The organism is Alteraurantiacibacter aquimixticola (assembly GCF_004965515.1).
GTDB lineage: Bacteria > Pseudomonadota > Alphaproteobacteria > Sphingomonadales > Sphingomonadaceae > Alteraurantiacibacter > Alteraurantiacibacter aquimixticola.
In genome coordinates this window covers 226,106-282,449 of the sequence record NZ_SSHH01000003.1, presented here as the reverse complement: position 1 = coordinate 282,449, position 56,344 = coordinate 226,106, and the positions used below count along the sequence as shown (strand labels likewise).

At 64.0% G+C, this 56,344-nt stretch carries 56 protein-coding genes (2 of these 56 cut by a window edge); 30 read left to right on the top strand and 26 right to left on the bottom strand.

Going from position 1 to position 56,344, the window contains the following annotated elements; all coding sequences use genetic code 11:
* Positions 1-265: the 5' portion of a nuclear transport factor 2 family protein gene (locus E5222_RS12290; RefSeq protein ID WP_136694085.1), read on the bottom strand. Its footprint begins 290 nt before the window's first position; the window shows 265 of its 555 coding nt (coding positions 1-265); it begins with the start codon at positions 263-265; its stop codon lies beyond the left edge, outside the window.
* A gap of 81 nt (positions 266-346) precedes the next feature.
* Here E5222_RS12290 and E5222_RS12285 point away from each other — a divergent pair, with 81 nt between their 5' ends.
* The 10 genes from E5222_RS12285 (at position 347) to E5222_RS12240 (ending at position 11,040) form a co-directional block, all read left to right on the top strand.
* Positions 347-1,756, top strand: coding sequence for a carotenoid oxygenase family protein (locus tag E5222_RS12285; RefSeq protein WP_136694084.1), 1,410 nt, complete (start codon positions 347-349; stop codon positions 1,754-1,756).
* A 14-nt stretch (positions 1,757-1,770) separates the two neighbouring features.
* Complete coding sequence (locus E5222_RS12280) at positions 1,771-2,094, top strand: TraR/DksA family transcriptional regulator (protein WP_136694083.1); 324 nt, start codon at positions 1,771-1,773, stop codon at positions 2,092-2,094.
* Positions 2,095-2,168: 74 nt separating this feature from the next.
* Positions 2,169-2,567 carry a nuclear transport factor 2 family protein gene (locus E5222_RS12275; protein ID WP_169053582.1) on the top strand — a complete coding sequence of 133 codons (399 nt, stop codon included), beginning with the start codon at positions 2,169-2,171 and terminating at the stop codon, positions 2,565-2,567.
* 83 nt (positions 2,568-2,650) lie between these two features.
* A complete protein-coding gene (locus E5222_RS12270; protein ID WP_169053581.1) occupies positions 2,651-4,762 on the top strand; it encodes a chemotaxis protein CheA in 2,112 nt (703 codons plus the stop codon).
* 1 nt (position 4,763) lies between these two features.
* On the top strand, positions 4,764-5,207 hold the full coding sequence (locus E5222_RS12265; RefSeq protein ID WP_136694080.1) for a chemotaxis protein CheW: 444 nt from the start codon (positions 4,764-4,766) through the stop codon (positions 5,205-5,207).
* Between the two features lie 57 nt (positions 5,208-5,264).
* Positions 5,265-5,645: a response regulator gene (locus E5222_RS12260; RefSeq protein ID WP_136694079.1), complete on the top strand. Its 381-nt coding sequence runs from the start codon at positions 5,265-5,267 to the stop codon at positions 5,643-5,645.
* Complete coding sequence (gene cheB, locus E5222_RS12255; RefSeq protein ID WP_136694078.1) at positions 5,642-6,733, top strand: chemotaxis-specific protein-glutamate methyltransferase CheB; 1,092 nt, start codon at positions 5,642-5,644, stop codon at positions 6,731-6,733. Before E5222_RS12260 ends, cheB begins: the two co-directional genes overlap by 4 nt.
* Positions 6,733-7,602 carry a CheR family methyltransferase gene (locus E5222_RS12250; RefSeq protein ID WP_169053580.1) on the top strand — a complete coding sequence of 290 codons (870 nt, stop codon included), beginning with the start codon at positions 6,733-6,735 and terminating at the stop codon, positions 7,600-7,602. The genes cheB and E5222_RS12250 overlap by 1 nt, the downstream gene beginning before the upstream one ends.
* Positions 7,603-7,724: 122 nt before the next feature.
* The gene (locus E5222_RS12245; protein WP_246021749.1) at positions 7,725-9,239 is read left to right on the top strand and encodes a putative bifunctional diguanylate cyclase/phosphodiesterase; all 1,515 of its coding nucleotides are present in this window, start codon (positions 7,725-7,727) and stop codon (positions 9,237-9,239) included.
* Positions 9,223-11,040 carry a methyl-accepting chemotaxis protein gene (locus tag E5222_RS12240; protein ID WP_169053579.1) on the top strand — a complete coding sequence of 606 codons (1,818 nt, stop codon included), beginning with the start codon at positions 9,223-9,225 and terminating at the stop codon, positions 11,038-11,040. Before E5222_RS12245 ends, E5222_RS12240 begins: the two co-directional genes overlap by 17 nt.
* Before the next feature lie 74 nt (positions 11,041-11,114).
* Here the strand turns inward: E5222_RS12240 and E5222_RS12235 are convergent, their stop codons facing one another.
* The 4 genes from E5222_RS12235 to E5222_RS12220 form a co-directional block, all read right to left on the bottom strand.
* Entirely contained in the window at positions 11,115-11,978 is an 864-nt protein-coding gene (locus tag E5222_RS12235) for an alpha/beta hydrolase (protein ID WP_136694075.1), read from the bottom strand.
* Positions 11,975-13,075 (bottom strand): NAD(P)-dependent alcohol dehydrogenase, encoded by a 1,101-nt coding sequence (locus tag E5222_RS12230; protein ID WP_136694074.1) that lies wholly within the window; start codon positions 13,073-13,075, stop codon positions 11,975-11,977. The genes E5222_RS12235 and E5222_RS12230 overlap by 4 nt, the downstream gene beginning before the upstream one ends.
* A 118-nt stretch (positions 13,076-13,193) precedes the next feature.
* Positions 13,194-14,645, bottom strand: a complete 1,452-nt coding sequence (locus tag E5222_RS12225) for an aldehyde dehydrogenase family protein (RefSeq protein WP_136694073.1) — start codon at positions 14,643-14,645, stop codon at positions 13,194-13,196.
* 64 nt (positions 14,646-14,709) lie between these two features.
* Positions 14,710-16,722 (bottom strand): TonB-dependent receptor, encoded by a 2,013-nt coding sequence (locus E5222_RS12220; protein ID WP_136694072.1) that lies wholly within the window; start codon positions 16,720-16,722, stop codon positions 14,710-14,712.
* 104 nt (positions 16,723-16,826) lie between these two features.
* Here E5222_RS12220 and E5222_RS12215 point away from each other — a divergent pair, with 104 nt between their 5' ends.
* From E5222_RS12215 to E5222_RS12205, 3 genes are read left to right on the top strand one after another with little or no spacing between them, the layout of a single operon-like run.
* Positions 16,827-17,408 carry a nuclear transport factor 2 family protein gene (locus tag E5222_RS12215; protein ID WP_246021748.1) on the top strand — a complete coding sequence of 194 codons (582 nt, stop codon included), beginning with the start codon at positions 16,827-16,829 and terminating at the stop codon, positions 17,406-17,408.
* Positions 17,409-17,412: 4 nt separating this feature from the next.
* The gene (locus tag E5222_RS12210; protein ID WP_169053578.1) at positions 17,413-19,599 is read left to right on the top strand and encodes an outer membrane protein assembly factor BamB family protein; all 2,187 of its coding nucleotides are present in this window, start codon (positions 17,413-17,415) and stop codon (positions 19,597-19,599) included.
* Between the two features lie 49 nt (positions 19,600-19,648).
* Entirely contained in the window at positions 19,649-20,053 is a 405-nt protein-coding gene (locus E5222_RS12205; protein ID WP_136694070.1) for a hypothetical protein, read from the top strand.
* 58 nt (positions 20,054-20,111) lie between these two features.
* Here the strand turns inward: E5222_RS12205 and E5222_RS16575 are convergent, their stop codons facing one another.
* The 5 genes from E5222_RS16575 to E5222_RS12185 form a co-directional block, all read right to left on the bottom strand.
* Positions 20,112-20,261: a hypothetical protein gene (locus E5222_RS16575; RefSeq protein WP_169053577.1), complete on the bottom strand. Its 150-nt coding sequence runs from the start codon at positions 20,259-20,261 to the stop codon at positions 20,112-20,114.
* A 46-nt stretch (positions 20,262-20,307) separates the two neighbouring features.
* Entirely contained in the window at positions 20,308-20,574 is a 267-nt protein-coding gene (gene infA, locus E5222_RS12200) for a translation initiation factor IF-1 (protein ID WP_136694069.1), read from the bottom strand.
* A 211-nt stretch (positions 20,575-20,785) separates the two neighbouring features.
* The gene (locus tag E5222_RS12195; protein WP_136694068.1) at positions 20,786-22,252 is read right to left on the bottom strand and encodes an aldehyde dehydrogenase; all 1,467 of its coding nucleotides are present in this window, start codon (positions 22,250-22,252) and stop codon (positions 20,786-20,788) included.
* Between the two features lie 27 nt (positions 22,253-22,279).
* On the bottom strand, positions 22,280-24,481 hold the full coding sequence (locus tag E5222_RS12190) for a PQQ-dependent dehydrogenase, methanol/ethanol family (protein WP_136694067.1): 2,202 nt from the start codon (positions 24,479-24,481) through the stop codon (positions 22,280-22,282).
* Positions 24,478-25,392: an SDR family oxidoreductase gene (locus E5222_RS12185; RefSeq protein WP_136694066.1), complete on the bottom strand. Its 915-nt coding sequence runs from the start codon at positions 25,390-25,392 to the stop codon at positions 24,478-24,480. The genes E5222_RS12190 and E5222_RS12185 overlap by 4 nt, the downstream gene beginning before the upstream one ends.
* 71 nt (positions 25,393-25,463) lie before the next feature.
* Between E5222_RS12185 and E5222_RS12180 the strand changes: the two genes are divergently transcribed.
* Together E5222_RS12180 and E5222_RS12175 are read left to right on the top strand one after the other, a co-directional pair.
* Positions 25,464-25,961 (top strand): nuclear transport factor 2 family protein, encoded by a 498-nt coding sequence (locus E5222_RS12180; RefSeq protein ID WP_136694065.1) that lies wholly within the window; start codon positions 25,464-25,466, stop codon positions 25,959-25,961.
* A 107-nt stretch (positions 25,962-26,068) separates the two neighbouring features.
* Positions 26,069-27,637, top strand: coding sequence for a tannase/feruloyl esterase family alpha/beta hydrolase (locus tag E5222_RS12175; RefSeq protein WP_136694064.1), 1,569 nt, complete (start codon positions 26,069-26,071; stop codon positions 27,635-27,637).
* A gap of 3 nt (positions 27,638-27,640) precedes the next feature.
* On the opposite strand, the gene E5222_RS12170 is transcribed toward E5222_RS12175, so the two are convergent.
* From E5222_RS12170 to E5222_RS12155, 4 genes are read right to left on the bottom strand one after another with little or no spacing between them, the layout of a single operon-like run.
* Positions 27,641-28,168 (bottom strand): hypothetical protein, encoded by a 528-nt coding sequence (locus tag E5222_RS12170; protein ID WP_136694063.1) that lies wholly within the window; start codon positions 28,166-28,168, stop codon positions 27,641-27,643.
* Positions 28,165-28,668, bottom strand: a complete 504-nt coding sequence (locus tag E5222_RS12165) for a c-type cytochrome (RefSeq protein WP_246021747.1) — start codon at positions 28,666-28,668, stop codon at positions 28,165-28,167. The genes E5222_RS12170 and E5222_RS12165 overlap by 4 nt, the downstream gene beginning before the upstream one ends.
* On the bottom strand, positions 28,665-30,227 hold the full coding sequence (locus tag E5222_RS12160; RefSeq protein ID WP_136694062.1) for an FAD-binding oxidoreductase: 1,563 nt from the start codon (positions 30,225-30,227) through the stop codon (positions 28,665-28,667). The genes E5222_RS12165 and E5222_RS12160 overlap by 4 nt, the downstream gene beginning before the upstream one ends.
* Before the next feature lie 14 nt (positions 30,228-30,241).
* Entirely contained in the window at positions 30,242-31,006 is a 765-nt protein-coding gene (locus E5222_RS12155; protein WP_136694061.1) for an SDR family NAD(P)-dependent oxidoreductase, read from the bottom strand.
* A 104-nt stretch (positions 31,007-31,110) separates the two neighbouring features.
* Here E5222_RS12155 and E5222_RS12150 point away from each other — a divergent pair, with 104 nt between their 5' ends.
* A complete protein-coding gene (locus E5222_RS12150; protein ID WP_136694060.1) occupies positions 31,111-31,971 on the top strand; it encodes a DUF8021 domain-containing protein in 861 nt (286 codons plus the stop codon).
* A 117-nt stretch (positions 31,972-32,088) separates the two neighbouring features.
* Complete coding sequence (locus E5222_RS12145; protein ID WP_136694059.1) at positions 32,089-33,306, top strand: MFS transporter; 1,218 nt, start codon at positions 32,089-32,091, stop codon at positions 33,304-33,306.
* Here E5222_RS12145 and E5222_RS12140 read toward each other — a convergent pair.
* Positions 33,303-33,752: a nuclear transport factor 2 family protein gene (locus E5222_RS12140; RefSeq protein WP_246021746.1), complete on the bottom strand. Its 450-nt coding sequence runs from the start codon at positions 33,750-33,752 to the stop codon at positions 33,303-33,305. The two genes, E5222_RS12145 and E5222_RS12140, sit on opposite strands and share 4 nt — an antisense overlap.
* Before the next feature lie 3 nt (positions 33,753-33,755).
* A complete protein-coding gene (locus E5222_RS12135) occupies positions 33,756-34,283 on the bottom strand; it encodes a MarR family winged helix-turn-helix transcriptional regulator (protein WP_246021745.1) in 528 nt (175 codons plus the stop codon).
* A 95-nt stretch (positions 34,284-34,378) separates the two neighbouring features.
* Here E5222_RS12135 and nov2 point away from each other — a divergent pair, with 95 nt between their 5' ends.
* The 4 genes from nov2 to E5222_RS12115 all read left to right on the top strand — a co-directional run bounded on the left by nov2 (position 34,379) and on the right by E5222_RS12115 (position 38,510).
* Positions 34,379-35,863, top strand: a complete 1,485-nt coding sequence (gene nov2, locus E5222_RS12130) for a lignostilbene-alpha,beta-dioxygenase NOV2 (protein WP_136694058.1) — start codon at positions 34,379-34,381, stop codon at positions 35,861-35,863.
* A gap of 111 nt (positions 35,864-35,974) precedes the next feature.
* A complete protein-coding gene (locus E5222_RS12125; RefSeq protein WP_136694057.1) occupies positions 35,975-37,018 on the top strand; it encodes a hypothetical protein in 1,044 nt (347 codons plus the stop codon).
* Positions 37,015-37,497, top strand: coding sequence for a hypothetical protein (locus tag E5222_RS12120; RefSeq protein WP_211196148.1), 483 nt, complete (start codon positions 37,015-37,017; stop codon positions 37,495-37,497). Before E5222_RS12125 ends, E5222_RS12120 begins: the two co-directional genes overlap by 4 nt.
* Positions 37,498-37,538: 41 nt before the next feature.
* Entirely contained in the window at positions 37,539-38,510 is a 972-nt protein-coding gene (locus tag E5222_RS12115) for a DUF8021 domain-containing protein (protein ID WP_136694056.1), read from the top strand.
* An 84-nt stretch (positions 38,511-38,594) separates the two neighbouring features.
* Here the strand turns inward: E5222_RS12115 and E5222_RS16570 are convergent, their stop codons facing one another.
* Entirely contained in the window at positions 38,595-39,110 is a 516-nt protein-coding gene (locus E5222_RS16570; protein WP_169053576.1) for a DUF1097 domain-containing protein, read from the bottom strand.
* 262 nt (positions 39,111-39,372) lie between these two features.
* Here E5222_RS16570 and E5222_RS12105 point away from each other — a divergent pair, with 262 nt between their 5' ends.
* Complete coding sequence (locus E5222_RS12105; protein WP_136694054.1) at positions 39,373-39,945, top strand: nuclear transport factor 2 family protein; 573 nt, start codon at positions 39,373-39,375, stop codon at positions 39,943-39,945.
* 3 nt (positions 39,946-39,948) lie between these two features.
* On the opposite strand, the gene E5222_RS12100 is transcribed toward E5222_RS12105, so the two are convergent.
* The 5 genes from E5222_RS12100 to E5222_RS12080 form a co-directional block, all read right to left on the bottom strand.
* Positions 39,949-40,569 carry a GyrI-like domain-containing protein gene (locus tag E5222_RS12100; protein ID WP_136694053.1) on the bottom strand — a complete coding sequence of 207 codons (621 nt, stop codon included), beginning with the start codon at positions 40,567-40,569 and terminating at the stop codon, positions 39,949-39,951.
* Between the two features lie 37 nt (positions 40,570-40,606).
* Positions 40,607-41,137, bottom strand: coding sequence for a DUF3237 domain-containing protein (locus tag E5222_RS12095; RefSeq protein WP_136694052.1), 531 nt, complete (start codon positions 41,135-41,137; stop codon positions 40,607-40,609).
* Positions 41,138-41,144: 7 nt separating this feature from the next.
* Positions 41,145-41,897: an SDR family oxidoreductase gene (locus E5222_RS12090; protein WP_136694051.1), complete on the bottom strand. Its 753-nt coding sequence runs from the start codon at positions 41,895-41,897 to the stop codon at positions 41,145-41,147.
* A gap of 109 nt (positions 41,898-42,006) precedes the next feature.
* Entirely contained in the window at positions 42,007-42,396 is a 390-nt protein-coding gene (locus E5222_RS12085; protein ID WP_136694050.1) for a nuclear transport factor 2 family protein, read from the bottom strand.
* On the bottom strand, positions 42,393-44,042 hold the full coding sequence (locus E5222_RS12080) for a GMC family oxidoreductase (RefSeq protein ID WP_136694049.1): 1,650 nt from the start codon (positions 44,040-44,042) through the stop codon (positions 42,393-42,395). The genes E5222_RS12085 and E5222_RS12080 overlap by 4 nt, the downstream gene beginning before the upstream one ends.
* A 170-nt stretch (positions 44,043-44,212) precedes the next feature.
* Here E5222_RS12080 and E5222_RS12075 point away from each other — a divergent pair, with 170 nt between their 5' ends.
* From E5222_RS12075 to E5222_RS12060, 4 genes are all read left to right on the top strand, one after another.
* Positions 44,213-45,145 (top strand): DUF8021 domain-containing protein, encoded by a 933-nt coding sequence (locus E5222_RS12075; RefSeq protein WP_136694048.1) that lies wholly within the window; start codon positions 44,213-44,215, stop codon positions 45,143-45,145.
* A gap of 27 nt (positions 45,146-45,172) precedes the next feature.
* The gene (locus E5222_RS12070; RefSeq protein ID WP_136694047.1) at positions 45,173-46,183 is read left to right on the top strand and encodes a DUF8021 domain-containing protein; all 1,011 of its coding nucleotides are present in this window, start codon (positions 45,173-45,175) and stop codon (positions 46,181-46,183) included.
* Between the two features lie 86 nt (positions 46,184-46,269).
* Positions 46,270-47,394, top strand: a complete 1,125-nt coding sequence (locus tag E5222_RS12065) for a cobalamin-independent methionine synthase II family protein (protein WP_246021744.1) — start codon at positions 46,270-46,272, stop codon at positions 47,392-47,394.
* 1 nt (position 47,395) lies between these two features.
* A complete protein-coding gene (locus E5222_RS12060; RefSeq protein WP_136694045.1) occupies positions 47,396-48,157 on the top strand; it encodes an IclR family transcriptional regulator in 762 nt (253 codons plus the stop codon).
* A 102-nt stretch (positions 48,158-48,259) separates the two neighbouring features.
* On the opposite strand, the gene desA is transcribed toward E5222_RS12060, so the two are convergent.
* Positions 48,260-49,684 carry a syringate O-demethylase gene (desA, locus tag E5222_RS12055; RefSeq protein WP_136694044.1) on the bottom strand — a complete coding sequence of 475 codons (1,425 nt, stop codon included), beginning with the start codon at positions 49,682-49,684 and terminating at the stop codon, positions 48,260-48,262.
* 33 nt (positions 49,685-49,717) lie between these two features.
* Positions 49,718-50,419, bottom strand: coding sequence for an alpha/beta fold hydrolase (locus E5222_RS12050; protein WP_136694043.1), 702 nt, complete (start codon positions 50,417-50,419; stop codon positions 49,718-49,720).
* Between the two features lie 195 nt (positions 50,420-50,614).
* On the opposite strand from E5222_RS12050, the gene E5222_RS12045 reads away from it, so the two are divergent.
* Together E5222_RS12045 and folD are read left to right on the top strand one after the other, a co-directional pair.
* Positions 50,615-51,487, top strand: coding sequence for a methylenetetrahydrofolate reductase (locus tag E5222_RS12045; protein ID WP_136694042.1), 873 nt, complete (start codon positions 50,615-50,617; stop codon positions 51,485-51,487).
* Positions 51,488-51,517: 30 nt separating this feature from the next.
* Positions 51,518-52,453, top strand: coding sequence for a bifunctional methylenetetrahydrofolate dehydrogenase/methenyltetrahydrofolate cyclohydrolase FolD (gene folD / locus E5222_RS12040; RefSeq protein ID WP_136694041.1), 936 nt, complete (start codon positions 51,518-51,520; stop codon positions 52,451-52,453).
* Positions 52,454-52,531: 78 nt separating this feature from the next.
* Here the strand turns inward: folD and E5222_RS12035 are convergent, their stop codons facing one another.
* Positions 52,532-53,497 carry a magnesium and cobalt transport protein CorA gene (locus E5222_RS12035; protein WP_136694040.1) on the bottom strand — a complete coding sequence of 322 codons (966 nt, stop codon included), beginning with the start codon at positions 53,495-53,497 and terminating at the stop codon, positions 52,532-52,534.
* Positions 53,498-53,541: 44 nt separating this feature from the next.
* Here E5222_RS12035 and E5222_RS12030 point away from each other — a divergent pair, with 44 nt between their 5' ends.
* Together E5222_RS12030 and E5222_RS12025 are read left to right on the top strand one after the other, a co-directional pair.
* Positions 53,542-55,053: a flavin-containing monooxygenase gene (locus E5222_RS12030; protein ID WP_136694039.1), complete on the top strand. Its 1,512-nt coding sequence runs from the start codon at positions 53,542-53,544 to the stop codon at positions 55,051-55,053.
* Positions 55,054-55,062: 9 nt separating this feature from the next.
* Positions 55,063-55,827, top strand: coding sequence for a competence/damage-inducible protein A (locus E5222_RS12025; RefSeq protein ID WP_136694038.1), 765 nt, complete (start codon positions 55,063-55,065; stop codon positions 55,825-55,827).
* A gap of 125 nt (positions 55,828-55,952) precedes the next feature.
* Here E5222_RS12025 and E5222_RS12020 read toward each other — a convergent pair whose 3' ends face one another.
* On the bottom strand, positions 55,953-56,344 hold the final stretch of the coding sequence (locus E5222_RS12020; RefSeq protein WP_246021743.1) for a glycoside hydrolase family 2 protein. Its footprint extends 1,474 nt past the window's final position; only the last 392 of its 1,866 coding nucleotides appear in the window; the start codon falls outside the window, past its right edge; its stop codon occupies positions 55,953-55,955.

Sequence of the window (56,344 nt, the reverse complement as noted above, 5' to 3'; positions counted from 1 at the left end):
GGTTCATCATGTGCTGGCGGCCGTACCACCAGTGCTGGCGATCGTACCACAGGCTGCGCAGGTTCTTGCGGATCGCCTCATGCCCCTGCACCTTACCTTGCCACAAGTGATCGAATTCGGCATCGCGTGCGAAGGTGGCGATCGCCTGCTCCTCATCCGCCAGGTCGATCCCCCAGGCATAGCGGGCATAGAGCTCCTCGATCTCGCCGCGATCCTCCGCCGGCATGATCTGCGGAACGCCTTCCGGCCAGCACTGCTCGCTCATTCCCCTTGTCTCCCGTCAAATGCGCGCTTGATTTGCGCGGCTAATAGCCTTTCAATTGACCTTATCAAAAGGGAGAGAGCAATGCCGGAAGTATTTCAACCATTCGCCAGTTTCGGCCTGCAGCACCGCATGCCGATGCGCTTCGAGGCCGATGTGTTCGAATGCGAGGTCGAGGGCGAGATACCCGAGGCGTTGAAGAACGGCGCCTATTACCGCACCGGCGGCGACCGGCTCTATCCCACGCTGGAGGAAGACATCATCCTCAATGGCGACGGCATGTTCTCCATGTTCCGCTTCGAGGACGGCCATGTCAGCTATCGCAGCCGCTATGTGCGGACCGAAAGAATGAAGGCAGAGATGGAGGCGCGCCGCCGCCTCTATGGCAAGTACCGCAACAAATATACCGATGACGAAAGCGTGGGGAACCTCCCCAACCGCGACAATACCGGCAACACCTATGCCTTCGCCCATCATGGCGAGCTCTATGCCCTGCGCGAGGATTCGCGGCCCTACCGGCTCGACCCGCAGACGCTGGAAACACTCGATATCGGCGAGTTCGGCGACCTCAAGTCCTCCGCCCTCACCGCCCATCCCAAGATCGATCCGAAGACCGGCGAATGGTGGAGCTATGGCGTCTTCGCCGGCGGGGAGCCGACCACCGATGCCAGCATCCATGTATTCGATCGTGGCGGCAAGCTCATCCGCGAACAGTGGTTCCACACCCCCTATCCCGGCCTGTGCCATGACTGGGGCGTGACGCGCGAGCATATCGTGCTGCCGATCATGCCGCTGGTGGCGGATGAGAAGCGGCTGCGCGAAGGTGGCGATTACTACCAGTACGATCCCGACCTGCCGAGCAAGTGGGGGGTGATGCCGCGCGATGGTGATCCCGCCACCGACATGCGCTGGTTCGACATCCCCGGCATCGTGATGGGCCATGTGATGAATGCCTATTCCGAAGGCGACACAGTCGTGATCGACACGCCCTGCTCCCCCGGGAACTGCTTCAGCTTCTTCAAGGACAAGAACGGCAACCAGCCGACCATGCCCGAGACGATCACCCAGATCACCCGCATCACTTTCGACCTGTCGCAGCCCGATGCGGAAGCCGTCACGCTCGAACCGCTCAACGGCGCGCTGGGCGACATGCCCAAGATCGATGACCGTTTTGCAATGGAGAAATACCACACCGGCTATTTCGCCCTGCGCGATTTCCCGCAGATGGGCATCGGCCAGATCGACTGGGACACCGGCGAGATCAAGGTGCACGAACTGGAAGGCGCGGCCAGCCAGGAACCCGTCTTCGTCCCCCGCGCACCCGATGCGCCCGAAGGTGACGGCTATGTGCTTGTCGCAGTGGACCGCATGGCGGAAAAGCGCATGGACCTGCTGATCCTGGACGGGAACGACGTGTCGCGCCCGCCCGTTGCAACCATCAAACTGCCCTTCCCGCAGCCAATGTGTTTCCACGGCTGCTGGGTTCCTGCTTGAGGAGAAACGATTTCATGGCCGATCTTGCCAAGGCAAAAGAGCTTCTCGATTCCCAGCTTGCCGAAATGAAAGCACGTCTCGAACATATCGAGAGCGACCTTGCCGAGCCCATGGACGCAGACAGCTCCGAAAGGGCGGCACAAATGGAGGATGATGAGAGCCTGGAAGGCCAGGCCGCCGTGGTCTCGCGCCGGATCACCGCCACCCAACGCGCCCTGCTGCGCGTGGAAGACGGAAGCTATGGCGAATGCCTCGAATGCGGTGCGGATATTTCCGAAGGCCGGTTGAATGCGCGGCCCGAAAGCGTGCTCTGCATCGCTTGCGCGCAAAAGGGATAAGCGAAAACGCTTTTTCCACCCTTCGCGGCCTAGGATCCCCTCTCCCACAACCATCGGCAGAGGGGAAACTGGCCGTGACACGACGATTGGCTCTGACGCTGGCCGCCTGTGCGCTGGCAGCCACACCGGTACATGCCCAGCAGCAGAGCCCGGCCGAAGCCGTGGTGCAGGCGCATATCGATGCCTATCGCGCGGGCGATTTCGAGGCCTTCCTCGCCACTTTCGCGCGCGATGCGGTGCTCTCCTATGATGGCATGATGTTCTACGGCCGGACGGAAATCCGCGAGGCCTATCACCTCAACTTCCAGCCGGGGGCGCCCAGCTTCTACCTCGTCAGCAGCGGAACCAAGGGCAATCTGGTGTGGCTCCGCGCCGGCTACACTTTGGCCGACGGTACCGACATCTGCTGCAGCGACACCGCCTATGCGGTTCAGGACGGGCACATCGTGCGCGCCGACGTGGCGGGGCCCTGATTAACCATCGCGATCCTTGATAACAGCGTCTTAACCAAACCTGTTGCATGGGTAGGGGAAGAACGCATCGGGATGGGCTGACTATGGACGAACTGCTCGGCGAATTCGTGGCTGAATGCCATGACCTGCTTGAGACGCTGGCCGTGGAAATGGTGGAGTGGGAACGCGACCCCTCCGACCAGCAGCGGCTGGATACGGTTTTCCGCTTCTTCCATACGGTGAAGGGCAATTGCGGCTTCTTCGATTTCCCGCGCCTCGAAAAACTCAGCCATGCAGCCGAAGATCTGCTGTCCGATTTCCGCGCCGATCGCCGCAAGCCCGATCGCGCCGCGGTGGATGCCGTGCTGGCGACGATCGACAAGATCCGCGAGCTGGTGGGAATTATCGACGCCGGCCAGCCGCTGCCCGAGGATGACGATGCCGAACTGATCGCCGCCCTGCGCAGCGAAGGTGAAGCACCCGTCGCCGAAGATGGCGAAGCATCGGACGAGGTGATCGAGGACACGGCGGAAGAGCCCGCGCCCGCCGCCGAAACTACACCGAAAAAGGACGCCGCACCCAGCACGCCGGTAACCCAGCAGCAGCGCACCATCCGCCTGCCGGTCGAACTGCTCGACCGGGTGATGAGCGGCGTGTCGGACATGGCCCTGGCCCGCAACGAATTGAACCGCATGATCGCCATGCAGGTCGACGATCCGCAGGTGCAGGCGACATTCTCTCGCCTTTCCACCCTGCTCGACGAAATGCGCGATGCCATCCAGCGCATCCGCATGCAGCGCGTCGACACGCTGTTCGCCAGCTTCCCGCGCCTTGTCCGCGACCTGTCGCATGAATTGGGCAAACAGGTGATGGTCGAGCTGGAAAGCGGCGATGTGGAACTCGATCGCGAGCTGATCGAGGTGATCCGCGACCCGCTGATGCACCTGCTGCGCAATGCCGTGGATCACGGGATCGAAAGTCCCGCCGAGCGGCTGGAGGCCGGCAAGCGCGAAATCGGCATGCTGCATGTCAGCGCCCGCCAGACCGGCAGCGAAATCCGCATCGGCATCGTCGATGACGGACGCGGTATCGATACCGAGAAGCTGGTCGAGAAGGCGATCGCCAAGGGCATCATCACCGCCGAAGAGGCCGAGATGATGAGCGAGCGCGACAAGACGGCGCTGATCTGCGAGCCCGGCTTCAGTACGGCGGAAAAGGTCACTTCCATTTCCGGCCGCGGCGTGGGCATGGACGTTGTGCGCGCCAATATCGAGAATATCGGCGGGTCGCTGGTCATCGACACCTCGCCCGGATCGGGCACGCGGATGATGCTGAACGTGCCGATGACGCTGAGCATTGTGCCCGCGATCACCGTTCGCTCCGGCGGGCGCCCCTTTGCCCTGCCGCGCTCCTATGTGCAGGAAATCGTGCGCGTGAACGCCGACGACAGCGGAAGGGCGCGTATGGGCGGTCGCGACTTCATCACGCTGGACGACAAGCGCATGCCTTGCGTCGAACTCGCCGACATCCTGGAGATGGACAGCGACCTTTCCGAACTGGATGAGCGGCTGTTCCTGATCGTGCGGCTGGTCGGCGGCGATGCCTTCGCGCTGGGCGTGGAAGAAATTGTCGGGCTGGGTGAGCTGGTGATCAAGCCGGTTGCCCCCATGCTGCAGAAGACCGGCTTCTATGTCGGCATCACCCAGATGGACGATGGCAGCCCGGTCATGGCACTCGACGTCTCAGGGATCGCGCGGGACGCCGGCATGATCGGCGATGTGAAGAAGCGCGTCCGCGTGAGCGAAGAGGCAGGCAAGGAACGCGCAGAGGTGCTGCACAAGGGCCTGCTGTTCGAACAATTCGATGGCGCAATGCGACTGGTGGCGATGGATTCGATCCACCGTATCGAACGCGTCGCGAGCAGCCAGATCACGCCGGTCGACAACGGCTATCGCGTGGCGATCGACGGTTCGGTCATGCCGGTCGGCGGCCTGCTGGACGAGATGCCCGGTCGCAAGCGCCTCGAACTGCTGCACTTCCATGTTGGGGGCCGTTCGATCGCCCACGCCTTTGCCCGGATGATCGACATCGTGGAATTCAAGGCGCCGACCGGCGGCGAGCGCGACGTGGTGCTGGTGGACGAGAAGCCCGTGCGCCAGCTTCATCCCGAACAGATGGCCGACGGCCTGACCGCAGTGGTCGAACTGGAGAGCTGATATGGCCGAGATGGTGCTGATCGTAACGATGGCCGGCGAAAAAGTCGCCGTCAGGACCACGCTGATCACGACCGTGATTCAGCTGGCAACCGTGTGCCCGGTGCCACGCGCGCCGGAGCATGTGGCGGGCATCACCGCGCTGCGCAGCCGCGGCATGCTGGTGATCGATTGCCGCGTCTCCCTTGGCGAAAATGAAGTAGCCGAATGTTCGGTCGATAATCATGCCGTCGTGATCGAGATGGAAGGCCATGCCTATGCGCTGGCGGTCGATGGCGTGCACGATGTGTCCGAAATCATCTCCGGCCCTGCCCCGGTCCAGGTGTCGCTGCCAGGCAATTGGAAGAACGCCAGCGAGGGCATGGTCGAACTGCCAACCGGGTCCGCCATGCTGGTGGATCCCTTCCGCCTGATCGCCGGCCCTGTGCAGGAAGTCGATGCTGCCTAAGGCACTTTTTAAACCTTTGTAGTTAGGACGAGGCCGGGAAAGGTTAGTCGGGAAAACATGAAAAACTGTCTCATCGTCGATGACTCGCGCGTTATCCGAAAGGTGTCCCGCCACATCGTGGAAGGGCTTGGCCTTGAGGTATCGGAAGCGGCTGACGGCAGCGAAGCGCTGACCAAGTGTGGCGAGGCCATGCCTGACGTTATCCTGCTCGACTGGAACATGCCCGTCATGGACGGGCTGGAATTCCTGACCGCGCTGCGCAAGGAACCGGAAGGCGGCAAGCCCAAGGTGGTCTTCTGCACCACCGAGAACGACGTCTCCCATATCCGCCGCGCAATAGAGGCGGGTGCCGACGAATATGTGATGAAGCCCTTCGATCACGACACGCTGCAGATCAAGCTGCAGCTGATCGGCGTGGACACGGGGGCCAAGCAATGAGCGCGCCTTTCGCCACGGCAACGCGCCTGCGCAATGTCCGCGTGATGGTCGTCGATGATTCGGCGACGATTCGCGGTGTCTTCTCGCATCTGGTTAACGGCGCAGAAGGGCTGGAACTGGTCGGCGCCTTCTCCAATGCCGAAGACGCATTGCAGCTGCTGATGGACGAGCGTGTGGACGTGATCCTGCTCGACCTCGAAATGCCCGGCATGACCGGTTTCGAAGCGCTGCCGCGGATGATCGAGCGTGCCCGCGAAGCGCGCATCATGATCGTCTCCAGCCTGACCGCCGACGGCGCGGAACAGACCGTGCGCGCACTCAACCTGGGTGCGGCCGACACGCTGCAGAAGCCGCAATCGGGCGGCTTTACCGACGAATATCGCGAAAGCCTGCTGAAGCGCATCCGCGCCCTGGGCCGTCGCCCGCTGCGCAAGGCCGCGGCAGAAGCCGGCCAGCCTGCGGCACCTGCCGCGCCTGCGCCGATATTGCGCGCGGCATCGCGCACCCGTGCCCGGATTGTGGCCGTGGGCGCTTCGACCGGCGGGATCCATGCGATCGGCCAGTGCTTCAGTTGCCTGCCCGAAAGGCTGGGTGTGCCCATCCTCGTGACGCAGCACCTGCCCGAATCCTTCATTCCCGCCTTCACGCAGAAACTGGCGGAGATCGCCAATCGCGAAGGCGTCATTGCGGAAAGCGGCATGGTCCTGCAGCCCGACGTCATCTATGTCGCGCCCGGCAATGCCCACCTGACGATCGTCAAGGATGGCGACAAGCACGTGATCAAGCTCGACCGCAGCAAGGTCGAGGTCAACTGCATGCCTGCGGTCGATCCGATGTTTGCCTCCATCGCCAAGGCCTATGGCCCCGGCGCCTTGGGCATCGTCCTCACCGGCATGGGCCGCGACGGCACGCTGGGCGCAGCCGATATCGCCACGGCCGGCGGGACCATACTGGTCCAGAACGAAGCCACCTCCGCTGTATGGGGCATGCCGGGTTCCGCAGCCCGCGAAGGCTTCGCCTCGGCCATCCTGCACCCGCACGATATCGGCTATCGCATTGCCGCTGCTGTTCAGGGCAAGGCGCAATAATGGATCCGGATGAGGTCGCCGTCGGCATTATCGCTGGCCTGCTCGAGGCGCAAACTGGCCAAAAGATGACACAGGACCGCCGCTGGCGGATCCGCTCTGCATTGGGCGGAATCTTTCGCGATCGCGGGATCAGTTCCAACCAGGACCTGGTCGTCCTGCTTACCCAGCCCGACCAGTCGACGCTGGCACGCGAAGTCGTGGAGGCCTTGTTGAACAACGAGACCTACTTCTTCCGCGATCGCCTGGTGTTCGAGACACTGGCACAGAAGGTGCTGCCCGAACTGGCGCGCCAGCGCCAGGCGCAGCGCAGCCTGTCGATCTGGTCGTGCGGCTGTTCGACCGGGCAGGAAGTGCTTTCGCTCGCCATGATGTTCACCGAGCAGCGGCATCGCTGGGACGGCTGGAACATCCAGATCCTGGGTACGGACGTCTCCAGCTCGGTGGTCAACCATGCGCGCAAGGGGCTCTACTCGCAATTCCAGATCCAGCGCGGTTTGGGTGTGAGCCAAATGCTTGGCTTCTTTACCGAAAAAGAGGAAGGCTGGGTCGCCGGCGAACAGCTGCGCAAGATGATCCGGTTCGAGCGTCACAACATGCTCGATCCGCCACCCTACCCTGGCACGTTCGACCTGATCCTGTGCCGCAACGTCATGCTCTATTTCGACCAGGAAACGCGCCAGCGGGCGGTCAAGCGCCTGCACGAGGCGAGCCCCGCCGATGGCTGGCTGCTGCTGGGCGGCGGCGAAGGCGCGGTTTCGGACAATTCGCTGTTCACCCCCAGCGAACACCTGGTTTCCCTGTTCCGCACCGCGGGCAAGGGTGACGATACGCGCAACCAGGCATCTTCGGCGCCCTCGGAAGCGGCCTGACGCGGCCGGAACGCCGCGCACCGGGCGACCTGCGGAACACAGTAAACACGGACTTAACCGATGTTTAATTGGTCCAGCCTATTCCTGCAGGCGGGTAATACGATAACGGGGGCCAATCGCCAGTGATCGAAGACAGCGCCACTCTTGCCAGGTATCGGAGGCTTGCTCCGTTTGCCGTGCTGGCAGCGGCGCTGGGTGCGCTATCGGCCTATGTTGCGATCTTTCGCGGGCAGGCGATCGGTATCACCGGCGTCCTTGCCTACGCCCTGGCCGCCACCTTGGTGCTCCACCACGTGCTGGGCCGCATGCGCAAGATGGAATCGCTGAGCATGACCGACAGCCTCACGGGGCTGCCCAACCGCCGCGCCTTGCATTCCGACCTCGTCGACCTGCGCGATCCGGACGCCGAAATGGCGCTGGCGCTGATCGATCTCGACGGGTTCAAGTCCATCAACGACCATCATGGCCACCTGCTCGGCGATGCCCTGCTCAAGAACTGTGCCGATATCCTGCGCGAAGTGTGCGGCGACGAAGGGCGCAGCTATCGCCTCGGCGGCGATGAATTCGCCGTGCTCGCCACCGGCCAGCTGGCAGGAACGATCCTGGAGGGCATCTGCCGCCGCTACATGGAACGCCTGGCGCGCGCGCAGCGGATCGAGGGCCGCTCGCTCGCCATCGGGCTCAGCGCGGGCCTTGCGCGTTTCGAAGCCGGCACCGAACTCTCCTCCACCGAAATGCTGCGCCAGGCAGACGTCGCCATGTATGCTTCAAAGGCCAGCGGGCGCATGCGCTGCACCTGGTTCCACCTCGATTTCGACATCCGCCGCGAAGCGACGCGCAAGCTGGAGGCCGATCTCGCCACCGCGCTGCGCGAAGGCGAGCTTCAGGTCGAATACCAGCCGCTGGTCGATGCCAAGGACAACAAGATCGTGGCAGTGGAAGCGCTGGTGCGCTGGCCGCAGCCCGACGGCACGCAGATCAGCCCCAGCGTCTTCATCCCGATCGCCGAGGAGTGCGGCCTGATCGAGCATCTGGGCGACTGGGTGCTGGAACAGGCATGCACCCAAGCGCTGGACTGGACGGACATTACCTTGTCGGTGAATGTCTCGCCCGCACAGCTGCGCGATCCGGGTTTCGCCGTGCGCCTCGGCCATATCCTTGAGCGCACCGGCTTCCCGCCCGAACGGCTGGAGCTGGAAGTGACCGAAACATACCTGGTCGGCGATCCGACCGTTGCCGGCCGCAGCCTCGACCTTATCCGCCGCTTCGGTGTGGGCGTGGCACTGGACGACTTCGGCACCGGCTACGCCTCGATCGGCTTCCTGCGCAAATTCTCCTTCGAGAAGCTCAAGCTGGACCGGTCGCTGATGGTCGAAGCGGCCAATGACGAAGGCAGCCGCACGATGATGGTGTCCACCATCGCGGTGGCGCGCGCACTGAACATGGATGTGACGGCCGAAGGGGTGGAAACCGCCGACCAGGCGGACCTGGCCCGTGCGGCCGGCTGCGACCAGATCCAGGGATGGCTCTATTACAAGGCCATCCCGGCCAATGAAATCAAACAGCTTCTCGCCGGGTCAGGCGTGAATGAGAGGGATGAAAGCGAGGTTGGAAATGGACATGTCGAACGCGCCTGAGGCGCCGGAAACCGAATCCATCGAAGAGCGGCTGGCCAAGCTCCAGGCGCAAAATGCTACCGCTGCCACGGGCTGGTGGGCGCAAATCAGGCATGGCACTATCGTGCAGAAGCTGCGGCTGCTGTTTGGCGCCTCGGCCCTGCTCTCCGTTATTCTCGCGCTGGCCGCTTTCGCGCTGGTGGCGATTGTCGCCAATGCGCAGCGCACGACCAGCCAGCTGTCCGAGACCGGTCGCGAAATCGCGGCCATCGACCAGGAAATCTACAACGCCCAGCAATACTACCAGAACTATTTCACAGCCGACGATACGTTCAGCCTCGAAGAAGCCGGCGCATCGCTCGACTATGCGTCGTCCTTGGCGGACGAGCTGCAGGCGGACCTTGCTATCGTCGAGCTCGTGCCTGGGTCGGAAGCAGCGACGCTTTCCAGCGCCATCCGCGACCTCAAGTCGCAATATGAGGTGCTTGTCGGCATGGGCAATGTCGATCCGGATAGCGCGGATGCGCTTTCCGCCAATGACGAACTCTCTATTCGCAGCACGGCCGTGGTCGACCAGACCAAACGCATTACCGGCCTGATCGGTGAAGAGATGCTGGCACTGGAAGAGCGTGGTTCTGCCGCCATGTTCTGGATGGTCGGGCTGGTCTTCATTCTCGTCGCCGGTACCATTGCCGTAACGATCCTTGCCAACCGCATGGTTCACCGTGACATCTCCGCTCCGCTGGAGCGCGTGACCGGCGCGATGACCAGGCTGGCCGGCGGCGATCGCGGGCTGGAGCTTCCGGAAATGGAACGCGCCGACGAGATCGGCGACATGGCCCGTTGCCTCGGCTTCATCCGCACCGCGACCTTCAAGTCCGAGGAAGCACGCGAGCAGGCCAAGCGCCATGCCGAGGAAGAACTCGCCCGCCAGATCGAAATGGAGAAGGAACGCGAGGAAGCGCATCGCGAACAGTCGGAGAAGCTGCACCGGCTTGCCGACAAGTTCGAGCAGACGATCGGCGAGATCGTCTCCAGCGTTGCCGCCGCGTCGAGCCAGTTGCAGGCGACCTCCACCGAAATGGCAGGTTCGGCCGAGGAAACCTCGCGCCAGACCAAGGACGTGTCGAACGCGCTGGGCGAAGCGACCGCGGGCGTGACCGCGGCCGCCGCCGCCAGCGACGAGTTCGCCATGTCGATCGGCGAAATCAGCCGCCAGGCTTCGACCAGCGCCGAGCTGGCCCGCGAAGTGAACGGCGCGGCCAAGGAAGCCGACGGCACGATCACCGCGCTGATGGAATCGACCAGCCAGATCGGCCAGATCGTGGAGCTGATCTCCAGCATCGCCAACCGCACCAACCTGCTCGCGCTCAATGCCTCGATCGAGGCGGCGCGCGGCGGCGAAGCGGGTCGCGGCTTTGCCGTGGTGGCTTCGGAAGTGAAGGACCTGGCAACGCAGACCAGCAAGGCGACCGAAGAGGTGGCCGCGCAGATCCGCATGATCCAGGACACGACCGGCGCCAGCGTCGATGCGCTGCGGCAGATCTCCAAGCAGATCAAGCAGCTGGAAACCACTGCCGTCTCGATCGCCGCCGCGGTCGATCAGCAGTCGATCGCCGGCCAGGACCTGGCGCGCAGCATCGACATGGCCGCGTCCAGCGCCGAGCAGGTGGCATCGACCATCGTCAAGGTGCGCGAGCATTCCATGTCGACCGGCAGTGCCGCCGGCCAGGTGCTCACCAGCTCGACCGACCTGGAACGCCAGGCCGCCGCGCTCAAGACCAAGGCGGACGAGTTCGTCTCGCAGGTGCGCAGCGCCTGACGCGCCTGCCACCTCGCCAAATTCTCGCAAGCGGCCCGTCCCCATACCGGGGGCGGGCCGTTTCGCTTATGGCCCTAGCCCGTCACGCGTCCGACGAAGCCCGCCACCATGCGCTCCACCTCGCGCTGATCGCTGCCGATGGATAGCGCGGGGCTGAGGTGATTGTGGCCTGACAGGTATTGCATTTCGGGCAGGCGGTGCTTGGTCGCGGTCCATTGCTCGACCACTTGCGCTGCCTGCTGGTGGAAATCGTCCGGATCGAACTCGGCGACCGAGAACTGGATCGGCACTTCGCTCGCCAGCAGGCCGGCCATGCAGGATGCCGGGCCCCAGCCCTTGCGGTCCTTGCCGTAATAGGCCTCCGCGAACTGGTTGGGCTCGCAAGTCATGGTGTCATAAATGCCGCTCATCAGCACCGCCCCCGCAATGCCTTCCGCATGCTCGCGCCGATGGGCGAGATAGCCCGCCACATGCGTCGCCCCGGCCGACTGTCCGGACAGCACGATGCGCTCCGGATCGCCGCCATGGTCGGCCACATTGGCGCGCAGCCACTCCACCGCGGCCATCAGGTCGTCCGGGCCGGAAGGGAAGCGATTGTCGGGCGCGAGGCGATAGGTGATCGTCACGCCCACCCAGCCATGGCGCGCGGCGAAGTCGCCCATGTTCGAATAGAAGGGGGAGCCTTCGGTGTGCTTGTCCCCCATCACGAAACCGCCGCCATGGACGAAGACGAAGACCGGCGCGCCCTGCGGCGAACCTTGCGTGAAGATGTCCAGCCGGTTGCGCTCATCCGGACCGTAGCTGATGTCGCGCACCACCTTGGTATCGGCATGCATGCCATTGTTCATTTCGGCCATCATGGCTTGCGTGCCGCCAAGCATGTCCGGCGTGAGATTGGGGCCGAACGCTTCCAGCTTCTTGCGGATTGCAGGGGTCATTCGGCAGTCTCCATCAGCAGGACAGGCTTGATCGCCTTGCCGCTATGCGCATCGGCAAAGGCACGGTCGATCTCGGCAAAGGGGTAGAAGCTGAGCATGCGGTCGAAGGGGAACAGGCCCTGCCGCCAGTAGTCGGCGATCTTGGGCAGGAAGGTCCGCGGATTGGCGTCGCCGCCCAGGATCCCGCGCAGCTGCCGCCCGCCCGCCAGCATGGCGAACATTTGCGGCGCCCATTCGCCCAAGGGGGCCGCCACGAAGCCCGCCGTACCGTTCATCGCCAGCACGTCCAGCGCCAGCGTGTGAACGGCAGGCGCGTTGGTAGTGTTGAAGGTGAAGTCCAGCCCGCGCCCGGTCACACCCCGGATCTTGGCCGCCAGGTCCTCCGCATCGCCCCGGAAGCAATCGGTCGCGCCCAGTTCGTGCGCCAGCTCCAGCCGCTCGTCCGAGAGGTCGACCGCGACGATGCGCTTCGCCCCGACCAGCTTCGCGGCCATCACGGCTGAGAGGCCGACGCCGCCCGTGCCGAACACCGCGATCGTATCGCCGAAGCCGACCTTCAGCGCCTCGATCACGCCGCCCGCGCCGGTCACCACGCCGCAGCCCAATGGGCCGAGCTTCTCCAGCGGCAGGTCCTTGTCCATCTTCACCGCCGTGCGGACGGGGACGATGGAGTGGGTGGCGAAACTCGATTGCCCGAAAAAATGCGAATGCACCGCACCCTCGTCTCCGCACAGGGCGGTGGAGCCGTCGAGCCGCTTGCCGCCGAAGCACAGCGGCATGGCAAGGTCGCAATAGGTCGGCCGTCCCGCGAGGCAGGAGGGGCAGCGCCCGCAGCTATTGCCGCTGAGGATCACATGGTCGCCAGGCTCGAAACCCGTCACCCCCTCGCCCAGCGCCTCCACCACGCCCGCGCCTTCATGACCCAAAACGATGGGTTGCGGGCTGTGTCGGCCCGGATGCTCATGCAGGTCGGTATGACAGATGCCGGTGGCGACGAGGCGGATGCGCATCTCGCCCGCGCGCGGTTCCTCCTGCTCAAGCTGTTCGAGCATCGGCGCATCGCCGCCTCTCCCGCTCACGGCTGCGGTGATCTTCATTGCATCACTCCATTCAGCGTCATTGCGAGCATAGCGAAGCAATCCAGAGCGGCTCCGCATGGAACCCTGGATTGCTTCGTCGGCTCCGCCTCCTCGCAATGACGAACAGCTGGAAAGCTCACGCCTCCTCGTCCAGATGATGGTCGTTGCGGATATCGGCCACGGCTCCGGTCTGCGTCAGCAGGCTCTTGCGCCTGAGGAACCGGCGCAGGCTTTCCGGCCCGATGCGTGGGCTCCCATATCCCGACCAGCCGAAACTGTCCGACCCGAAAGTACGCAGCTTGGCAAAGGTGAGGAAAGTGTCCTGCAGGAAGATGCCGCCCGCATTGATGCGCCGGCCGATGGCCTTCGCCTCTTCAGCATCGCCCGCGATCACGCTGGCGGTGAGGCCGAAATGCGTATCGTTGGCGAGGCGGATTGCCTCCTCGGTATCGGAATAGGCCATTACCGGAATGCACGGACCAAAGGTCTCGTCCTGCATGATCAGCATGTCGTGGTTGACGCCGGTGAGAATGGTCGGGCGCAGATACAGCCCCCCGCCGATATTCTCGACCTCACCGCCGGTCACGACGGTCGCACCCTGCGCCACGGCATCGGCGATATGTGCGGTCACGATTGCCGCCTGCGGGGCGAAGGTGAAGGGGCCAATATGCCCCGCCTTGGGATTCTCGGCATTGAACCGCACCTCGCCCGCCTTTTCGGCCAGCAGGGCGACGAACTGGTCGTGCACGCTTTCATGCACATAGACGCGCTCGATCGAATAGCAGACCTGCCCGGTGGCATAGACCGCGCCGCGCAGCACGGCGGTGGCCGCGCGTTCGAGATCGGCGTTCTCGGTGACGATGCAGGGGTCCTTGCCGCCCAGTTCAAGGTTGCAGGGAATGAGCCGCTCGGCACAGGCGACGGCGACCTTGCGGCCGGTCGGCACGCTGCCGGTGAAGCAGATCGTGTCGACCTCCTCGATCACCGCCTGTCCGACTTGGCTAGGACCGGTGACATAATCGAACACCTTGGCCAGTTCGGGCACTTCGCGCACCGTCTCGAACAATGCCTCGATCACGCGCGGGGTGACTTCGCTGGGCTTCAGCAGCACGGCGGAACCGGCGAACAGGGCGGGGATCGCATCGAGCAGCGCCAGCATCAGCGGCGCGTTCCACGGGGAAATCACGCCGGTGATCGGATAGGCGACCACCTGCGATTCCACCTCGACCGTGGGCATGGAGGTGCTCATCCCCTTCCATGCGAGATCAGCAAAGGCTTTCGGAGCATCCTCCAGCCAGCCACCGATATTGCCCATGGTGATGAAGCCCTGGATATAGGAGGTGTGGCAGCCGCCGGTATCGACCGCATCGGCCTCTCCGATATCAGCCGCGCGCGCCTTCACCGCACCCAGCCAGCGCGCCATCACGCCGCAGCGTCCCTCCACGCCCATGGCTTCCCATGCGCGCTGGTTTTCGCGCAGGGCGGCGGCCTTGGCGGCGACCTCCTCGCGCGAGCTTACCGGTATCCTGTGATCGGCCTCACCGGTGCGCGGATTGCGCACCTCGAGCATCTCTGCGGCTGACGCCATTTCTCTCTCCCTCTGGCAGGACCATGCCTAACGGCTCGCCCTGCCAGAGGGTAGTGGAGAATTGTCAGAAACCGTAACGCAGCCCCACCCAGAAGGTCTGCGGAATGCCGTAATCCATCGACCCGCCCTGGTTGCGCGTGACGATCAGTTCGTCGAACAGGTTCTCCACCCGGACAACGGCGGACAGCTTGTCCACCAGCGGCACCTGCGCGAACAGGTCCACCGTGGTGGCCGCGGGCAGAACGTCACTTTCCTGGTCGTCCTCGAACTGGCTGGAGACATGGCGCAAGGTGGCGGCGAAGTTCATGCCGTTGGCTGTGCGGTAGCTCGCCGTGGCGCTGGCCATGAAGGTCGGCGTCTGCGGCGGCTTGTTGCCGTCGAGATTGCCCGCCGGGCCGGTGCCGCGGATCTCCGCATCGGTCAGCGCCAGGCTGCCATTGAAGCCCCAGGGTCCGCGCTGGATCGAGGTCGATGCCTCGACGCCCAGCGCCTCTATCGCATCGAGGTTCTGGCGCTGCCGCAGGTTCGTGTCGATGGTGACGTTGGCGATCGCGTCCTTCACCTCATTGTCGAAGACGGTGAGCGAGAAACGCGTATTGTCATCGGCATCGAAATCGACGCCCAGCTCGAAGCCTTCGAGCTTCTCCGGCACGAGGTCTTCATTGGCGAGCGTGGTGACGGGGAAGACCACGAAGGGTCGATAGAGCTCATTCAGCGTGGGCAGGCGGACGCCGGTATAGGCGGCGGCGCGCAGCGTGACCACTTCATTCGCTTCCAGCAGCGCGCCCGCGCGCCAGGTGACCTCCCAGTCCGAGCGGTCGGCGTAGCTATCATTACGGACCGGCGCGCCCGATCCGTCAAAGCTGCGGTAATAGCCGTCATTGATAGAGTAGCGGTCCGCACGCAGGCCGCCGGTCAGCGTCAACGCGCCCAACTCAATATCGTTCTCGACGAAGAAGCCGAGATTGGTGTTCACCCCGCCGGCGAAGCGTTCCTCGGTGAGGTTGCCTGAGAAGGCGGAATAGGCATCCTCGAACAAATCGCCCTCGCCGCGGCGATAGTCGGCGCCCAGGCGCAGGGTCATGTCGTCGCCAACGGGCGGGCGAATCTCGATCTTGCCGCCCTGGCCTTCGGCCGGCGTGTCCTTCTGGTCGAGCACGCGCACGAAGCGGGTGGAGCTGATCACGACATTGGTGAAGTTGCGCCACTGGGCATAAGCGAGCGCATCGACCTGCCACGGGCCACGGCTGACGAGGCGCAGCGAGAGATCCTCCCCGCGCACCGAGTTGTCGGCGCCTTCGAAACGCAGCGTGCGATTGTCCTCGAAGGCCATGCCGCGCAGCTGCAGTTCCATGTCGCCGACGCGCTGGACGAGCCGTCCGCTGGCCGACCAGGCATCGTAATTCGCGCGGCTGGTGGCGGGCACGCGGTCCGCTTCGGGCGTGGTGTAGAAGCCGTCGCCCTGGTCCCAGCTGCCGCTGATGACCGCAAAACCATCACCCACCTCGGGCGCGATGGAGGCGGACATCTGCGTGTCCCCGCGATGATTGACGAGGCCCTGTCCGGTGACGAGGCCCAGCGCATTCGCATCGGCGCTGTTGAGCTCGATCGTACCCGCCAGCGCGCCCGAACCGAACGGGCCGGAACCGCCGCCACGCGTCACGTCGATCGTGCCAAGCCGCTCGGGCGCGATGGCGCTGAAGGGGACATGGCCGAAGAAGGGATCGACCATCGGCACGCCGTCGAGCAGCACCAGCGCGCGGCTTGACGCATTGCCGCCCAGCGCACGCAAGGTCGCGCCCTGTGCCGAAGGGTTGGCGGAGCGGCTGTCCGAACGGCGGAACTGCTGGAAGCCGGCGGCATTCCCCAGCACGTCTTCAAGGCGGCCGGAGCCAGAGGAGACGATCTGCTCTCGCTCGATCTCCAGCGTCGAATAGGCGGGCGTCGCGGGCGTATCGGGCAGGCCGTCGCCCAGCACCACGATCACGTCTTCGTCGGTGTCGCTATCGGCATCCTGCGCCATGGCAGGCGCGGCGATCAGGGCAGCGGCGGTGCTGGCGAGCAGCAGGGTCTTCATGCGGATTCTCTCACCCAAGTTGATTTTGTCCGAAACGCCTCTAGCCGCTCCATCTTGCCGCGTCACCCCGCAAATGGCAGGAAGGCGGCGGAGAGGGGAATTTCATGCGGATCATGACCACGGCGCTTGCAGCTGTCCTGCTGGCAGGCTGCGCTGACACCAATCTGACAGACGAGGAAGCGGGCGACGCCGAGGGCGCGACCGAACTGACAGGAGCAAACGAAATGGCCGCCACGCCGCCGGCAGTTGCCGAGGATCACGAAGCCCTGCTGGCGAGTGCCGACCCGCAGCTCGCCGCCAACAAGCGGCTGGTCTATGACATGTACCGCATAGTGCTGCAGGCGGGCCTGGCCGACCGCGCGGGCGAGTTCATCCGCGATGACTATATCCAGCATAACCCCAATGCCGCGCAGGGCCTGTCCGGCGTGCAGGATTATATCCGCGCCACCCGCCCGGAGCGGGAGATCGAGGAGAAGCTGGAACTGCCGCTGATCCACCTGATGGCGGAAGGCAATTACGTTCAGACCGCCTTCGTGCGCACCGAGACGGGCGCCAATGGCGACACCTATTACTCCACCTGGTTCGACCTCTACCGCATCGAAGACGGCAAGATCGCCGAACACTGGGACCCGATGCTGAAGAGTGACGTGCCCATCGATCCCAATGAGCAGCGGCTGGAGGACTGAGCCCATGCGCATGATGAGCAAGCTGGCACTGGGAGGCGCGCTGGCTTCGCTCGCGCTGGCACAGGCATCGGGCCAGAGTATCCAAGGGTCCTCCGGCAGCTTCACCCCCGTCACCGACACGGAGGTCCAGAACCCCGATCCGGCTGACTGGCTCAGCTGGCGGCGTACGCTCGATAGCTGGGGCTATTCACCGCTCGACCAGATCACCCGCGAGAATGTCGCGGACCTGCGCATGGTCTGGGTGCGCCCGCTGCCTCCCGGCCACCAGGAAGGCACGCCGCTGGTGCATGACGGGGTGATGTATTTCCCCGGGCCCGCCGACGTGATCGAGGCGATCGATGCGAAATCGGGCCAGTTGATCTGGCAATATCGCCGCCAGCTGCCCGAGGATATCGGCGACTATTTGCCGGTCTATGACACCAACCGGAACATCGCGATCTACGGCAACCTCATCATCGCCGCCTCGGCCGACGATTACATCTACGCCCTCGATGCCCGCACGGGCGAGGTCGCGTGGGAAACCAAGATCCTCGATTACCGCCACGGCGCCAAGCAGAGCAGTGGCCCGATCATTGCCGAAGGCCTCGCCATTACCGGCCGCAGCTGCGAGCCCGAAGGCGGCCCCGAAGCCTGCGTCATCACCGCGCACAATGCGCTGACCGGCGAGGAGGTGTGGCGCACGCCCACCATCGCGCAAGGGTCCGATCCCAACGACGCCACATGGGGCGACGTGCCGCTGGAAGACCGGCAGCAGGTCGGCGCATGGATGATCGCCAGCTACGATCCCGAATTGCGCCTGGTCTATATGGGCACGTCGGTCACCGCGCCCGCGCCCAAGATCGCGCTGGCGGGGCCTGAGCACACCTATCTCTACCACAATTCCACGCTGGCTCTGGATGTGGAGACCGGCGCAATCCGCTGGCATTATCAGCACATGGTCGACAATTGGGATATCGACCATCCCTTCCCCCGCATGCTCGTCGACACCGCACAGGCACCCGATCCGGCGGAGGTCAGCTGGATCAATCCCGATATCGAGCCGGGCCGCACCTACAAGGTGCTGACCGGCGTTCCCGGCAAGACCGGGGTGATCTACACGCTCGACCGCGAGACGGGCGAGTTCCTGTGGGCGCGGCCGACGATCGAGCAGAACCTTGTCGGCGATATCGACGGAGCAACGGGCCGGGTGACTCTTAATCCCGAGACCGTGCCCACCGAATACGGGAAGGCGCTGTATATCTGCCCCAGCCCCGCTGGCGGCACCAATTACCCGGCAGGCGCGTTCAGCCCGCTGACCGGGATCATGTATCTCACCTCCACCAATACCTGTTCGGAAGTGACCGCGCTCGATCCTGCGACCAATCCAGGCGTCTATGCCATGTCCAACCGCCAGCACATCGCACCGGGCGCGGAGGACAATGTCGGCGTGATCCATGCGGTCAGCGCCGAGAACGGGCGGACCGCATGGGAATGGTCCACCCGCGCTGGAATGCAGAGCCTGATGACCACGGGCGGCGGCCTGCTCTTCGCGGGCGATGCCGGCGGCTATTTCCGCGCAATGGACCAGTTGTCCGGCGAGATATTGTGGCAAGTGAATTTGGGCTCCAGCGTCACCGGCTATCCGGCCACCTTCATGGTCGACGGACAGCAATATGTCGCCGCCTCCACCGGGCGCTGGCTCAACGATACCTTCACGCCGGAACTGACGCATGGGGCGCAGAACACCCTCTTCGTCTTCGCCCTGCCGCAAGCGGGGATCGGCCATGCCGGGCCTTATCGCGCGCCGGTGAACCCGGCGGGCCGCGCCATTGCGGTCGATCCGGCGCAGAATAACGGGCAGGGCGCGAGCTTCAGCCGCAAGGTGGGTGACGGTGTCTATTCCGCAGCACAGGCACGCGCGGGCGAAGCGCTTTATCGCCAACGCTGCGCGGCCTGCCATGGCACGGACTTCCAGCCTGCGCCGGGTTCACCGACCCTTCGCGGCGGGGCCTTCCTCACCAATTGGCGCGGCCGCTCCGTGGGTGACCTCTTCGCCTATACGCGCGACAACATGCCGGTGGGCCAGGGCGGATCGCTCAGCGACGCGCAATATCTCTCGCTTGTCGCCTATATGCTGGAAATCAACGGATATCCGCATGGCGAGGAGCTCGATCCGGACGAGGCGATGCTCGCCGCCATCGGCTTCGAGTGAAACCGGACTGGGAATCGCAGCGAAACACGGGATTTGAGGAATGGATGGCATGAGACTGATTATCGCCGCCGCCAGCGCACTCACCCTGCTGGCCGCCTGCACGCAGGAAACGGGCGAAGATGCCGATGCGACAGCCGAAATTGCAGCGGAAGGCCCGGTCCAGGCAACCAGCGCGGTGACTTTCGACGAGCATATCGGCACGTGGAACGTCACCTATGCCGATGGCTCCACCGCCGTCACCACCAATCGCGAGGATGGCAGCTTCACCACCGAACTGGGCAGTGGCGAGGTGATCGAAGGGCTGTGGGCGCTGAGCGATGACGGCACCACCTGCTGGGACTCGGGCGGCGAGGAAGGCGCGACCTGCTACACCGTCAGCCCCGCTGCCGAAGACGGATCACGCACGCTGACGTTGGAAGACGGCACCGAAGTCACGGTGACGCCTGCGGAATAATCGGCTCGGAAATGCAAAAGGCGGCACTCCTTCGCGGGAGGGCCGCCTTTCTCTCGTCTCAGTCCACCATGGCGGCGACAAGCTGTCGCAGTTGCACGGGGCTGAGGATGGGCGCGGTATCCTTGGCGGATGCGCGCTTGTGCTTGGGGCCACCGAAATTGAGGCCGAGCACGCGGCGCGGTTGATGCGCCATACTTACGGTATTCATTCTTATCCTCTTGCGGGCGTCAGCCTTTGCTGCACCCGTCTGTATTCTAGCGCCTGAACCCCCGGCCGCGTGGTCCGCCCGGGCCCTGCCCCGGCGTTTTCTCGCGATAGACGATGCGGCCTTTCGACAGGTCATAGGGCGTCATTTCGACGTGTACCCTGTCCCCTGCGACCGTACGGATACGGAAGCGGCGCATCTTGCCGGCGGTATAGGCGATGAGACGGTGGTTATTGTCGAGGAGAACGCGGAAACGGCCGTCGGGCAGGACCTCTTCGATCTCGCCTTCGACTGTAAGCAGTTCTTCCTTCGCCAAAACGTACCTCTCATTCAAAATAATATGCTGCGCGCCGCGCAATCAGGGGCGCGGCATGCAAGTGATGTTCAATTTGGAAATGATGGCGCGAAAACGTATTTTCAGGCGGCCATTTCCTGTCGCGAACGACGTTGGACAAGGCTCATATAATACGACACCCGCAAAATTACAATGCGGGTGCCGATTATTTCAAATTTGTGCGCTGAAATGTTCAGGCTGGGGCGCCATCCAAGAGGATAGTCTTGGTCTCCAGATAACCCCACAAGCCTTCATCCCCGCCTTCGCGGCCGATGCCGGACTTCTTGTAGCCGCCGAAAGGCGCTGTCCATTCCATGCGCATGCCGTTCTGGCCGACCACGCCGGTGCGGATCTGGCGGGCGATGTCATAGGCGGCCTGCGGATCATTGGTGAAGACGCTGCCATTGAGGCCGAAATCGGACTCATTCGCGATGCGGATCGCGTCGGCTTCATCCTCCGCCGGGATCAGGCACAGGACGGGACCGAAGATCTCCTCCTGCGCGATGCGGCTCTGGTTATCGACGTTCGCGAACAGAGTGGGCTCGATATAATAGCCCTTGTTCATATGCGCCGGGCGCTGGCCGCCGGTGATGAGGTCCGCGCCGGACTTCTTGCCTTCCTCGATATACATCTCCACGCGGTCACGCTGGCGACGCATGGCAAGCGGACCAAGCTGGCTTTCAGGATCGGTCGGATGGCCGATCTTCACGCCCTTCATCACGCCGGCGATGGCCTCGGCCAGCTCGTCATGGCGCGCCTTGGGCACGATGGCGCGGCTGAGCATGGCGCAGACCTGTCCGCTCATCACGGTAATCGTATTGCCGAGAATGCCGGCGGCCGCCTCGGTCGGGAAATCGTCGCGGATGATCGCGGCCGACTTACCGCCCAGCTCGAAAGTCGCGCGGGTCATGTTGGCACCGCAGACGCTCGCGATATGCGCGCCTGCCGCCGAGGAGCCGGTGAAGGTAACCTTGTCGATGAGCTTTGAATGGATCAGGTGATCCGCCGCCTCGCGATCGGCGGGAACGAGGTTCACCGTGCCAGGAGGCATGCCTGCAGCTTCCGCCGCCTCGGCAATGATGAAGGCCTCCAGCGGAGTTTCGGGCGAAGGCTTCATGATCACGGTGCAGCCTGCGATCAGCGAGTAGAAGACCTTGTTGGCCATGATGGCGAAAGGCCCGTTCCACGGCGCGATCGCGGCGACAACGCCAACCGGTTCGCGCACGATGCATACGGTATCGACCGCCATGCCGGGGCGGCGTTCTTCCCACTGGAAGCGCTCACCCAGCGAAGCGATGCCGCGCAGGCCCGCAACCGAACCGGCATGCATCGGCCCTGCCGCCGTGGCGAGGCCACCGATCTGCGCGGTCCATGCCTTGGCGAGTTCCGGCGCACGCGGTTCGAGCTGGTCGACGAACTGCATCAGCTTCGCCATCCTCTCTAGCGGGGGCGTGCGCGGCCAGGGTCCGTTGTCGAACGCCTCACGCGCGGCGGCGACGGCGCGGTCCATGTCCACATTGTCGGCATGGGCGACGCGGGCAACGATTTCCTCGTCCGCCGGGTTCTCCACCTCGATCGTGTCGGTACCATGCGGGGCGACCCATTCGCCGCCGATAAACAGCTTGTCGGGGTGCTTGATGTTCACGCCTTCGGGGGTCATCGGGTCTCTCCTCTTCAGGGAATTCTATCAGTAATTGGACAGGATTGTGAGCGACTGCGTGTCGAGCGGCAGGCCGCGGCGCTGCAGTTCGAGTTCGCGGGCGCGCAGGCTTTGTTGGCTGTCGATCAGGAAGGCATGGATGGCCTTGACCTGATCTTCGTTCAGCCGGTCATCCCAGCGCGGCATGCCATTGGGCACGAGCAGGCCTTCCAGCACGATCTGCTGGAAAGCACCGTGCACGCCGCTGTTCATGCGCCTGAGGTCCGGCAGCGGAGCGCGCGGCTGGTTCGAATGGCAGATACTGCAATTCGCGGTGAACAACCCGCTACCCATGGCGATCATCTCGGGCGTCGCGTCTTCATATTGCGCGGGCGGTTCGTCGGCAGGCTGCAAGGCAGGCAGGTCATCAGGGATCGGCACTTCGCCGCCACCCAGACGGAACACCAGCAGGCGGTTGCGATTGCCCTTGTGATAGGCCGCTGCATAGCCAGGCACGAAGCCCCAGCCGCCGCCGCCCCAGCCGGTCGCCACGGCGACATATTGCACGCCGTCGACCGAGTAGGTCATCGGCGCGGCCATGATTGAGGAGCCGGTGTCAATCCGCCAGAGCTCCTCGCCTGTATCGCTGTCGCGCGCGAAGAGCTGTCCGGCAAGGTTGCCGTGGAAGACCAGCCCGCTCTTGGTCGCGAGCGCGCCGTGGCGGTCCTGCCAGCCGAGCGATTCCACCGCCCACTTGGTCTCGCCCGTCATCGGGTCGATCGCGCGCAGCTCGCTCTTGAAAGGCTGGTCCTTCACCCATTGCCACTGCGGGTGGTTCTCCACCGCCTCACGCACCGGAGGCGGCAGGGTGGGCACGGCAGCCTCAAGGTCGGGCGTGAAGAGGATGGCGGCACCGGCATTGAGGAATTTCTCCTGCCGCTCCACATTGTCGACAGGCCCCGGCAGCCACAGCAAATTCCCCATGTCGAGGACATGCGCGAAATAGCTGTTACGCGTGGGGTCGTATGCCGCCGGATACCAGTTCCGCGCGCCGGGCGATCCGGGGAAGACGATCTGCGGACCATTGGTGTAGTCCGACGTCTCCAGCGTCATGTTCGGGCGACCAGCTTCGAGGTCCCAGCCATCGGCCCAGTTCGTGCGCACGATCGGATTGGCGGCAAGCGCCTTGCCCGTCTCGCGGTCGATCACGAAAAAGAAGCCGTTCTTCGGCGTGTGCATGATGACGGGGCGCTGCTCGCCATCCACTTCCATGTCCGCCAGCAGCATGGGCTGGGTCGCGGTAAGGTCCCAATTGTCCTGAGGCGTTTCCTGCAGATACCAGTTCATCTCCCCGCTCTCGCGGTCGAGCGCGACCAGCGAGTTCAGGTAGAGATTGTCCCCGCCGCCGGGCGAACGGATCGCCTGCGGATAGGGGCCGCCATTGCCGGTACCGATGATCACCTGGTCGAAGGTCGGGTCATAGGTGATGGCATCCCAAACCGTGCCGCCGCCGCCGATATCCCAGCGAGTCTCCTCGCTCCAGGTCTCCAGCGCCGCGTCGAGCTCCGCATGCTCCTGAGCGCCCTCGGCCGGATCGTGCGGGATGGTGAAGAAGCGCCACGCCTCCTCGCCATCGTCGACGTGATAGGCGGTGACATAGCCGCGCGTGTCATATTCCGCGCCAGCATTGCCGATCACCACCAGGTTTCCGGCGAGTTCCGGTGCTCCGGTGGAAGTATAGCCGCGGCCATGATCGATGATCGTGTCGACCGACCATTCCACGGCGCCACTCTCGGCATTAAGCGCATAGAGCATGCCGTCAGCCGCGCCGACGATCACCTTGCCTTGCGAAACCGCAATACCGCGATTGGCCCAGTCGCAGCAGATCGAGCGGGCGATCTGCATGTCCATTTCAGGGGTGAAGGTCCACAGCTCCTCCCCCGTCGCAGCGTTGAGCGCATAGACCTTGCCGAGCACACCAGAGGTAAACATCACCCCGTCGATGACGACGGGCGTTGCCTCCTGCACGCGAGCGGAGCCGAGATCATATTCCCATGCCAGCCCTAGTTCGGCGACATTGTCCGCATTGATGCCTTCCAGCCGCGAGAAGTGGCTTTCCGCCCAGTCGCCGCCGGGATTGTCCCAGTTCTCGCCCGCGCCGTAGATCGAGGTATCGACTTCGGGCACGTCCTCGCCGCAGGCGGCGAGCGCCAATGCGGCGGCGAATGCGATTGAGATGCGCGCGATCATGCCGGCCATGCTCCCTTATATTGCTCCAGCACCGATTTTAGACTGCGCGGTCTCTTGCCGGTGATGCGCTCGACATCGTCGGACTGCACATCGAAATAGCCTTCGCGGATCGACTGGCCGAAAGTCACCATGCCTTCGCTCGCCCACGGAATCGGTCCGTCGGGCACCACGTCCGATGCCTTGCGCGGAACGCCGAGCGAATCGAAATACTGATACATGCCCTCGTCATCGACATGCTGGAGGTCGATGGGCTTTCCTGCCATTTCGGAGATCATCGCAACAGCCTCCGGGATGGAGACGAGTTCCGGTCCCGTCACGTCATAGGCCTTGTTGGCATGGCCATCCTGCGTCAGCACTGCGACCGCGATATTCACGCAATCCTCGCGCGCAACCATGGCGACCTTGCCGTGCCCCGCATTGTCGGGCTTGCTGCCCGCCTGCAAAGCCGGGATCGCCATCGCAGTCGCCACGGCATCGGCATAGAGGCTGTTACGCAGGAAGGTGTAGTCCGCGCCGCTCGCCTTGATGATCTGTTCGGTATCGTAGTGGTCGGTCTGCTCGACGCCCGGATGGTCCTCCAGCCCGCCGCCGATCACCGAGGTATAGACGATGTGCTTCACGCCATTGGCGACAGCGGCCTCCACCGCGTTGCGGTGCTGCTCCACGCGGGTGCCAACGCGCAGGGTGGAGATGAGTAGCATCTTCTCCCCGCCTTCCATCGCTTTGACGAGGCTCTCCGGATCGTCGAAATCGGCCTGCCGCACCACGGCGCCCTTGGAGGCGAGGTCTGCCAGCTTTTCGGGCGAGCGGGTCAGGCACACCACATCTTGCGGTGCGACCTTCTGCAGCAATTGCTCGGCTGCTGCGCGCCCGAAATTTCCCGACGCGCCGGTGACGATGATCTTGCCCAAACTGCCCTCTCCTTCTTGGCAGGCGATATTAACGAGTGTTACGGTTGTGGCAACCTGAGAGGAGAGAGAACTTGCCGCAAATTTCCATCGAGGACCGCCTTGGTCTGCAGGACCTGATCGCCGACTATGGCTGGGCGCTCGACACGGGCGATGTCGAAACGCTGGTCACTTGCTTCACCGAAGACTGCGTGATGAGCGAGGAAGTGTTCGAGGATCCCGATATCTGGGAGGGGCATGATGGGATTCGCGGCCTGATGGCCCATTACGCCAATGCCCCCGGCTTCCCCGGCCGCCAGCATCATGTGACGCAGACGAAATACTTCCCGCAGGAGGATGGATCGGTGAAGCTGAAGAGCTTCGCCTTCGTCACCGAATGCCATGACGAGCCGCCTTACGAACTGCGCTTCTGCGGCTGGTATGACGATCACGCGGTGAAGGGCGCGGACGGCAAGTGGCGCTTCCATCGCCGCATCGTGCGGCTGTGGGATGGCGAGGTGCTTCAGCGCTTCCCCGGCCATGGCGAATGGAAGCCGAGGAAGCGCCCCGACAGCCTGATCATCAAGCGCTGATCTGCCCGCACCACTTGCACATTCCAACGCGGTTCTTGGACCATCACCCATTGCCGCTTTTCGCCGCGCCCGCCTCGCGTAAGATGGCGGACAAAGGGGAGGATCACATGACATTCCGGACCATTCTTGCCATTTCCAGCGCCAGCGCCGCGCTGGTACTTTCTGCGCCCGCTATGGCGGCTTGCGAGGACCTTGCCGCGATGGATCTGGACGGCGGCACGATCACTTCGGCCGAAGTGGTCGCCGCCGGTGCCTTCGAGGCGCCTGCCACGGGTTTCGGCCCGCCGCCGGGCGTCGCCGCATCGCCCTTTGCCGATGTCCCGCAATTCTGCCGCGTGCGGATAACGCTGACGCCAAGCGACGATTCGGACATCAAGAGCGAGGTCTGGCTGCCGCTGTCGGGCTGGAACGGCAAATATGTTGGCGTCGGCAACGGCATCTGGGCAGGCTCGATCTCCTACGCTGAGATGGGCCGCAACCTCGCCCGCAACTATGCCACCGCCGCCACCGATACCGGCCATGTCGGCACCGGCCTGACCGCCGAATGGGCGATCGGGCACCCGGAAAAGCTGGTCGATTTCGGCCATCGCGCGGTCCACGTCACCACCGTCGCGGCGAAGGCCGTGGTCGAGGAATTCTACGGCCGCGGGCCGGACCTGTCCTTCTGGAATTCCTGTTCCACCGGCGGGCGGCAGGGGCTGATGGCGGCGCATCGCTATCCCGATGATTTCGACTCTATTTCGGCCATGGCTCCGGCTAATCCGATGACGGATTTGATGACGCAGAGCATGTGGATCGGCTGGCAGGCGCAGCGCTTCGGCGTCTCGCTCGATCCCGCCGCGCTCGGCCTCGTCCATGGCGCGGTGGTCGCGCAATGCGATGCGCTGGACGGGGTTGAGGACGGCGTCGTCGGCCGCCCGCTCTCCTGCGGTTTCCAGCCCGCCAGCCTGCAATGTGCGCCCGGCCAGTCGGAAGGGTGCTTGTCCACGGGGCAGGTGCAGGCCGTCCAGGCGATCTATGAAGGTGTGCGGGCGAGCGACGGCAGCTGGCTGCTGCCCGGCTGGCCGCGCGGCTCCGAAATGCAGATGCTGGCGCTGACCATGGGCGCGGAGCCCTTCCCCGTCGCCATGAGCTATTTCCGCGATCTCGTCTTCCAGGGGCAGGTCGGCTGGGACTGGAAGACGATGGATTACCGCAGCTACACCGATCTCGCACGTGAGTATGGCGGCGACATTCTCAACGTACCGTCGACCGGCCTCGACGCCTTCTTTGCACGCGGCGGCAAGCTGCTGCTCAGCCATGGCTGGAATGACGGGCTGATCCCGGCGACCAACACGCTCGCCTTCCATCACGGCCTCTACAATGCCCTGCCCGCCAGCCAGCGCGAGAGCCAGCTGCGGCTGTTCATGGCCCCGGGCATGGATCACTGCTCCGGCGGCGAGGGACCAAGCGAGTTCGACACTCTGGGCACGATCGACAGCTGGGCGAGTACGGGGGCAGCTCCCAACCGCATGATTGCCACAAGGCCGGTTCAGGCGGCAGGCGGCTTCGGCGGTCCTCCCCCGCCGCCGCGCGATCCGATGGAGCGCCCGCTCTGCGCATGGCCCACAGTCGCCATCCATGACGGCGAAGGCGATCCGGCGCTGGCGAGCAGCTTCAGCTGCGGGATGGAGTAAGGCTCAAGCGCGCGGGACGAGCACCCAGCCGATCGCCATTTCGCGATCGCTTGTTGCCGGTCCCGTAGCAGCGGGCCATTCGCCGCGCTGCGGGTTGACCGCCCATGCGGCCAGCGTCTCCGCCCAATTGCCCCGCGCGGCCACGGCCATGCGGTTGAGCGGCAACCAGTGCGAATGGCAGGTATTGGCGCTGCAGCCATCGGCCTTGCCGAGGAATTCGCTCGCCAGCACATAGCCCGCTTCCGCCGCGACTTCGCCCAGCAGAAGCGCTTCGGCATGGCGGCTGATCCCGGCGATGAGGGCAGGCGCATCGGCCACCACCTCTCGCCCCAGCCGCACCATGTCGCCGGTAATGGCGCGCGAGTAACCGCCCGAAGCGCGCGCGGCATCGGCAAAGCGGCGCCCTGCGGCGAGCGTATCGTCATGCAGCAGCGAGGAATTGCCGCCCATCTGCCATTGCCAATTGGCAAGGCCTGCCGCTGCGGGGACGGCGAGCGCCCCCAGCATCATGCCCCTGCGCGTAACCTTCATGGCGCCACCTCATGCGGACCGGCGGCAAGGTAGTCGGCGATTGCCTGCATCTGCTCGTCCGAGACCTCGCCGCGCGGGATGGCGGGCATATTGCCGATGCCGTTGCGGGCTGCGGCAATCACGAAGGCGGCGGGCAAATTGTCGCGCAGTTCCAGCAAGGGTTGCGGACGGCCAGCGCGCTGCAACAGGCCGGTGCCCATGCCGTTGGCGGTGTGGCACATGGCGCAATATTCGACATAGAGCGCCTCGCCGCCGGTGGCATCGGGGCGCTTGGCCATGGTGATCGGCTGCGGCATGCCCGGGCGCGGCGCGGGGGCTGCGGCTGCTTCCGGCGCATCATCCGCCTGCGCAGCAGCAATGCCGGCGCATCCGGCGAGAGCAAGGGCTGCCGCACCCCACCCCGTCATCCCCGCGAAGGCGGGGATCCAGCCGCGGATGCCGCGCTTGCGAGCCTCTGGATTCCCGCCTTCGCGGGAATGACGATTGAAGAGGTTACTCATTGTCCGCGCTCCCCTGCAAAGGCACTCGGCCAGATGCCGCTCTTGCCCGGCGCGATGATACCATTGGGGTCGAGCGCGTTCTTCACCTTCTCGTTCAACCGCAGCAAGGCATTATTGTTGAAGTCATAGCTGCCCGCGACAAGGTCCATGTAATCGAGATGCGTGCGATATTCGCCATACCCTTGCGCCTTCGCATCGGCGACCAGCGTGCGGAAGAACGGGTCTATCCGCCCCATCATTGCCGGGTCGTCCTTGTTGAAGACCATGGCGTTCACGTTGGTCAGGTGCCGCTCGCCGAAAGCGAAGCTGCCCTGATAGTCCATCCCGTATTCCTGATAGCGGGCATAGGTGCGGCGGAATTGCGCCAGCGCCGCATCGCCATCCTGCGGGATGATGGGGCTGAAACCGATATGCCCGCCGCGACCGCCATACCAGTTCACATTCTGCATCGGGAAGGTCATCGGCGTGCCGGTCCAGCCGGTATATTCCAGCGGTTCGCCGCGCCGCCAGCTGGTGGGCGTGATCTTCATCGGTCCGGCATTGCCCATCGCCTCTTCGAGGATCTTGTAGGCCGCCTTGTTCACGTCCTCGCGGCCATAGAGCCTGAGCGAGACGCCCCACCAGCCGATATCGAACTGCTTGCGGATGGCATCGATCACCGCATCGGAGAGCGCGCCCGGCTCGTCGGTCCAGTCGGTGCGTCGGGTGAGGACGGCGGCCGCGCGCATCCAGTTGCCGATGGAAGGGGACTGCGTCAGCACGCGCTCGCGCCGCAGCGGGGCGATGGTATCTACCATCACCTTCAGGTCCTCCGGCCGGTCGAATTCGACATCCATGCCCATCAGGCTCTCGGGCTCGGGCATCATCCACATGCCCATCTTGGTGACGATGCCGAAGTTGGACTGGACGAACATCTGGTCCCAGCCCGGCCCGAAACCGAAGGGATAGGCCTGCCAGGTCGGCGCATTGCTGAACGCACCCATGCCCGTGCGGACGAGGTCGCCATCGGGCATCACCACTTCGAGGCCGCAGATATTCTTCGTATGCTCGCCATAGGGCGTGTAGCCGACGCCGCGATCGAGGGCGTTGCCCATCACCGAACCCCAGCTATTGCCGGGGGTGGAGAGCCAGTAGGGCAGATTGTTCTGCTGCACGAAGTCATAGAGGTCGTAGAAGCTGACGCCCGGCTCCACGATCACCGTGCCCTGCTCCGCGTCGAACTCGATCTTCTTCATGCGGCTTAGGTCGAGCACGACCGAACCTTCGAGCACAGGCGCGGTGCCGCCATAACCGAGGTTCTTGCCACGGCTGATCGGGAATAGCGGCAGGCGATACTGGTTGGCGATACGCACCACCGCCTGCACTTCCTCTACGCTCTCGCAAGCAACCGCGCCGGAGGGATGATGCGCCTCGTCATCCACCGCGAACTTGTCGAGATAGGAGGTGCGGTCGAGATCCTCGAAGAACACCTTGTTCGCACCCAGCACGCTTTCGAAAGCGCGCTGCGCCTGGGTCAGCTTCTGCAGGGTGAAATCGGGGGGAAGGCGAAGGTCTGCCATATGTCTCTACCTTGTCAGCCTGCCGACCACTGGGTTCGGGCAGGTGGGCGCGTGCCGGCGTCGAGCCGGATCACCTCGCCATTGATGAGCGGGTTTTCGATGATGAAGAGCGCGGTCTTGGCGAACTCGTCGGCCCGTCCGGCGCGCTTGGGGAATTCGGCGTCCTTGAGCAGTTCGGCGACGAAATCCTCCGGCAGGAAGGAGACCATCGGCGTTGCCATGAAGCCGGGCGCAATGCCGGCGCAGCGGACATGATACTGCGACATGTCGCGCGTCCATACCAGTGTCAGCCCCGCGAGACCCGCCTTGGCGGCGGTGTAGGCGCTCATGCCCTCCTGCCCTTCGAAACTGGCGATGGAGCAGGCATTGATGATGACGCCGCGCTCTTCGTCCTCGCCGGTCGGGTCGTTGGAGGTCATACGATGGGCGACTTCGGCAGTGACATTGATCGCGCCCATCAGGTTGACGTCGATCACCTTGCGGATCGCTGCGACATCGCCCGGACCTTCCGCACTGGCGATGGGGCCGATGCCGCCAATGCCTGCGGAATTGACGAGGATGTGGATCGCGCCCTGCGTGGAGGAAATGCGCTCCACCGCCCCTTTCACCTGCGCCGGATCGGAGACATCGCAGGCCACGCATTCCGCGCCATCGGGCGGCGTTCCGCCAAGGTCGAGCGTCACCACGCGGCACCCGCGCGCAAGCAGCGCAACCGCCGTCGCCTCGCCAAGACCTGAGTTGCCGCCGGTGACGACAGCCAGCTTTCCGCTAGGATCCATTCCTTCTCCCAGGAAACAATGCACACCGCGATTCCCGTCGCGACTTTAACGACCGTTACTTTTGAGCTAGCACCGCGCCAAGTCAAGGTGAGGGGGAGAGGAAGTTGGCGTCTCGCGAACAATTGCTTGGGGTGTGCGATGCCTATCTGGCATCGCTGGCAGCACGCGCGGTGGGCGCGGCTCCCCTGGCGAGAGAAGTGTTCAACACGGAGAATAATGTCCAGCTCGATCCGGGGGACGGCTGCTGGAACACGATCACGGAACTCCACAATTACCGGCTGGTGCTGGCCGAGCCGGAGGCGAACCAGGTCGCCGTCTTCACCGCGATCGAGGAGACCGATGCGCTCAATCCTTGCTGCATCCGCATGGAGGTTGATGCGGACGGCCTGATTTCGGGCGTGGAGACGGTGGTGGCGCGCAATGAGGACGAAGGTTTTCCCTTCGGACCGCAGTTCTTCAAGGACAAGCCCGCCATGCTCGCGCCCGTGCCGCCGGAAGAGCGGATGAGCCGTGAGGAGCTGGTGCGCATCGCCGATGGCTATTTCGAGACGATCGAGCGCAATGACGGTACGATCAACACGGTCTTCGCGCCCGATTGCAACCGCGTGGAAAACGGCGTGCAGACGACCAATAATCGCGACTTCCCGTTGCAGATCGCGCGGCTGGGTTGCGAGGAGCAATTCGCGCTCGGCTGGTATCGCTATGACGACGATCTGCGCGCGCGCCGCTTCCCGCTGGTGGACGTGGAGCAGGGCATTGTGCTTGCCTATGGCTTTATCGACCATTCGGGCGCGCTGGGCTCCTACACGCTCACCAATGGCGAGGTGGTGACGAGCCCGATACGCCGTCCGCACAGCTATTACCTTGCGGAGGCGTTCAAGATCACCGGCGGGGCGATCCGGCAAGTGGAAGCGGATTTCCTGACCGTGCCCTATCGCATGCCGAGCCCCTGGGATGCGCGGTAACCGCCGTTCGCCCTGAGCCTGTCGAAGGGCCGCTTTTCCTTTGACCCGTCGCGAGAAAACAAGAACGATGCTTCGACAAGTTCAGCATGACCGGGCTTGGGAGGGGATAGACAGAAGATGACCAATACGGGCCGCATCGCCGCGCTTGTCTTCCTGGCGGGCGTATTCGTCATGGAAGGCTATGACATTGCCGCCATGGGCCTTGCCGTGCCGCGGCTGGGCGATGCGCTGGAGCTGGAGGCGACGAGCTTCGGCTGGGTCTTCACCGCGCTGCTGGTCGGCATCGGCATTGGCGGTGCGGGCCTTGCGCCTTTCGGCGACCGGCTGGGCAGGCGCACGCTGATAGTCGCAGGTTGCATCGCCACCGGCATCTTCACCCTCGCCACCTCGACCGCAACGAGCATCGGCGAATTCCTCGCCTGGCGCGGGCTGACCGGTATCGCGCTGGGCGCGGCACTGCCCAATGTCAGCGCGCTTTCGGCAGAGATCGCACCGGCGAAATGGCGCGCGACGGTAATGGCGATTGTCTCCGCCGGCATCCCGCTGGGTATTGCGGTGGCCGGAGTGATGGCACGCTATGTGATCGATGCGGCAGGCTGGCAGGGCCTGTTCTACGTCCCCGGCCTGTTTGCACTGGTGCTCGCGGTGGTGCTTTACCTGCTGCTCGAGGGAGGCCCGCCGGAATCGGCGGCGGGTGCCGACAAAGCGGCCTCCGTCCCGCAAGTCCAGCTGTTCCGCCAGCCCTGGGTGCTGCCCTTTGCGGTCTTCGCCACGATCCTCGCGCTGAATGCGCTCAACCTTTACCTGCTCAATAGCTGGGTGCCGACAGTGCTGCCGCTGGCGGGCTTCAGCCTTGACGATGCAGCGACGATTTCGGGCATTGTGCAATTCGCCGGCCTCGGCATCGGCGTGGCAGCGAGTTTCGGGGTAGACCGCTGGAACAAGTCCTTGTCGCTCGTCCTCATGTTCGGCGCGATGGCGCTGTGCTTCCTCGGCGTGAGCATGACCGCGCCCGAGCCGACGCTTTGGATCGCCCTGCTCTGCGTAGGCGTAGGCGGGGCCTCTGCGGGCGGCATGGTGTTGCCTGCGCTGTGCGTCTACCTCTTCGCGCCGCGCCTGCTCTCGACCGCGATCGGCCTTGGCGTGATGGTGGCGCGGCTGGGCGCCTTTGCCGGGCCGCTGGTGGGTCAGGCGATCCTCGATGCCGAAGCCGGCCCCAACGCCTTCTTCTTCGCCGCCTTCGTGCCGGCAGCGCTCTGCGCCGTCATGGCCCTGCTGGTGCCGATGGCGCTGAAGGTGAAGCAGCGGGAAGAGGCGGAAGCCGAGCCCGCCTAAGGCCGGAAGTCCAGCGCGCCGACGCGTTCCTTGAAACGCCAGCCTTCGGGCGTCAGCACGCAGAGGTCAGTGAAGGTGCCGATCAGCGGGCTCTTCGGGTCCTGCACCGGCAGGCCGCCATCCTCGGACACGTCGCCCATATAGAGCACGATCACGCTTTTCGCCCGCGCGGTCGCGGGGCCTTCCACGCTGACGAGGATATTGGCGATAGTGTGCCGCTGCGCCCGCGCGGGCCGGGCACGGAAGCCGTCGAGGATCGCCTGGCGCCCGACGATGGGATCGCCGCCGCTCGGCCGCCGGAAGGTCGCATCCTCGGTATAGAGCGCGGCACATTTCTCCCAGTCCTGCTCATCGTTGGCCCAGGTATATTCGTGGATCAGCCGCGCGATTTCGGCCTCGACAGCCTGCCGCTCGTCATCATGCATGCCATAGGGATTGCGTACCATGTCTCAGTCCTCTTCCGGCTTCGTCGCTTCGAGGAAGGCGGAGCGGCCCTCTTCGTCCTTTTCCTCCAGCCGGTCGATCAGCCGGCCGACCAGCGCATCGAGCGCACCCAGTTCCGCCTCATCCATCTCGGCGAGGAGATAGTCAGCCACCTTCTCGCTCTGCGGGCGCATCACGTCATAGAGGGCCTGCCCCTCCTCGGTCAGCGTCAGCCATTTGCGGCGGCGATTGCCGGTATCGCGTTCCACATGCACGCGGCCATGACGCTGCAGCGTGGCGACCGCGCGCGACACACTCATGACGTTCACGCCGGTCAGTTCCGCCACTTCATGGCTGGCTGTGCGGCCCAGCGCACCGATCGTCATCAGCAGGCGGAATTCATTGAGCGAGATGCGATAGCGATGCGCCAGATGCGTGCTGAAAGGCGCCATCAGCCGGTTGTTCAGCTTCAGCAGGTCATGCAGCAGCGCGCCCTTGAAGGTCATGCCGCCGGCCAGCCGGTCCTCTTTCCGCTTTGCATTGGCATTCGCCACGCTCTTCCCCTCATTCGGCAGCAATCGCTGTTTCCCGCAACCGTAACAGCTGTTAGCGTTGTATGCGAGGAATCAGAGAAGAGAGGAAGCCGGGCATGAGTGCCTTTCCGCAGACAATTCATTTCATCGGCACCAATACGCCGCGCCGCGTTGAGATGTCGGTACGCAATCTTGAAGTGGAGGGAGAAATCCCCGCCGACGTCAACGGCGCCTTTTTCCGCGCCGTGCCCGACAACGCCCATGCGCCGATGTTCGATGACGATATCGCGCTCAACCACGATGGCATGATCGCGCGCTTCAATATCGAGGACGGCGCGGTCGATTTCGACATCAAATATGTCGAAACCGAACGCTACCTCGCGGAGAAGGAAGCGCGCCGCGCGCTGTTCGGCCGCTATCGCAATCCCTTCACAGACGATCCGAGCGTCGAGGGCAAGGACCGCACCGTGGCGAACACCACGCCCGTCTGGCACGCGGGCCGCCTGTTCATGACCAAGGAGGACGGGCGCGGTTACCAGGTCAATCCGCACACGCTGGATACCGTCGGCCGCTGGGATTACGAGGGCAAGCTCAAGTCCCAGACCTTCACCGCCCATCCGCGTATCGATCCCGAAACGGGCGAGATGTTCTTCTTCGGCTACGAAGCTGGCGGCCTGTGCACGCTCGATGTCGCCTATTGCATTGCCGACAAGGACGGCAACCTCGTGAAGGAGCAGTGGTTCGACCAGCCCTATTGCTCCACCATCCATGACTTCGTGATCACCGAGAAATACGCGATCTGGCCGATCTTCCCGACGCTGGCCGATCTCGACCGGCTGAAGGCGGGCGGCGCGCATTGGGCGCATAACCAGGACCTGCCGAGCTATATCGGCATCATGCCGCGCTATGGCGATGTGTCGGAAATCAAGTGGATCGAGGGGCCCAAGGGCGTCTCCGTCTTCCACGAGGTAAACGCTTACGATGACGGCGACCTCGTCCATATCGACATGTGCCTGACCGATACCAACGCCTTTGCCTTCATGCGCGAGGCGGGCGGCATTCACCGCGAGCAGCAGGATATCCAGGGCGCGCTCACCCGCTGGACGCTCGACATGTCGAAGGACGAGCCGACACTGGAGGAACGCCCGATCGGCCCTCCCGGCGACCTGTGCCGGGTGACCGATGCCGACCAAGGCCGTCACTACAACCGCGCCTGGTATCTCAGCATGAACCCCGAAGCGAAGGGCCCGCCCATGCTCGGCGGCCCGGTAGGGGCGAATTTCAACCTGCTGATGCGGATCGAGCCCGGCAATGGCCGCGTCACCGCGATGGAAGTACCCCCCGGCGGCGCGATCAGCGAACCGGCGCATATCCCCTCGTCCGAGGAAGGCCATGGCGGCTGGCTGGTGATGGTGATCGACGTTCCCAACGGCCCGCCCGGCGGCAATCCGGCGGATTACTCGTCCGAGCTGTGGGTGGTCGAAGCCGATGCGGTGGAGAAAGGCCCCGTGGCCAAGGTCAAGACCGGCCTGCCGCTGCGCAGCCAGGTCCACGGCACCTGGGTCAGCCGTGAAAAGCTCGATAATTCGAAGGTGAAGTAAAGGGCGGAGGCTGCGCGCCCCGACCCGCAAATGAACATCGAATTAAACCGCCACCTCCCCCCTTGTGTCATCGCGCAAGGGGGGCATACTCTCCGGCGGAGGAGAGATGCGATGAAGACTCATGTTTTCGCCGCCGCGCTGGTTTTGTCGCTTGGTGCGGCGATGCCCGCCGCTGCGCAATTCACCCAGGAGGAAGAGGACGCCATGATGGAGGCGCGCTTCGACGCGCCGCCTGCCGGGTGGGAAGTTCCGCGTACCGACTGGGACGACCCGGACCTGCGCGGAAAATGGCCGATCGATTACCTCGCCGGAACGCCGCGTACGCGCCCGCCGCAACTCGGCGACCGCCGCTTCCTGACCGATGAGGAATATCAAGCTGCGTTCCGGACCGCCGAGAGCATGATCGAGCGCTACGACGAGGAAGACGAAGCGAACATGATGGCCATGGGCCATTGGAACGAACGCGGCCATCCGCTGCGCCAGACCTCGCTCACCATGGAACCGGCCAATGGCCAGATGCCGCCGCGCACCGCGGAAGGCGAGCGGCGCGCTGCCAATGAGAAGACCAGCTGGAACACCTATGTCTTTGACACGATGGACGATTTCGGCGTTTTCGACCGCTGCCTGACCCGAGGAATGCCGGGCTCCATGCTGCCCGGCGCCTATAATATGGGGATCGAGATCTTCCAGTCGCCCGGCCTGGTGGCGATCACCGTGGAGATGATCCACGAGACGCGCATGGTCTATCTCGACGGGCGCGATCCGCCACCTGCCGATGTGCAGTTCGACCTCGGCTATTCCATCGGCCATTGGGAAGGCGATACGCTGGTGATCGAGACGACCAATTTCCGGCCGATGATGTCCGGCGGGAACAGCGAGCAGATGCGCGTTGTCGAGCACCTGACCATGAAGAACCAGGACCAGATTCATTACGAAGCATGGGTCGAGGATCCGGTCGTGCTGACGGGCCCGTACAAACTCGACTTCCCGTGGGTCCGCAATGACGATTACGGCATGTATGAATATGCCTGCCACGAAGGGAACGTGCAGGTGCGCGGCTACATCATGTCCACCTCCGCGCGGTTTGCGGAGGAGCGCGCGGCGACCTGGCGCGCCCGTGGTGAAGAACCTGAATCGGGTGTCCCCGTCCGGTGAGTTCGACAGCACAGCAAACGGGCGAGGAGCTTCCCGAAGCTCTGCCGGGCCCAACCATCAAATGGATTTACCACCTCAGCCGCATCATCTTCGGCGGCTGGTGGGTCTATTCGGGCGTCATGCCCTTCATCGACCCGGCGTGGCAGCCGCTGGGGCAGGAACAGGCGGCGCGCGATTTCAGCATCGCGATGATCGACAGCGGCCTGATGACCTGGGTGAAAGTGGCGGAGATCGTGCTCGGCCTGCTGATCCTCGCCAACCGCATGATGCCTTTTGCCGTCATCGCGATCGTGCCGATCAACTTCGTGATCCTCTACTGGAACTTCGTGCTCGACGAAGGGACGGTGGAATACACGTTCGGCGCGCTAACGATCTTCTTCAACGCCGTGCTCATCTGGCCCTGGCGCCGCTATTACTGGCGGCTGTTCAGCTGGCGAGGCAAGCCCGATTTCTCGACGGAGCCGGGCATTCAGGACTGACGCTTTCACACGCATTTGCATTCAATGGGGGAGAGGAATTGATGCGGAAATGGACTGGGCTGCTCGCAGCCACGGCGACCATCGCGCTGGCCACACCGGCGCTGGCGAACAACCACGCAGCGCCCGTTTGCGACCGCGACTGCCTGATCGCGCTGGGTGAGGCTTACGCGCAGGCGCTGATCGCTGACGAGCCGGGCGCGGTGCAATGGGCGGCGGGTGCAGTGGTGATGGAAGCGCTGGAGCCGATCACGGCGGGCGACGGCGCGTTCGATACGATCACCGGCGATGGCGATGACCATTACCTCGTCACCGTGCCCGATCCGGTCAGCCGACAAGTGGGAGTGCTGCGCATGATGGTGGAAGGCGATGCGCCGGTGCTGGTCGGCTTCCGCCTGCAGCTCAATGAAGCAGGCGTGATCGAGGAGGCTGAACACCTGATCGCCCGCGACCTTTCCGAAGGGCAGCTGGAGAATTTGCAGAAGGCGCGTAAGGGCCTGCAGCGCAAAGTCCCCGAAGCATGGGCGGATTCACGCGGCCGCCTGATCTGGCTGGGTGAGAGCTATTACGATGCGCTGGACCGCAACAATTCGAACTATTCGAACATGGCCGACGATTGCGTGCGGCATGAGAACGGCTTCCAGACCGCGCGCAACAGTTTCACCCGGCCGGGCGATGAGGAGAGCGCGTTCTCCTATCTCGGCGGGCTGGGCTGCGCGGCGCAGATGGACACGAATATGTGGGAATATATCGACACGATCGAGAACCGCCGGGTCGAAATCGCCGATACCGAAACGGGGCTGGTCTGGGGGATGAGCCATTTCCACCACGACATGGCGGAAGAAACGACACCGCTGATCAATGTGCCCTTCTCGACCGAACGCGACATGAGCCGCTTCGACGCTTTCGATATGCCCGCGATCCACATCTACAAGGTCTGGGGCGGCGCGATCCATGAAATCGAGGCGCTGGGCGTGGTGATGCCCTACCAGTCGGCGCACAGTTTCGAAGACTGATCGCGACCGACGCGCATCGCGAACGAAAAAGGGGCGGGAGGATCGATCCTCCCGCCCCCTTCTTTTTCATCACCATCGCGTGGCTCAGTCGCCCGCGGCGGCTTCCTTCGTCAACGCACCAGCCAGCTTCTCCGATACGATACCGAAGAGCGCGCCGATGATGACCGAAACCACGGTGGGCACGAACGCGCCGACCGGGTCCATCCCCTCTTCGCCCGCCATCAAGAACGTGGCACCCGCCACAGCCGCAAAGCCATAGACGCTGGCCGGGATCGTCGCCAGCAGCGGAATCTTGCTGGCCAGGCAGATTACGAAGGCGCCAAGACCCACGGCCACCGGCCCTGCGAAGTCGCCCAGACCCGCCAGCGGGCCCATCAGCGCCACTATAGCCGCCACGCCGACCGCTGCGCCAAAGGTCATGCCGGCAATGGCCGTGGTCATACCCTTCATGCCAGCACCCGAATGGAAATGGCACCCCCAAGCGATGAAGCTAACCCACACCAAGCCCGGCAGAAAGCCCGCCAACGGAACACCGAACAGCCAGGTATCGACCACGGCCAGCAGGCCGACGGACACGGCAAGCGCAAGATATGCAGACATGAAATTCCCCTCCAGACGATTGATTATCGTTCTCTCCCCGCGCCGGATCGGTCCGGCGACAGGCGCGCAGGGTAATTCAACCGTCCCCCCCGGTAAATAGCGGCGGAAGTGGATAACTTGTGCTGCGCTTCTTTGGTGCAGTAAACATCTGTTTCTCAATGCTTTCCATCCTTCCCCTCTATCCCGAACACCACGATCACGCGCAAACTTGCGATTCTGCGCGGCGCTGGCATGATCGCGGGTGAGAGAGGGAGAAACAGCCATGAAAGCCATCACCATTTCCGCCGCCGCACTCGCCGCGGTAACGCTTGCCGCATGCGGCAGCGTCGAAGTCTCGAACGAAGTCGATCCGGCCATGCAGGAGGTCATGGACCGCGTCGCGATCGAGGACATGGTCACCGAATATTACGCGCATCTCGGCGGCGGCGATGCGAGCGCCTTCGACGAATATTTCACCGAGGACGCGATCTTCGACGTCAACGGCATCGTCGCCAATGGCCGCGCGGAGATCGAGGAAATCTATGCAGGGATCGGCGAGGATGCGACCAGTGCCAGCAATGGCGGCGGGCAGTTCCACATGATCCTGTCCAACCCGGTGATCGAGGTCGATGGCGACGCCGCCACCGCCAGCTTCATCTGGACCGGCATCCGCAACGCCGACATTTCCGCGCCGCCCGTCTTCGTCGAACAGGGCCGCGAATATGACAAGCTGGTCAAGGTCGATGGCCAGTGGAAATTCCAGCACCGCGTAGTGATCGCCGAAAGCGGGCTGCCGGAAAACCAGTATGAGGACTGGACCCCGCGCCTCGATTTCAGCTTCGACGATATGGAGTGAGGGTCACACCGGCTTCACCGGCTGCCTGAGCACCGTCTTCAGCTTCTCCGGCGCGCTGCGGCGCGGGTCGGAAAGGTATATCTCGTGGTGATGGCCGTTAAAGGTCAGCCCGTGTTCGGGCATGATCCGGTTGTGCAGCGCGTCCAGCTTCGGTCCTTCTTCCGAGAATGGGCCGAGGTGGAGGTGCTGCATGCATAGCCCTTCCTCCAGCGCCTCCATGCGCACCTTGCCAAAGTCGAGATCGGGCTTCTTCTTCGCCTGTGCGGCCTGTGCCGCATCGACATGAGCCTGCGTGATCCAGGCAGGTAGCATCAGCATCAGAGTCCAGCGCCACTCCTCGCGCCGATCGGGGTGGGTATAGGCGCTGAAGTCGTCGGCCCACCACAGGCCCTCTAGCGGCGGCACGCCGTAATCGCGCCCCAGCTCCAGCTTGCTATGGAACTTGGTGCCGTAAGCTGCGGGATAGAGCACTTCCAGCGCGGCCACATATTCCGGTCCGCCGGGCGCGCCCTTTCCATCCACCATCAGGTAGGCGAAGGCCGGAAGAGTGATCTCCTCCCAGTCCTTCTTCGAACCGGTGAAATAGCTCTTCAGTTCGCGCTTGAGATCGACCTTGTCCGCCATGGCCAGTTCCTCCCGGCCGTGGATCCTAGCACACAGGTCAGGTCAGCGCGTAGTAGCGCAGGCGGTTGCCGTCGCTCTTCCTCTCGCCAACGCCGATGAAGACATGCTTGGTCAGCCAGTCATGCTTTCCCACCGGGCATTCGAAGGTGGTGCTGGAGCGCAGGTAATATTCCTCATGCGCGACGGGATCGCCATTGGCGAAGGCCCAGTCGCGCAGGCGCTGCATCGTGTCAGGCTTGCGGCCCCAGAGGTGGCCCTTGTTCTCCAGCAGGATCACCGTGCCATCCTCCTCCTCGAGCAAATAGCGCGCATCGAAACAGGCGACGTCGTCGGGGCGGAAATAGGCATAGTCGCCTCCCGATCCGGGAATGGCGCGGCCCTTCAGGTGCGGGCCTTCGAAGGTCCCGCCTTTCACCAGCACTGCGCTGCGCATGCCGCCGCGCGGAACGGGGGCCATGGAATAGACTTCGGGGAATTGCAGCCGCACTTCCATCACGAATTCCATGCGCGGATTGTCGAGCGCGGAATAGGGCGGCTGGAAAGGCGTGGTGTCGGAGAATTCGGTCATTGTCGGCTCAACTCAAGTTGATCAGGCCACCATCCACGAGGATGTCTTCCCCGGTGATGAAGCTCGCTTCGTCGCTGGCGAGGAAGAGCACGGCACGCGCCACTTCCTCACTCTCGCCCATGCGGTGCATGGGGATGTTCTGGATCATCATTTCCTTCAGCCGCGCGACGTCGTCCGGTCCCATGCCGGGATTGCGGTGGAGCAGCGGCGTGTCGATCGGGCCGGGGCTGACCATGTTAAGACGGATCTTCCGGGGCAGCAGCTCCCTGGCGAAGACCTTCATCGCCATGGCAAGGCCCGCCTTGGCCGCGGCGTAGGTGCCATTGCCTTCCAGCGGCCCATGCGCGCCGATCGAGCCGGTGACGACGATGGAGCCGCCCTCGCCCATGATCCGCACCGCCTTTTGCAGCGCGAAGACGCAGCCTTTCAGGTTGATGCCGTGGACGAAGTCCCAGTCATCCTCGGTAATGCCTTCCAGCGGCGCGAAGCCGCCGACGCCGGCATTGATATAGAGCACGTCGATCCGGCCATCGGCCTGTTCGACCTTCGCCACCACCTCCTCGGTGGAAGCGATATCGGCGATGTCGGACTGGTAGCCGGTCGCGCCGGGAATGGAGGCGACCGCCTCGTCGATCGTTTCCTGGTTGCGGCCGGTCAGGTGGACCTTCGCCCCTTCGGCCGCAAAGGCCTGCGCAGCAGCGAGGCCCATGCCTGAATTGCCGCCGAGTACCAGGACGATCTTGTTGGCGAACCTGTTCATTCCGTATCCTTTCCCGTCATTGCGAACGAAGTGAAGCAATCCAGGGCGTCACGCGATACGCAATGGATTGCCGCGTCGCCTTCGGCTCCTCGCAATGACGAACCTCCATCTAAAACACCGAATTGGGGTTCGGCCCGCCTTCGACCACATCCTGCATTACGTCCCAATGCTCGGCGATCAGCCCGTCCTGCACGCGGAAGATATCGATCACCGCCCAGCCGAGATCGCCTTCATGACGGCGCACATGGTAATGTACGGTCACATGGTCGCCATCGACGAAGGCGCGCTTCACATCGTGAACGGCCTCAGGCGTTTCCGCCTTGATCATGTCGAGAAATGCCTTCAGCGCATCGCGACCCGGCGGGGCGAGCTGGCTGTGCTGGATATAATCGGGCGAGACGAAGCGATCGACCGCACCGGAATCCATCGGGTTCAGCACATGCTCGAACATGCCGAGCACGAGGTCGAGATTGGCCTGCTCCTGTTCGGTGCGGCTCATGCCGCGGCCATCCGCGCCGGGATCTCGTCAGCGGGCAGCTTGCGGCCGCGCATCGCATCGGCGGCCTTTTCCGCGACCATGATCGTGGGAAGGTTAGTGTTGCCGCCCGGCACGGTGGGCATCACGCTGGCATCGACCACGCGCAGGCCCTCCACGCCGATCACGCGGCATTCCTCATCAACCACGCTGCGTTCGCCCATGCCCATGGCGCATGTGCTGGTGGGATGCTGCGCGGTGTAGCAGGTGGCACGTATCAGGGCGTCGAGCTCCGCGTCGCTTTCCGCCCCGGCGGTCGGCGCGCGCTCATCGCCCACCAGCTGGCCCAGCGGGTCGCTGCGATAGATGCGCCGCGCGGTGCGGATCGCCCGGCGCATCTGTTCGAGGTCCGCCTCCTCGCTCATCAGGTTGAGCGTGACTGCCGCTTCTTGCAGCGGATCGTCGCTCTTCAGCTCCACCCGGCCGCGGCTTTCGGGATGCAGCTGCACCACGCCCGCCCAGAAGACATGCTCCTGTTCGGGCTTGATCAGCGGGAACCAGGTCTGCGCGTCGAAGCGGATCGGGTTGACCATGATCTGCATGTCGGGCCGCTCGAGATGGTCGGCAGTGCGCACCACCACGTTGCAGCTGTTGAGCTGGCTCGCCATCGTTCCCTTGCCCGTCAGCGCCCAGCGCACGGCATTGATGGCGAGGCGATCCCAGCGCAGCTGGCGCAGGAAGGTGACGGGCTTGTTGGCCTTGAATTCAAGGCTGGCGGTGGGATGCTCCTGCAGGTTCCGGCCCACGCCCGCGCTGTCATGCAGCACCTCGATGCCAAAGCTGCGCAGATGCTCTGCCGCGCCGATGCCCGACAGCATCAGCAAATGCGGCGAGTTATAGGTGCCGCCCGAGAGGACGACTTCCTTGCGCGCGCGGACCTGCTGCGGGCCATCGGAGGTGTGCAGTTCCACACCCACCGCGCGCTTGCCCTCGAAGATCACACGAGTGACCTGCGCATTCTGCCGCACATCGAGGTTCCGGCGCGAAAGGGCGGGCTTGATATAGGCGCTGGCGGCGCTGACACGGCGGCCCTTGTCGTCGACCGATTGCTCGCCCTGCGCAAACCCCTCCGGCACCGGGCCGCCCAAGTCGTCGGTAGGGGCAAAGCCCGCATTGGCAGCGGTCTGCATCACCACGTCATGCAACACATGGGGCGAATCGATCGGGCGGATGCGCACCGGACCGTCACTCCCGTGATAGGGGCTCTCACCCCGCCAGCTGTCTTCCAGCTTGCGGAAATAGGGCAGGCAGTCGGCATAGGACCAGCCGCGCGCACCCATTTGCGCCCACTGATCGTAATCCGCCGGATGGCCGCGCATGGCGAACATACCGTTGATCGATCCGGAGCCGCCCATCACCCGCCCGCGCGGCAGCGGCATGCGGCGATTGTCAAGGTGCGGCTCTTCCTCGGTCCAGTAGTTCCAGTTGAACTGCGGCCTGGTCATCGCGCGCAGGAAGCCCAGCGGCATCTGGATGAAGGGGTGGTCGTCGCTGCCGCCCGCTTCCAGCAGCAAGACATTGTCCTTGCCATCCTCGCTCAGCCGCGCGGCCATCACGCAGCCCGCGCTGCCGCCGCCCACGACGATGTAATCGAATGCTGCCTCGCTCATTCCAGGACCTTCCTCTGCCTGCCGCCTTGCTAACGATCGTTACGATTGCGTGCAAGCAGCGTGGCCCGGCCAATCGCTCTCCTATGCGAAGCGCTTGCCAAGATTGCCAAGCGGAGTCACATTCCCCGGCGGGAAGAGATGGAGGGGACTCGATGGCAAGGGGAATTGCCGTGGCTACTGCATTGGTGGCCGCCACGCTTGCATCGCAACAGGCAAGCGCGCAGATCGGCGCCGAATGCGACCGCGAATGCCTGATCGGCATGATGGATGCCTATTTCGATGCGCTCGAAACGCATGATTCAGGCCGCCTCACGCTCAGCAACGACATTAAATATACCGAGAATGGTGTGACGCTGGCCCTGACAGACGGGCTCTGGAACACGGTGCAGGCACAGCCCAGCTACCGCTTCGACGTTGCCGATCCCGTGAACGGGGAGGTCGCCGCTCTCGCCATCATCAATGAGAATGGCAACCAGAACAATATGTCGATCCGCCTGCGGGTGGAGAACCGCCGGATCACCGAAATCGAGAACCTGGTGGTGCGCAATATCACCAGCGGTGGCAGTGCCGGGGCGTTCGTGACGGTGGAGCGGACCGAAGTCCTGCCGATCTTCAACCGCATAGAGCCCGAAGACACCCGCGTGCCTCGTCACAAATTGCAGGAGGCAGCCGATCGCTATTTCCGCGGCATCGAATCCGAAGTGACGGCCGGCGCAACACCGTTCCATCCGGATTGCCAGCGCATGGAGAACAATAGCTGGACGGCCAATTCTCCAGACGGAGGATCGAACGAGATGGCGAAGCTCGATTGCGCCGCGCAGTTCGATACCGGCTTCCAGACCATCGTCACCAATATCCGCGCGCGCCGTTTCCCGGTGATCGATGAGGAGCGCCAGCTGGTGTATGCGCTCGGCTTCTTCGACCACGCGGGAACCGTGCCTGCCTATGCCGAGCCTAGCGGGGAGGCGCAGGCCGCAAGCGGCGCTTTCGCCCAGCCCTTCAGCTTCATCATCGCCGAGGTTTTCAAGCTGGAGGACGGAAAGCTCCGCCAGATCGAGGCGGTGCTGACAACGGTGCCCTATGGCATGCCCAGCGGGTGGTAGAACAATATTCGTCTTGGGAGAGATGACATGAAGACCATGCTGAAATTTTCCGCCGCCCTGCTTGCGGCAACCGCTATGAGTGCTTGCGCCGATAGCGGCGGCGAGGATGAGGCCGCGCCCGTTTGCGACCGCGAATGCCTGATCGGCCTTGCGGCCAGCTATGTCGCCGGGCTGGAAAGCAACAATGCCGGCACCGTCGCATTCTCCGACGAGGTGCGCATCGTCGAGAACCTCCAGCGCATCAATGCCGGCGAGGGCCTGTGGGCCGAGATCACCGGCGCAGGCACCAACTTCTCCGTCGTGGTCCCGGACGAGGTGAAGCAGACGGTCGGCTGGATAGGCATGGTCGAACGCGAGGGCGAGCCTACCGTGGTCGCACTGCGGCTGAAGCTCGATCCGGCAGGCTCCATCGTCGAGGCGGAGCATCTCTTTGCCGCGGTGAACACGGAATCGCCCTTTGGCGGCCCTTCCCCGCTCGGCAATTTGCAGACACCGCGCGCCGGGCTGCTGGCTGTGGTGCCCGAAGCGGACCGCAAGAGCGAGGCGGAACTGATCGCCCTCGGCGCCACCTATTACGATGCGCTGGATGACAATGACGGATCGCTGATGCCCTTCGCGCCTGACTGCCAGCGGCATGAGAACGGCATCGAAACCGCAGGACCGGGAGAGAGCCAGGGCAATTTCGGGAATAGCGAACATCCGGTTGCCCGCGATTGCGCCGGACAGCTTACCTCCAACACGATGGCCTATATCACCACGATCGATAACCGGCGGGTCTTCGCCGCCGATCCGGTCACCGGTCTGGTCATGGGCCTGTCCCACTTCCGCCATCCGATGGATTTCGAGCCCTATCCGGTCACCGCGATGGACGGGACGGTGACCATGCGTTCGGCGGATGAAGGCATGTTCGCCGACCTCGGCCCGTTCGACCTTCCCGCCGCGCATATCTTCAAGGTGGGCGCGGACGGGCTGGTGCACGAGATCGAGGCGATGGGTTTCACCACCGATTACAACGCGCCCACCGGTTGGGAGGAGTGACGCCTGCTGGAGCGCCCGGTCTTTCATACTTGCGTTGAATTCGCATATATGAAATGACTGGCGTTCCAGAAGGAGCGCATTCCCCAGTGATTGAAACTACCCATGTCGGCAGCCTTCCGCGCGGCGACAAGCTCGTGCCGCTGCTGCTCGCCCGCGACAAGGGCGAACCCTACGATGAAGCCGAGTTCGACCGCGTGGTGCAGGAAGCGATCGATGACGCCGTGCGCCGGCAGGTGGAGGCGGGCGTCTCCATCGTCAGCGACGGCGAGCTCGGCAAGGTCGGCTATTCGACCTATATCATCGAACGGCTTTCGGGCTTCGGCGGACATACGCCAAGGAAGCCCGCGATGGACCTCGCGCAAGTGCCCGAGCTGGCGAAGAAGCTTAGCGCGATCATGGGCAGCCAGGAGTTCACCCGCGCCAGCGCGATCGACAAGGTTGAGCTGGTCAACCTCCAACCGCTGCATGACGATATTCGCCGCTTCAAATCCGCGCTGGAGAAGCATGGGCAGGACGTGAAGGCCTTCCTCAACACTGCTTCCCCCGGCCTCATCACCGCGTTCCAGCCGAACCAGTATTATCCCAGCCACGAGGCCTATCTCGCCGATCTCGTCGCCGCGATGCGCCCCGAATATGAGGCGATTGCCGAGGCCGGGTTCCAGGTGCAGTTCGACTGCCCCGACCTCGCGATGAGCCGCCACACGGGCTATCAGGACATGAGCGAAGCGGAATTCCTCGCCACCATCCAGGCCAATGTCGATGCGCTGAACGAGGCGACCGCGAACATCCCGCCGGAACAGATGCGCATGCATGTGTGCTGGGGCAATTACGAAGGCCCGCACGATTACGACATCCCGCTGGAGGTGATTATCGACGTGGTCCTCTCCGCCCGTCCGGCTACCATCCTGTTCGAGCATGCGAATCCGCGTCACGAGCATGAATGGAAGGTCTGGCGCGATACGGACATTACCGGCAAGATCCTAGCCCCCGGCTTTATCGACAGCTGCTCCAACTACATCGAAACGCCCGAACTGATCGCCCAGCGGATCGAGCGCTTTGCCGAATTCGCGGGCAAGGAGCGGGTGATCGCCAGCAGCGATTGCGGCTTCGGCACCTTCGCCGGCTACGGCAAGATCGATCCTTCGGTCGCATGGAAGAAACTCGCAAACCTGCGCGCGGGCGCGGATATCGCGGAGGAGCGGATCGGCTGACATGGCAAGCGAAGCAGGCCCCGGCGCAAGCAGTTCGCAGGTCAAGTCGGCCACGCGCACGCTCGACATCATCGAATATGTGGTGGCGCATAATCGCCCGCTGGTGGCGCAGGAAATCGCCACTGCGCTGGGCATTCCCGTCTCCAGCCTCAGCTACCTGCTCTCCACGCTTGTCGACCGGCAATATTTGGTTCGCGACGGCCGCCGCTATTCCGCCGGACCCGGCCTTGCCCGCCTGCAGGCCTCCACCGAAAGCTTTACGCTGGCCGACCGCGCCGCGCCGCTTGTGCGCACCCTGCGCGTGCAGCTGGACGAGACGACCAGCTTCTTCATCCGCGTGGATTGGGAGATCGAGGCGATCGTGACCGAGAGCAGCGAACAGGCCTTGCGCTATTCGGTGCCGCAGGGCCGCCGCCTGCCCATGCATGCGCTGGCGGCCGGCAAGGTGCTGCTCGCCGCGCTCGAACCCGAAGAGCTCGAGCGCTATTTTGCAGAGACAGAGCGCGCACCCTTTACCAATCATACGGTCACCGACGAACCGACGCTGCGCAAACAGCTGGACGAGGCACGCAAGACCGGTTTTGCGATGACCGACGAGGAGTTCTCGCTCGGCATCGTGGGCATCGGACGGCTGGTGACCATGGACGGCGCGCCCGTCGGCTCGCTCTCGGTCGCCGTGCCCAAGGTGCGCTTTACCGACGACCTGCACGCACGCGTGGCCGACCTGCTCGATCGCACGGCGAGCCTGCTCGAGGATAGCTGAGAACGCCTGCCGGTCGCTTGCAACCGGCTCCAGACATCATTGCAAAGCAAAAGGGGCGGCCACTCGCGTGACCGCCCCTTTCTGTGTCGGGTGTGGAACCGATCAGACGTTCTTGCCAACGCCCTCTGCGCGCCAGCTGTCGGCATAGGCCGTACGGGCGACGTTCGAGTACGGAACCGGGCTGATCACGGCAGTGATCTCGGTCTGGACGTGCGGCTCGACAGTCGGCTTGGTGGTGCCGCCATTCGGCTCGCCCCACACCAGCTTCACTTCCTTGCCCATTTCGACCTCATCGGGATCGATCATGGCGAGGGTGAGCATCTTGCCTTCGTTCGAGCTGTAGCCGACCCAGGTCGACACGCCGATGAACTTGCCGTCCTTCGTGCGCACTTCGTCGAACGGGTGCATCGCGTAAACGGCGCTCGGGAATTCGAAGTACTTCGCACGGTCGCCTTCGGCATAAAGCGAGGACAGGACGCGCATCATGTCTTCATTGTCGAGAGCCAGCGTGACCTTCTGCTTGTGCTTCTGGTTGGCCATCTTCTCGAGAGCTTCGCGGCCGACGAAGTCGTGGTCGAACTTCACGATGTGGCCGTATCCGATATCCCACGGCGTGAGGTAGTAACCCTCGATGCTGTCGGGAACATAGGAACCGCCGATCGAGCACATGCCGGCATAGGACTTGTCCGAAGACCAGGCGCGGAAGTCCTTCATCATCTGCGAATCGCCGGTGTAGAAAGCGGGCAGCGGCGAAGGCAGCCAGCCGGATTCCAGCGTGTTCGAGGAGTAGGCGCGGCCGCCCACCAGCTCCAGGCCAAAGCCCTTGCCGGCTTCGACCAGCGCGCTGTGCACGGCTTCGTAATCGGCCCAGGGACCGAACAGTTCGTAACCCGGCTGACCGGCCATGCCGTGGCGAAGGGCGATCACGTCCTTACCATTGATGCCGACATGCGCCATGTTGAAGAACTTCAGGTCCGGCGGGGTCTGGCCCATCGCCTTTTCCAGGATCGACATGGCGTTGGGGCCCTGCAGCTGGAAGCGATAGTTCTTGCGGACACCGTCGGTACGCATCGCGGTGCGTTCGTCACGCTCCACGGTCACGTTCCACTTGGAACCGTCGGGCTTGGGATACTGGGCGTGGAATTCGACCCATTCGATGGCGGGCGCACGGCCGACCAGGGAGAATTCGTTCTCGTCCAGATAGAACAGGATCACGTCGCCGATGACATAACCGTCCGGGGTGACCGGGACGTACTGCTTGGCCTTGTTGACGGCGAAGTTCTTGAAGCTGTTGATGGCAGTGTATTCGAGCAGCGCCATGGCTTCGGGGCCGCGCACATAGAGCTCGACCATGTGATAGGACTGGTTGAACAGCACCGCGCTCTTGGCCCAGCCGCGCTGTTCCTTGCGCCAGTTGGAATATTCGGCGGGGACGCCCGGATAGACGTTCGGGCCGACCTGCTGGTTACGCAGGAAATCGACGACGTTGGACTGCGCGTCCAGCTTCGACTGCAGATTGTTACTCATGCTACTCCCTCTCCTAGAGGCTTTCAGGGTTGATCAGGATGCCGGCGTTTCAAGCCAGCGGGTGATGGCTTCGTTGACCGCAACAGGTGCTTCCATCTGGATCATGTGTCCGGCACCGGGAACGATAACGAGATGCGAATTGGGGATCGCCGCGGCGATCTCTTCATGCTGCGCGGGCGGAGCCCATGTATCGAGCGCGCCCGTCATCACCAGCGTCGGGCAGGTGATCTTCGGCAAGAGGTCGGCAACGTCGGGGCGGGTGACCAGCGCATTGATCTGCGCGTCGAACACGTCCTGCCCCATTTTCATGCACATCTCCCACATGGGCGGGTAGATGGATGGGTCCGTGCGGTTCTGTTCGGCGACCATGGGCGGCAGCCAGTCATCGACCAGTGCCTTGAATCCATTGTCATGACCCACAGCCTTCAGCGCCTCGCGCTTGGCAGGCTCGTCCTTGCCGACCGGATGGATGCCGGTGGAGACGAGGGCCAGCCGCCGCACGCGTTCGGGCGCCTGACGATAGACTTCCAGCGCCACGCGGCCGCCCATCGAATGGCCGAACAGGTCGAATTGCTCCGCCCCCAGCCGGTCCGCATCGGCGAGCGCGATTCGCGCCATTTCGGGCAGCGAGTCGGCCAATCCGTATGAATCCACTGCATGCGAATCCGCAAAGGCCGCGGTTTGCGGGGCATAGATGCTCGCATCGCAAATCAGGCCAGGCAGGAAAATCAGCATGAAAGGACCATGAGAAAGACGGGGACTCGGTGTATTGTTCGCTCTTATGAAAATTTCGTCTATACGAATAAAACCCATTGCGCTAGGGGGTTTTGCGACAGCGCCCTACGGGCGTTAAGAGCCCCAATTCGCGCCCCCGGGCGCTATGGTCATGCCGCCGCGCCATGCGCGCGCGAGTCGAGAGGAGAGAATGCGATGAGCTATGCCGCGATCCACCCGAACTGGGAAAAGAATGCCGAGAACATGGTGGACGGCTATTCGCTGGAAATGACGGCCAAGGAGATCGAAGGGCTGCGCGAAGCTGCCCCGCTGATCCGCCCGAACACGCAGGTCGCCGTCACCTTCCTGCCCGGTGAGGAACTGGAACAGCGCGTCGAAGCCGCCGTGCTGGTGCGTGAGCTTGGCTTCGAGCCGATCGTCCACCTCTCTGCCCGCCGCATCGAGAGCGAGGAACAGCTCGACTGGTACCTGGGCGAAATCACCAAGAAGGCGCAAGTGAAGCGCGTCTTCATCATCGCCGGTGACCCGCCCGAGCCCGAAGGCCCCTATTCCGATTCGCTGCAGATCATCGAAACCGGCCTGCTGGAAAAGCACGGCATCGAGATCGTCGGCGTCGGCGGCCACCCGGAAGGCCATCCGAACAACACCCCTGCCGAACTGTGGGACTGGATGGAACGCAAGATCGCAGCCGTCCGCGCCCATGGCATGACCCCGCTGGTGGTCACCCAGTTCGCTTTCGACGATGACGCGATCGTCGCCTGGCTCGCCGAAATGCGCGAGCGCGGCATCGACGTGCCCGTGCGCCTTGGCGTTCCCGGCCCGGCCGGCATCAAGCGCCTGCTCGGCTTCGCCAAACGCTGCGGCGTTGGCGCCTCCGCCTCCGTCATGAAGAAGTACGGCATCAGCCTGACCAATTTGATCGGCAGCGCCGGTCCGGACAAGCTGGTCGACTCGCTCAACAGCAAGCTGGGTGAGCAGCACGGCCGCGTGCGCCTGCACTTCTACCCCTTCGGCGCGCTGACCGCGTCCGCCGAATGGATCAACGCCTACCACGCCAAGCACAGCTGAGCCGCCGGCTCCCCGGAGACAGGAACAGACATGGCCGATATTATCGATGGCCGCGCGATCGCGCGCCAGCTTGACGAGAAGACCAAGACGCAGGTGGACGAGATGCTCGCCGCCGGCATGACCCGTCCGGGTCTGGTAGTGATCCTGGTGGGCGAGGATGGTGCCAGCCAGGTCTATGTCCGCCGTAAGATCAAGGCGTGCGAGAAGGTCGGCATCAATTCGATCGAACACCGCCTGCCCGCCGATGCCAGCCAGGAAGAACTCCTCGCGCTGATCGACCAGCTCAACAAGGATCCCGAGGTTCACGGCATCCTGTGCCAGGTGCCGCTGCCCGAGCATATCGATACGCGCCTGGTGCTGCGTTCGATCAGCCCGGACAAGGACGTGGACGGCTTCCACCCGGTCAATGTCGGTCGTCTGTCGACCGGCACCGGCGGCATCGTGCCCTGCACTCCGCTGGGCGTGATGATCCTGCTGCAGAGCGTGGTCGACGATTTCGTCGGCAAGGATGCGGTGGTGATCGGCAAGTCCAACATCGTCGGCAAGCCGGTGGCGAACCTGCTGCTGGATGCCGAATGCACCGTCACCGTCACCCATATCTACACCCACAACCTGCCCGCCATCTGCCGCAAGGCGGACATCATCGTGGCCGCCGCAGGCGCGCCCAAACTGGTGAAGGGCGACTGGGTGAAGGACGGCGCTGTCATCATCGATGTCGGCATCACCCGCATCATGGATGAGGAGACCGGCAAGGAGAAGCTGGTGGGCGACGTCGCCTTTGACGAAGTCCAGCATGCCAAGGCCGTCACCCCCGTCCCCGGCGGCGTGGGACCGATGACCATTGCCTGCCTGCTCGCCAATACGGTACAGGCTGCACGAGCGCTGCAGGGCGACAAGGACGCGTCGAGCGATTATGCCGATGCCCCGTCGCGCACCATGTTTACCGAGGCGCTCTCGGCCAAGTAAGGGAGGCTAAGGGAGGCCATCGCGCCTCTCGGCCTGTCAGCGGGTGAAAGCGCGACCGATGGTCGCGCGCCCCGACTTTCAAAGCCAGCCGATCCTCCGGAAGCGCCAGAACAGCAATGCGCAAATGAGCGCGATCGCGCCCAGCACGATGAAATAGCCGTGCCGCCAGGCAAGCTCTGGCATGAAAGCGAAATTCATCCCGTAAATGCCGGCGATCGCCGTTGGCACGGCAAGGATCGCGGCCCATGCGGCCAGTTGCCGCGTAATCGCACCCTGGCGACTCTGTTCCAGCAGGCTCGCTACCTCGAGAAGGTTGCCCAGCGTATCGAGCAGCGCGCGCGTGCGCATCAGCACGCGCCTCGCATGGTCATGCACGTCGCGGAAATAGGGACGCGCACGCTGGTCTATCGCCGGCTGTTCGACCTGCGCCAGCTTGCCCGTCATTTCTTCCATCCGGCCCGAGATTCCCTCAAGCTGGCGGAGTGTCCGCCGCAAGCGGAAGATGCGGCGGATGCGCGCCTGGTCGGGGAAGGCATCTATCGCGCCATCTTCCATCTTGCCCATCGTCTCGTCCAGCCGATCGAGCAAAGGATCGAAGCCCTCCACGATGAAATCGAGCAAGGCATGGAGCACGAAGTCCGGCCCTTCCGCCAGCCGCTCCGGATTCGCTTCCAGCTGCGCGCGCAGGTCCACATGTGCGCGTTGGCTGCCCAGCCTGACGGTGATTATGAAATCGTCGCCTACGAAGATCGCGGTCTGGCCATAGGCGATCGTGTCGCCCGGCCCCTGCGCCGCCGTTCGGGCGACAACGAAGAGGTGCTTGCTATAGGTTTCCGCTTTGGGCGGGTGGCGTTGTGTCACGGCATCCTCGACCGCGAGAGGGTGCAGGTGGTATCGCTGGGCGAGCGCGTCGATCTCTGCTGGTTCGGGATCGAGCAGACCGATCCAGTCGAACTCGCCCTTGCCAGGGGCATCGAAAGGCGCCTCCGCGATGTTGCGCTGAATCTTGCCCTGTCGATAGCGCCGAGCGGTGACAACTGTCATGAAAGGGTGGTGACACGGGCGCCTCCGGCTGGCAATCCTGTTATATGGCAGACCACCTCGATGTGCTGATTGTAGGCGCCGGCATTTCCGGTATCTCCATGGCGGCGCATCTGAAAATGATGTGCCCCACGCGCAGCTTTGCGATTATCGAACGCCGGGCGCAGATCGGCGGGACGTGGGACCTGTTCCGCTACCCCGGCGTGCGTTCGGATTCGGACATGCATACGCTCGGCTTCCGTTTCGAGCCGTGGAAGCATGAGGATGCGATCGCGGACGGGCCGGCGATCCTCGAATATCTCAATCGCACTGCGGATGAGCGCGGGATCACCGAACATATTCGTTTCGAAACCACCGTAGTTTCGGCGGACTGGCATTCGGATGAGGCGCTGTGGCACGTCACGCTGGAGGATGCGCAAGGTTGGCGGACCGAGACCACGCACTTCCTGTTCTTCGCCTCCGGCTATTACGATTACGACAAACCGCATGAGGCGGATATTCCCGGCCTGGCGGACTTCGGCGGCACGGTCGTGCATCCGCAATTCTGGCCGCAGGACCTCGACTATACGGGCAAGCGCGTGGTGGTGATCGGATCGGGCGCGACTGCCGTCACCATCGTCCCCACGATGACCGACAAGGCCGCGCACGTCACCATGCTCCAGCGCACGCCGACATGGATGGCGGCGGGCCCGCGGCAGGACCGGATCGGCAAGGTCCTCCGGCGCTGGCTGCCCGAAAGCTGGGCCTATTGGCTGACCCGCCAGAAGAACATCCGCCTGCGCGACTATTTCTTCAAGCTCTCGCGGCGCGATCCGGAAAAGCTCGCGAAGAAGCTGCGCGAGATGCTGCGCCACGACCTCGGGCCCGCCTATTCGGCAGAACATTTCGAGCCGCCCTACGACCCCTGGAAGCAGCGCCTCTGCCTCGTTCCAGATGGCGACCTGTTCAAGGCACTGAGGAGCGGCAAGGCCGATGTCGTCACCGACCATGTGGCGGGCTTCGATGCGGGCGGGGTGAAGCTGGCGTCAGGCAAGTACCTGCCCGCCGATATCGTCGTCACCGCCACCGGCCTGCGCCTCGTGCTGGCGGGCAAGGTCGCCGTGTCGATCGACGGGAAGAAGGTCGAGTGGCCGGAGCATTACTACTATCGCGGGACGATGTTCTCCAACGTCCCCAACCTCGCGGTCACTTTCGGTTATCTCAACGCCAGCTGGACATTGCGGGCGGACAACAACTCCGAATTCGTCGCGCGAGTCCTCAACGAGATGGAAGCGGAGAACGCTACGGTCGTCATCCCGCTGCTGGCCCCTGAGGACGAGCCGGAGGTGGTCGAACCTTTCGACTACACATCGGGCTATCTGCATCGCGCAAAGCCTCTGATGCCCAAGAGCGCGGCCGAACTGCCCTGGCGGCTCAACCACGATTACCTCGCAGACGTGAAGGACTTCCGCCAGCGCCCCGTTGCCGATGGCGTGCTGCGCTTCACCAATCCGGGCGATCCCGCGCTCAGCGCTGCCCTGCCCCAAAGTCCGGTGGCGCGCACCGAGGAACCGGCCTAAGCCGCCGTCATGTCTGCAACAGACCGCATCTGGACCGCCGCGCTGCTGGTGATCGGGGACGAGATCCTCTCCGGCCGCACGCATGACAAGAACATCGCGCAGGTCGCCAGCTGGCTACAGGTGCAGGGCATCCGCCTCACCGAAGTACGCGTAGTGTCGGACGGCATGGACGCGATCGCCCAGGCCGTGAACGCGCTGCGCAGCACTTACGACTACCTCTTCACCACCGGCGGCATCGGCCCCACGCATGACGACATCACCGTGGACGCAGTGGCACAGGCGCTGGGCGTGCCCGTCGTCATCCATCCCGAAGCGCGCGCGATCCTTGAGGACTACTACAAGCACCGCGAGGGCGGCCTGACCGACGCCCGCCTGCGCATGGCGCGCGTGCCCGAGGGCGCCGAGCTGATCCCCAACCGCATGTCCGGCGCGCCCGGCATTCGCCACGGTTCCATCTTCATGATGGCCGGCGTGCCGACGATCTGCGCGCAGATGCTCGATGCGCTGACCGGCACGCTGGAAGGCGGCGTGCCGCTGATCTCCGAGACCGTCGGAGGCTGGATCAAGGAGAGCGAAGTCGCCGACCTGCTGCGCGCCGTGGAAGCCGCGCACGAAGGCGTCCAGATTGGCAGCTACCCTTTCTTCCGCGAGGGCCGCATAGGCGCCAACTTCGTCATCCGCTCGACCAGCCGCGACACGCTCGATGCCTGCATGGCCGCGCTGTGCGAGGGGCTAACTGAGCTTGGCCTCGACTACACGCCCGGCGGTATATAGGATTCCTGTTCCTCAATCGCCGGCGGGGCATCCGCCCCTTGGCTTTCCTCGGTGCTGTTCCCTCCGCCTTGCTGCGGGGCACCTGCGGACGGCCGTTCGGCCTTGCGAGCCTTGCAGGCTCGTCATCACTCCTCCCTTTCCGCATACCACTCCGCCAGCACATCGAAGGCCAGCTTGCGTTCGCCCTCCGGCCCGATCAGGCCCTTCCGGTTCCAGCCATCCTGCACACCGGGCAGCTGGCGACGGGGAGAGAGGAAGTCCTTCAGGATCCATGGCGAGAGGCCCGCGAGCGTCTCGATCCCCTCGGCCATTGCCAGCGTATTGCGGTAATAGGTCGCCTGGTATTCCTCGGTGAACTTGATCGGCTCCTCACCCTGCGCGGCGTGGAGGCCCGGCTGCGCGCCCGCCCCCATTTCGGAGAAGACCAGCGGCCGGCCGGCGGGCACATCCCACGCGATACGCGGCACGTCCTCAGGACGATCCGGCCCGTACCAGCCATTATAGGTGTTCACCGCCA

Bases quoted from the DNA above. Each gene is read 5' to 3' on its own strand.
- E5222_RS12285 (WP_136694084.1), top strand. From the start codon at position 347: ATGCCGGAAGTATTTCAACCATTCGCCAGTTTCGGCCTGCAGCACCGC.
- E5222_RS12280 (WP_136694083.1), top strand. From the start codon at position 1,771: ATGGCCGATCTTGCCAAGGCAAAAGAGCTTCTCGATTCCCAGCTTGCC.
- E5222_RS12270 (WP_169053581.1), top strand. From the start codon at position 2,651: ATGGACGAACTGCTCGGCGAATTCGTGGCTGAATGCCATGACCTGCTT.
- E5222_RS12265 (WP_136694080.1), top strand. From the start codon at position 4,764: ATGGCCGAGATGGTGCTGATCGTAACGATGGCCGGCGAAAAAGTCGCC.
- E5222_RS12260 (WP_136694079.1), top strand. From the start codon at position 5,265: ATGAAAAACTGTCTCATCGTCGATGACTCGCGCGTTATCCGAAAGGTG.
- cheB (WP_136694078.1), top strand. From the start codon at position 5,642: ATGAGCGCGCCTTTCGCCACGGCAACGCGCCTGCGCAATGTCCGCGTG.
- E5222_RS12250 (WP_169053580.1), top strand. From the start codon at position 6,733: ATGGATCCGGATGAGGTCGCCGTCGGCATTATCGCTGGCCTGCTCGAG.
- E5222_RS12240 (WP_169053579.1), top strand. From the start codon at position 9,223: ATGTCGAACGCGCCTGAGGCGCCGGAAACCGAATCCATCGAAGAGCGG.
- E5222_RS12235 (WP_136694075.1), bottom strand. From the start codon at position 11,978: ATGACCCCTGCAATCCGCAAGAAGCTGGAAGCGTTCGGCCCCAATCTC.
- E5222_RS12230 (WP_136694074.1), bottom strand. From the start codon at position 13,075: ATGAAGATCACCGCAGCCGTGAGCGGGAGAGGCGGCGATGCGCCGATG.
- E5222_RS12225 (WP_136694073.1), bottom strand. From the start codon at position 14,645: ATGGCGTCAGCCGCAGAGATGCTCGAGGTGCGCAATCCGCGCACCGGT.
- E5222_RS12220 (WP_136694072.1), bottom strand. From the start codon at position 16,722: ATGAAGACCCTGCTGCTCGCCAGCACCGCCGCTGCCCTGATCGCCGCG.
- E5222_RS12215 (WP_246021748.1), top strand. From the start codon at position 16,827: ATGCGGATCATGACCACGGCGCTTGCAGCTGTCCTGCTGGCAGGCTGC.
- E5222_RS12210 (WP_169053578.1), top strand. From the start codon at position 17,413: ATGCGCATGATGAGCAAGCTGGCACTGGGAGGCGCGCTGGCTTCGCTC.
- E5222_RS12205 (WP_136694070.1), top strand. From the start codon at position 19,649: ATGAGACTGATTATCGCCGCCGCCAGCGCACTCACCCTGCTGGCCGCC.
- E5222_RS16575 (WP_169053577.1), bottom strand. From the start codon at position 20,261: ATGAATACCGTAAGTATGGCGCATCAACCGCGCCGCGTGCTCGGCCTC.
- E5222_RS12195 (WP_136694068.1), bottom strand. From the start codon at position 22,252: ATGACCCCCGAAGGCGTGAACATCAAGCACCCCGACAAGCTGTTTATC.
- E5222_RS12190 (WP_136694067.1), bottom strand. From the start codon at position 24,481: ATGATCGCGCGCATCTCAATCGCATTCGCCGCCGCATTGGCGCTCGCC.
- E5222_RS12175 (WP_136694064.1), top strand. From the start codon at position 26,069: ATGACATTCCGGACCATTCTTGCCATTTCCAGCGCCAGCGCCGCGCTG.
- E5222_RS12170 (WP_136694063.1), bottom strand. From the start codon at position 28,168: ATGAAGGTTACGCGCAGGGGCATGATGCTGGGGGCGCTCGCCGTCCCC.
- E5222_RS12165 (WP_246021747.1), bottom strand. From the start codon at position 28,668: ATGAGTAACCTCTTCAATCGTCATTCCCGCGAAGGCGGGAATCCAGAG.
- E5222_RS12160 (WP_136694062.1), bottom strand. From the start codon at position 30,227: ATGGCAGACCTTCGCCTTCCCCCCGATTTCACCCTGCAGAAGCTGACC.
- E5222_RS12155 (WP_136694061.1), bottom strand. From the start codon at position 31,006: ATGGATCCTAGCGGAAAGCTGGCTGTCGTCACCGGCGGCAACTCAGGT.
- E5222_RS12145 (WP_136694059.1), top strand. From the start codon at position 32,089: ATGACCAATACGGGCCGCATCGCCGCGCTTGTCTTCCTGGCGGGCGTA.
- E5222_RS12140 (WP_246021746.1), bottom strand. From the start codon at position 33,752: ATGGTACGCAATCCCTATGGCATGCATGATGACGAGCGGCAGGCTGTC.
- nov2 (WP_136694058.1), top strand. From the start codon at position 34,379: ATGAGTGCCTTTCCGCAGACAATTCATTTCATCGGCACCAATACGCCG.
- E5222_RS12125 (WP_136694057.1), top strand. From the start codon at position 35,975: ATGAAGACTCATGTTTTCGCCGCCGCGCTGGTTTTGTCGCTTGGTGCG.
- E5222_RS12115 (WP_136694056.1), top strand. From the start codon at position 37,539: ATGCGGAAATGGACTGGGCTGCTCGCAGCCACGGCGACCATCGCGCTG.
- E5222_RS16570 (WP_169053576.1), bottom strand. From the start codon at position 39,110: ATGTCTGCATATCTTGCGCTTGCCGTGTCCGTCGGCCTGCTGGCCGTG.
- E5222_RS12105 (WP_136694054.1), top strand. From the start codon at position 39,373: ATGAAAGCCATCACCATTTCCGCCGCCGCACTCGCCGCGGTAACGCTT.
- E5222_RS12100 (WP_136694053.1), bottom strand. From the start codon at position 40,569: ATGGCGGACAAGGTCGATCTCAAGCGCGAACTGAAGAGCTATTTCACC.
- E5222_RS12095 (WP_136694052.1), bottom strand. From the start codon at position 41,137: ATGACCGAATTCTCCGACACCACGCCTTTCCAGCCGCCCTATTCCGCG.
- E5222_RS12090 (WP_136694051.1), bottom strand. From the start codon at position 41,897: ATGAACAGGTTCGCCAACAAGATCGTCCTGGTACTCGGCGGCAATTCA.
- E5222_RS12085 (WP_136694050.1), bottom strand. From the start codon at position 42,396: ATGAGCCGCACCGAACAGGAGCAGGCCAATCTCGACCTCGTGCTCGGC.
- E5222_RS12080 (WP_136694049.1), bottom strand. From the start codon at position 44,042: ATGAGCGAGGCAGCATTCGATTACATCGTCGTGGGCGGCGGCAGCGCG.
- E5222_RS12070 (WP_136694047.1), top strand. From the start codon at position 45,173: ATGAAGACCATGCTGAAATTTTCCGCCGCCCTGCTTGCGGCAACCGCT.
- E5222_RS12060 (WP_136694045.1), top strand. From the start codon at position 47,396: ATGGCAAGCGAAGCAGGCCCCGGCGCAAGCAGTTCGCAGGTCAAGTCG.
- desA (WP_136694044.1), bottom strand. From the start codon at position 49,684: ATGAGTAACAATCTGCAGTCGAAGCTGGACGCGCAGTCCAACGTCGTC.
- E5222_RS12050 (WP_136694043.1), bottom strand. From the start codon at position 50,419: ATGCTGATTTTCCTGCCTGGCCTGATTTGCGATGCGAGCATCTATGCC.
- E5222_RS12045 (WP_136694042.1), top strand. From the start codon at position 50,615: ATGAGCTATGCCGCGATCCACCCGAACTGGGAAAAGAATGCCGAGAAC.
- folD (WP_136694041.1), top strand. From the start codon at position 51,518: ATGGCCGATATTATCGATGGCCGCGCGATCGCGCGCCAGCTTGACGAG.
- E5222_RS12035 (WP_136694040.1), bottom strand. From the start codon at position 53,497: ATGACAGTTGTCACCGCTCGGCGCTATCGACAGGGCAAGATTCAGCGC.
- E5222_RS12030 (WP_136694039.1), top strand. From the start codon at position 53,542: ATGGCAGACCACCTCGATGTGCTGATTGTAGGCGCCGGCATTTCCGGT.
- E5222_RS12025 (WP_136694038.1), top strand. From the start codon at position 55,063: ATGTCTGCAACAGACCGCATCTGGACCGCCGCGCTGCTGGTGATCGGG.